Here is a 56,846-nt window from a genome sequence, read left to right as displayed (position 1 = left end):
GGGCTCGCCCTCGAAGTAGATCGCGACCCGGTCCCCGTTCCCGGCCTTCACGTGCCGGTCCAGGGCGTTGTACGCGGCGTTGACCTCCCCGCCGACGAACCACTTCGCGAACGGCGGCTCGGACCAGTCCAAAGCCTGGTCAAAGTCCCGGGACCAGTCCAGCAGTTCCCGGGCCTGCCGCGCCCAGAACGCGGGCCGGTCCGCGTCGGCCTTCGCATACTCACCCGCGGTCACCACCGCATTCGCCGCGAACTCCGCCGAGGGCGCGAACCGCCGGTCCTCCTGCGACAGATTCTCAAACGCATCGCCGTCCTGGAGGAGGCTGGATGATGCCGCGGTGCGGGCGTTGGACATGGGTAACCCCTGTTCTTTTCTTACTGATTCTGCGGTGAATAATGTGTTCATGCGCCGGTAGTCGTGATGTCGCTCGGGGCACTGCCGTGGACCGTGCCAGGATCCAGCCGCGGCGGCGCATCCCCAGGCGCGCCCAGGGATACACCGCCGCCGCTGTCTGCCGGGACTTATCAGTACTTGAGGACCACGCGGCCGTCGATCTTGGCGTGCTTCATTTCATCGAGGACGGCATTGACCTCAGAGAGATTCCGGGTGGAAACCGTGGGGTGGATCTTGCCCTGGGCGTAGAAGTCCAGGGCCTCCTCGAGGTCCTGCCGGGTTCCCACGATGGAGCCCCGGACTGTCAGGCCCTTGAGCACAATCTCAAAGATCGGCGCGGGGAAGTCCCCCGGCGGCAGGCCGTTGAAAACGATCGTTCCGCCGCGGCGTGCCATGCCGATGGCCTGGCCGAACGCTGACGGGTGCACTGCGGTGACCAGGACTCCATGGCAACCTCCGGTTTCGCGCTGGATGACTTCGGCTGGGTCTTCGTGCAGGGCGTTGACCGTCAGCTCGGCGCCGTGCTTTTTGGCCAGGGCCAGTTTGTCGTCGGCGATGTCCACCGCGGCGACCCGAAGGCCCATCGCCACGGCGTACTGGACGGCGATGTGCCCCAGGCCGCCGATGCCGGAGATGGTGACCCACTGGCCCGGTTTTGCCTCGGTCATCTTCAGGCCCTTGTAGACGGTCACGCCGGCGCAGAGCACGGGTGCGACTTCCACCGGGTCCGAGCCGGCCGGGATGCGGGCGGCAAAACGGCTGTCGACCAGCATGTACTCGCCGAAGGAGCCGTCAACGCTGTAGCCGGCGTTCTGCTGGGCCTCGCACAGGGTTTCCCAGCCGGTCCGGCAGTACTGGCAGTCGCCGCAGGCCGACCACAGCCAGGCGTTTCCCACGAGATCGCCGACGGCCAGATCGGTGACGCCCTCCCCGACGGCGACGACCTCGCCGACGCCTTCGTGGCCGGGAATGAACGGCGGTGACGGCTTGACCGGCCAGTCGCCCTCTGCGGCGTGCAGGTCTGTGTGGCATACCCCGCTGGTCAGTACTTTGACCAGTGCCTCGCCTCGTCCCGGGGTGGGGACCGGAAGGTCCTGGATCTGGAGGTCCTTGCCGAATTCGGTAACAACAGCAGCTTTCATCGTCGTCATTGTCGATATTCCTTCGTCGCTTGTAGCCGCAGCAAATAGTGCGCCGGCCTGAATTTGAGCATCACGCCAGAAGCCGGCCGTGGGTGCCCGTTGTCCGCCGAAAGCCTCACAGGGGGTGTGGGTGAGGCGATCATCGCTGGTACATGTGCTGAGCCGGATGATGGCCGTTGCCTAGAGCCTAGGGAGGCGAGGGTTGCGACGAGGTTGCAGCCTTGTGAGTCAGGTCACCTGGGCGGGCCAGGATGCGGGTCTACACCCGGCCCAGGGCGTCGATGTCCTCAAGGAACTGCTGGTGCACCTCGGGGCTGACCGTGGTCCGGGTTTCGGCGATCGCATCGAGGTAGTCCTGGGTCGAGGGGCCCTTCCGGACCGCCTCGCGGACGGAGGCGCTGCCACCGGAGGCTGCACCGCCGTCGTCGTACACCGCTTTTTCAAGCGCCCGCTGGGAGGCGCTGCGGGCCGCGTACTCGATGTCCGCGGGGGAGAAGCCTTCGGCGCGGTCCACCAGGAGCTCGACGTCGACGTCGTCCACCACGGCGGCGGGGATGAAGCGCTGCCACATGGCCTCGCGGGCCTGCCGGTCCGGCAGGCCGATCGGGATGACGTAATCGAACCGGCCGTGCCGCAGGAACGCCGAATCCAGGGCTCGGATGAAGTTGGTGGCGCAGACCAGGAGCCGGCCGGGCTGTTCGCGGAAGGCCGGGATGATCTTGAGCAGCTCGTTGGTGACGCCCTGCAGCGGCGAGGGCGGCTCGCCCGAGCGCTGCGCCGCGATCTCCTCCACCTCGTCGATGAACACGACGGCGTGCTCCAGTTCGGCGATCTCCAGGAAGGTCTCGCGCAGCGCCCCGGCCAGCCCCTTGGGGTCGGCAGCCAGCCGGGAGGGAAAGACCTCCACGAACGGCCACTCCAGCCGGGACGCGATCGCCTTGGCAAAGGTCGTCTTGCCCGTGCCGGGAGGGCCGAAGAGGACCACCGCCCGCGGCGGCACCACCCCGTATTCGTCGGCGAGGTCGGCCTCGGCCAGCGGAAGAACCAGCCGGCGTTCCAGGAGTTCCTTTTCGCGGCGCATGCCCGCCACGTTCTCCCAGAGGTCGCGGGCCAGGATCCGGCCGCCCAGCAGGCTGAGGGGTTCCAGTTCCTGGCGCTGGACCGGGATTTTCCGCTCGAAGTAACGCAGGTTCTTCTTCAGCGCGAAACCGCGGCTGAGGAAGGCCTCCACCCGGGTTTCGGATTCGGGCATCAGGGCCGAGAGCTTGTTCAGCCCGTGCGGGGCCATCCTGTTCTCCACCGCGGCCAGCAACGACGTGCCGATCCCGCGGCCCCGGAAATCCGGCAGCGTGGCCAGGAAAACGATCCAGCCCTGGTCATGCGCGGCACGTCCGACGGCGGCGCCCACCACCTGCTCGCCCTGCACCGCGACGACGGCATGGTCCTTTTCGCAGGAGGCGAGCACCTCGGAGAGGGCGTAGACCGGCTCGACGTTGGTGGCCTTGAGGGACTCCCAGAGGTGCAGGATCCCGTCAAGATCGGCCGAATGGAAATCCCTGATCCGCCAGTTGGTCATGAGCTGTCTCCCGGGTGGTTCGTCGCTGAGCCATGTTGAGTCTTGAGCTGAGCATATGCGAACCGGGTGCGCGAGGGGTTGCGGGGACGTTGCGTTACGCGGCCGCAGACGCGGCCGCGTAACGCCGGAGTGCTACTCCGAAATCCCGTCGGTGCCCGCTGCGTTCTTCCCAACGGGGCGGTTGGCCACGAGCGGGTACGGGCCGGTGAACCCGTCGCGGACGGCGGCGATTTCCAGGATGCGGTCCCGGCAGAGGCGCCAGCCGAGCATCAGGAGCGGGATGATCACCACCAGGGACGCGATGGTCCACGTTCCCACGGGCGAGTCGAACGCCATCAGGACCAGCACCGCCAGGAGGAAGGCCAGGGTGATCCAGCCCGTGACGGGTGCGCCCGGCATGCGGAAAGCGGGCCGGAGGAGTTCCCCGCGGGCGGCGAGCCGGGCAAGCTGCATCTGGCACAGGACGATCATGGCCCAGGTGCTGATGATGCCCAGCGATGCGACGTTGAGGACGATCTCGAACGCCTCGGCCGGGACTACGGCGTTCAGGACCACACCCAGCACCGCGACGGCGGCGGTGAGCGCGATTCCGCCGTACGGGACACCGGACTTGTTCATCCGCGCTGCGAACTTCGGCGCGGAACCCGAGACGGACATCGAACGCATGATCCGGCCGGTGGAGTAGAGGCCCGCGTTGAGCGAGGACAGCGCCGCGGTAAGGACCACGAGGTTCATGATGGCGTCCACGCCGTCCACGCCGATGGAGCCGAAGAACGTCACGAAGGGGCTTTCGCCGGCCTTGTAGGAGCTGTAGGGCAGCAGGAGAGAGAGCAGCACCAGCGAGCCGACGTAGAACACCGCGATGCGCACGATCACCGTGTTGATGGCCCGCGGCATGATCTTCTCCGGGTTCTCCGTCTCGCCGGCGGCGGTGCCGATCAGCTCGATCGAGGCGTAGGCGAACACGACGCCCTGCATCACCACGATGGCCGGCACCAGGCCGTTGGGGAACAGGCCGCCGTTGTCAGCGATCAGGCTGAAGCCGACCTCCTGGCCTGCCACGGGCGTGCCGAAGATGACGAAGTAGATGCCCACGACCAGGAAGGACACCAGCGCCACGACCTTGATGAGCGCGAACCAGAATTCAAGCTCGCCGAACACCTTGACGCTGATGAGGTTCAGGCCCAGGACCAGGATCAGGGCTGCCAGGGCCCAGGTCCACTGCGGCACGTCCGCGATGGGCGCCCAGTACTTCTTGAAGAAGTTCATGTACAGCGCGACGGCGGTGATGTCCACGATCGCCGTCATGGCCCAGTTCAGCCAGTACAGCCAGCCCGTGACGAACGCGGCTTTCTCGCCGAAGAACTCGCGGGCGTAGGAGACGAAGGAGCCCGACGACGGCCGGTGCATGACGAGTTCGCCGAGCGCGCGCAGGATCATGAAGGCGAAGAACCCGCAGACGGCATAGCTGATGATCAGGGCCGGTCCGGCCGTGGCGAGACGGCCGCCGGCGCCCATGAACAGGCCGGTGCCGATCGCACCGCCGATCGCGATCATCTGGACCTGCCGGGGTTTCAGGCCCTTGTGGTAGCCCTGGTCCTCGGCGTGGAGCGCTGCCCCGGAGGCATGGGCATGCGCCGGAATGGTGTGGTCGGAGACGGCCTGCTGTTGAGCCGGTAGTTCTTGGGCTGGCTGTTTTTGGGCACGGGCAGTTTCGGGATGAGTCATCGGGGTCCTTCGGGGTTCGAGGGTGCGCTACTTGCTCAGGTTGGCCAGGCGCTGCGGGCTGAGGAGCTCGGTGAGCTGCTCGGCAGTGAGCAGCCCGTGTTCAAGCACGAGTTCCGCGACCCCCTTGCCGGTGGCGAGGGCTTCCTGCGCGATGGCCGTGGCCGTGGCGTAGCCCAGGTGCGGGTTCAGGGCGGTGACGAGGCCAATCGACTGCTCCACAGTGAGGCGGAGGTGTTCGGTGTTGGCGGTGATGCCCCGGACGCAGCGGGCCGTGAGGGTGCGGCAGGCGGCTTCCAGGTGGGAGATGCTCTTGTGGAGGCTGTGGACGATGATGGGTTCGAAGGCGTTGAGCTGGAGCTGGCCTGCTTCTGCGGCCATGGTGATGGTGACGTCGTTGCCGATCACCTCGTAGGCGACCTGGCTGACCACTTCCGGGATGACCGGGTTGATCTTGCCGGGCATGATCGAGGAGCCGGACTGCACGGCCGGGAGGTTGATTTCGCCGAATCCGGCGCGCGGGCCGGAGGAGAGCAGCCGGAGGTCGTTGCAGATCTTGGAGAGTTTCACGGCCACCCGCTTGAGGACGCCGGAAAGGTGCACGAAGGCGCCGACGTCCTGGGTGGCCTCGATCAGGTCCACGGCGGTGACCAGGGGCAGGCCGGTGATTTCGGCCAGGTGCCGGCAGGCGGCCTCGGCGTACCCGGCCGGCGCGTTGAGTCCGGTGCCGATCGCGGTGGCGCCGAGGTTGATTTCGTGGATCAGCAGGTCGGCTTCGGCCAGGCGGAGCCGGTCCTCGCCGATCGTGACGGCGTAGGTGCCGAATTCCTGGCCGAGGGTCATGGGGACGGCGTCCTGGAGCTGAGTGCGGCCCATCTTCACCACCGTGCGGAACTCGAGGGCCTTCGCGGCGAAGGCGTCTTCGAGCTCGGTGAGCGCTTCCAGCAGCTCCCGGGCAGCAAAGATTGTGCCGAGTTTGACCGCGGTGGGGTAGACGTCGTTGGTGGACTGGCTGAGGTTGACGTGGTCGTTGGGGTGCAGCCGGGCGTAGTCGCCCTTCGGGTGGCCGAGGATTTCCAGGGCACGGTTGGCGATGACCTCGTTGGCGTTCATGTTCGACGACGTCCCGGCACCGCCCTGGATGACGTCGACCACGAACTGCTCGCTGAGTTTGCCGTCCAGGACGTCCGCGCAGGCTTCCTCAATGGCTGTGGCGCGCTCGGCGTCGAGCAGTCCGAGCTCGTGGTTGGTGCGTGCGGCGGCCAGTTTCACGGCGGCCAGCCCGCGGACCAGGTACATGTTGGAGGAGAGCGGCTGGCCGGTAATCGGGAAGTTCTCCACGGCCCGGAGGGTGTGGACGCCCCAGTAGGCGTCGGCGGGAACATCCCGGTCGCCCAGGAGGTCGTGTTCGGAGCGGAAGTCTGCACGTTCGTCGGGCGAGGTCATGGCGGTCCTTACAGGTCGTCGGAGGCGTTGGAGGTCTGGGGGAAGGAACTGGGGGCAGCCAGGAACTCGGTGGCCCGCAGCAGCCCGACGGGCCGGCCGCCGCCCAGCACAGGGATCGCGGCGAGGCGATCCAAGGGGGAGGTATCGACGTCGAGCGCGGCCAGGAGGCGCACGGTGACGGGCATCCGGGCTCGGTCTCCGCCGTCGGAGACCTTCACGGCGATGGCGCGGCCGTCCGGGAGGCCCACCAGCTGGACGCCCTCGAAGCCGTCCTTGGCCAGCAGGCCGGGAACCAGGCGCATCAGGGCGGTGACATCCCGGCCCTCGCCCGCAACCATCGCAGGGTTGCTGCGCATGGCGCGGGCGACTACGGCTTCCGCGCCGCCGTTGGAACCCCCTGCCGCGGCCAGACGTCCGAACGCGCGGGCCATGCCGCGCAGCGTGAGGGCGAAAAGCGGGGTGCCGCAGCCGTCAGTGGTGGTGCGCTGCGGGTCCTCGCCGGTCAGGTCCACCACGGTCTGGGCCACGAGTCGCTGCAGCGGGTGTTCCGGGTCCAGGTAGCCCCGGACCGGCCAGCCGTTGATGACGCAGGTGGCGGCCATGGCGGCATGCTTTCCGGAGCAGTTCTGGGCCAGCTGGGTGGGCTGGCCGCCGTCGCCGAGCCAGTCCTCCCGCTCGCGGGCGCCGTAGGGGAGGTCGGTGCTGTTCTCGAGGTCCGCTGGGGTCAGCCCATGCAGGTTCAGGATGCGGAGCGCACCGTCACGATGGGCTGCGGCGCCCGAATGGCTGGCTGCCGTGAGGGCAAGGAGCTCGTCCGGGAGGTCAAGGCCTGCCCGGACCATGGCGACGGCCTGCAGGGGCTTAAGGGCGGACCGCGGGTAGAACGGGGCGAGGGGCTCGCCGGCGGCCAGGAGGATCCGGCCGTCCGCCGCGGTGGCGATGGCTGAGCCGTAGTGGACGCTTTCGATGATGCCGTCGCGGGTCTGGACCGCGAGTGGCGCGTGTTGCGGCAGCCGCTCCTGGGCCAGCGGGGTCGGGATGTGCGCGAGGGCGGGAGAAATCATTACGTCCTTTTGGCGGGGTGGTTGTGGGTGGTCGCTGTGTTGCTGACCTGTGCTTGCGGAAAAGGGGCTTCAGGCGATGCCGTCTGGCGTCAGGGGTTGAGGATCGAGTCGAGGGCAACGCCCACCGCATGGAGGTGCTGGCTCATGGCGATGCGCGCCGTCGCGGCGTCGCCGGCTTCAATGGCGGCCAGGATGCGCCGGTGCTCCTCGTTGGACGCGTGCTGGCGGTCCGCCACCATATTCAGGGTCTCGGACTGGTGGGCCAGGGCGTCGCGGATGTCCGCGACGACGTTTTCGAACACCTTGTTCCGGCTTGCCCGCGCGATCAACGCGTGGAAGCTGGAGTCCAGGCCCACCCAGACTTCGGGATCGTCCTCGCCGGTCATCGCGGCGACGACGTCCCGGAGCATGGCCAGTTCCTCGGGTGAACGGCGCTCGGCAGCCAAACCGGCGGCAGGAACCTCGATATGGGGACGCGCCTCCGTGAGGTCGTGCGCGGAATATTGGCCCAGGACCAGGTCCTTGGCCACGTGGTTGGCGACGACGAACGTTCCCCGCCCGGTCCTGGTGACCGTCAGGCCCAGGGCGGTGCAGGAGCGCAGTGCCTCTCGGACCACCGAGCGGCTCACCCCGTACTCCTGGGCGAGGTTGGCCTCGGAGCTCAGCTTGGTGCCGACGCCGAGCTTGCCGGATTCGATTTCGGAGCGGAGGACATTGAAGACTGCCTCGGCGGCACTGAGGCGGGCCAACGGCTGTCCTGCTGTCCGGCTGTCTGACAGGTTCACGCCTTAAAATATGGCAGGCGTCACACCGGGTGTCAATTGTGACGGCGACGGCGGCCCCCCGATGTTGAGCAGTTCAACGTTGGGGCCACTGCCATGCGCCCTCAGGACGAAAGGTCGACTCCATGACTGGCTGCCCCCTCCGGTACGAACGTGCCGGAATTACCCTGTGCAGGTGCGTTTGCCCGATCTATACTGAAAATGCGCCCAAAACGGCACGTTCGTACCTATAGGCGCGAGTCAAACGTGTGTTGATCAACGGGAAAGGTGGCCATGGGGAACTCGTTTACGGACGATCTTGCTGCCGAGGTCCGAGGCCGGCGCGGGGCGCTCCGGCTCAGCCAGCGTGATCTGGCCGAACTGGCCGGGGTCTCAGAGCGCTTCGTCCGGTTCGTCGAACAGGGCAAGCGCACGGTGCAGCTGGATTCCCTGCTGGCACTCCTGGGCACGCTGGGGCTGGAGCTCCGGATCCAGACCCGGACCAGTGCCGCCGCCCGGGCGCTGACCGGGCCTTCAACCAGCGGAGAGATAGGTGCCAGCGAAGGTGCCAGCGAACCGCCGGCACACGGCAATCAGCGGAACAGCCCGGAAGCCCGGCCATGAGGCACCGCATCGCGGATATTTATAAGGCCGGCGTGCTGGCGGCGCGGCTGGAGCGGCACGACGGCGGCACCAGGTTCAGCTACCTGCCGGCCTATCTGGCATCCGGCGGGCCCGCCGTCGCAAGTTCCCTGCCGCTGACTGCGGACCCCGTCCTGTCCGCAGCGGGGGCCGCTCCGCCGTATTTCACGGGGCTCCTGCCGGAGGGGCGGCGGCTGAATGCATTGCGCCGCTCCGTCAAGACCAGCGTGGACGATGAGTTGTCCCTGCTCATCGCGGCCGGCGCCAATCCGGTGGGTGACGTGCAGATCGTTGGACATGGCGAGAAGCTGGACCCGGACGAGCACGCCGTCGAGCTTGACCCCGGGACGCCCGTCGATTTCGATGCCCTGCTGGGAGATTCCGGGCTGATCGACCCCGTGGCACTGGCCGGAGTGCAGGACAAGCTGTCCGCGGGAATGATCTCCATGCCGGTGGCCAGCTCCGGCCGGCGGTACATCCTCAAACTCAACGCGCCCGAGTTCCCGCACGTCGTCGAGAACGAGTACGCGATGTTCCGGTACGCGGCGCGGCTGCGGATTCCGTTGAGCCGGGTCCAGCTGATCCGCGACGTGGCCGGCCGGCCCGGGTTGCTCGTGGAACGCTTCGACCGGGTGCCTGTCGCCGAATTGGCGGGTCAGAAGGCGGCGGGGCCCAAGGCGGCGGGTCAGAAGGCGGCGGGTCAGAAGGCAGCGGGTCAGAAGGCGGCGGCCGGGTCACCGGAGGCTGTGCAGCGGCTCGCCGTCGAGGACGGGGCGCAGGTGCTGGGTCTTTACCCGGCGGACAAATACAACGTGGGATACGGGCAGGTGTGCCATGCGCTGGCGGCGTACTGCGCGGCGCCGCTGCCTGCGTTGCGGAATTTGGCCCTCCAGGCGGCATTTGCGTGGCTTACGGGCAACGGTGACCTGCATGCCAAAAACGTTTCCATGGTGCAGCAGCCAACCGGGGAGTGGTCCATCGCGCCGGTCTACGACATCCCCTCCACCGTTGTGTACGGCGACAAGACACTCGCCCTGACCCTGGATGGCAAGCGGACGGGGATCTCCAGGAAGCATTTCCTGGGCTGGGCCGCGGGGATGGGGCTGACTGAGCGGTCAGCCGTGCAGGTGCTCGAGCTGGCCTTGAGGGCGTCGGAGCCGCTGCTGACCGACCTCCAGGCGGGTAAGGCGTTCCGCTCGATGTCCGACGACGGCGCCGCGCCGTTTTCGGCCATGGTCACCCGGGACTGGCTCAAGGAGCTCAGGCACAGGCGCAGGCTGCTGTCGGGGTGATGCCGACGGCGTCGAAACCGGACGGAGTCCTAATTCGGCGGCATCGTAAGGATGTGGCGGCAGCACACGGCCGCCGCGGCTGCCGGCGTCGTAATCTGCCGGCGCGCGATGCCTCAGAGGTGCTGGATGCCGGCCCGCTGCATTGCGTCTTTGTAGACCTCAACGTTTTTGGCGAGGAGCTCTTCCTGTTTGGCTGCCGAGACGGCGAAGGCGCGGCCGCCGAGCGCGGTGGCCTTGTAGATCTTGACGCCATGGTTCTTCAGTGAGGAATGGTAAGTCTTCTCGAAGAGCGTCAGGAAGGAGTGGGCGTCGGCGCCGTGGGCAATCACTGCCGAGACCCGCTTGTTAATCTTCAGGAACTGGCGGAAGGGCCGCAGGCCGTCCGTCTTCTCCTGGACGTTGAGGGCCGAGGCGGCGTCCGGATCGCGGATCCACGGGTAGGCGTTCCACGGCATGACGTAGCGGGGATCCAGCTCTGCGGCCTCGTAGATGGAGGTGGCACGGCGTGCGGCTTCATCGTCATTGAAGTGTGAGACGAACCCCGATTCCGTGCCCTTGCCGGGGCTGATATGCAGGCTGACGATCCTGCATTCGTCCTCGTCATGGATGGGGTCGATGTAGGGGACCACGGATCCAGGCTTCTTTTCCATGAGTTCGTCGCACAGCTGCGTCACCGCGGCGATGTTCGGCTCCTGCAGCAGGGTCTTTTTTTCGTCCCAGTCAATCGTCACGATTTCTCCCTCAGCACTTGGCGTCCAGAATCAGGCGGCTTCCTCCACTCTACGCTTTCGCGGCAGGGGGTGGTTCGGGCGGGGCATTCATTTCGGTCGCCAAGGGCGGGTCCATGGCCTACTAGCTCTGGTTCTGGCGATGGGGTGGGCGTAGGCTTTAAGTACCTGCAGGTAACCATCTGACGACGCCGGGTTGTTCGGGACATTGAAGTGTCCGAGCCTTCTCATAGCGAGATCGCGAAGGTACCTGCAGGCCTGACGCCAAGCTGCCACCGGAGTGGAGGGCGTCTTATTCTTTGTCGCCGACGCGGACGCAGGGCGAGATCTTGTCAGCGCGGCCAGAGCCTTCGACCGGCCGTTTCCCACCTTCAGCTTTGATTCCATCGGGTAGAACGCCAACGGCCTCGCCGGGGCCATCTTCGCCACGGGTGCCGCCGGGGGCACCGCCAACGCGGACGCCAAGGCTCCGAGCGTCAGGCTCGACTTCTACGATCAAACCGGGCTGGGCACCTTCACGCGCGGCTGAGCACGGACTTCCGCACGCTTTCTTCCGTAAGCTTCAAGGGCGCACACAGCCCCAAGTCAAGGAATCCATGCCGATCAACAGACAAACACTCAAAGAAGACGGGTTTACGGGGTTTCGGCCCCTCGCAGCAGTGGACGTCAACCGGATCCCGCAGCGGACCGGGATCTTCGCGCTGCTGCGGCCTGCAGACTATGAGCCGCGGTTCCTGCCCAAGAGCACGGCGGGGGTCTTCAAGAAGAAGGATCCCTCCGTGGCGGAGTCTGCGTTGAGCGCGGAGTGGGTTGACGACGCCGACGTCGTCTACATCGGGAAAGCGGGCGCCGGCAGCAAGGGCAACCGCGGACTTCGCCGACAAATCCAGGAGTTCATCGATTTCGGCAAGGGCAAGCCGCCGGGCCATTGGGACGGCCGGCTCATCTGGCAGCTCGCCGACCCCGGTTCCCTCCTGATTGCCTGGAAGGAGCTGCCGGCAGAGGCGGTCACCGGGGCGGAGGCCGGATACCACGCCCGGTTCTGCGAAGACCACGGCCGGCTGCCGTTCGCCAACCTCGTCCAGGCGCGCGTGAAAGGCAAATAGGCCAAGGCACCCTGGCCAAGGCATCTCACGCGGCTACAGACCGCCGTGAGTGAACCGTCCCCCCACCAATGTGGCGGCCACGGGCATGGCCGCAAACTCGGCGTCGGAAACCGTCAGCGGGTCGCCGTCGAGCACGGCAATATCGGCCGGATCCCCAACCCGGAGCCGGCCACGGCCGCGGGTTGAAGCGGTGAGGGCCTCTTGCCGCGTGAGAGCCTGCTCGGCATGCCAAGGTCCGCGGCCATCCTGCCGGGCCCGCGCCGTGGCCGCGGACATGGCAGTCCACGGATCCAGCGGTGCCACCGGAGCATCGGAGCCAAGGGCAAGCGTTGCCCCGGCGGCCACCAACGAACGGAGCGGGAAAGACCGGTCCGTGCGGCCGGGCCAGTTCGCCTCGGCGGCGTCCCGGTCATCGAGGGCATGCGCGGGCTGGACGCTCGCGGTCACGCCCAACCGGGCGAAGCGTGCGAAATCCTCGTTCCGGACAAACTGGGCATGCTCCACCCGCCCGGCGATGCCCACCGCCTCAAACGCATCCAGCGCGACCCGGTTGGCCGCGTCCCCAATCGCATGGACCGCCGGCACAAAACCAGCCCGCCGCGCCTGGACCAGCAGGGCGAGCAGCTCGGTCTCGCTCACCGTCAGCAGCCCGTGGCCGCCGTTCGGATACGGGTCGACGCAGAACGCCGTGCGGGTATTGAGCGAGCCGTCAATCAGCACCTTCAGAGGGCCCACGGTCAGGAGCCCGCCGCCGCCGGCCACCTCCAACCCGGTCCGCAGCCCCTCGGCCACGGCCCGGTCAAGATCCTGCGCATAGACCGCGGCTTCAACCCGCAGGGCAGCGAAACCGCCGGAGATCCGCCGCAGCCAGGCGTCGCGGTTCCACGTCATCTCGAAGTCCACGATCCCGACGACGCCCCGCGCGGCAGCATCCTTCCCCGCCTGCTGCACCCACGGATCCACCACCGTAACCGGGAGCCTGCCGAGCTCACGGGTCAGGGCGAACGCCGGATCTTCCCGGAGCAGCCCCTCCGCATCCACCGGCACCCCGTACCGTTGGGCCGCAGCGGAGTTGAGCCAGACGCAATGGAGATCGTGGCTGATCAGCGCCGTCGGCCGGCCGCGCGTCACGCCGTCAAGGAGGTCCAGGCTGGGCAGGTCCGGCCAGACGGCATCGCGGAAACCGACGCCGACCAGCGTCGCGACAGCTCCCGAAGCGGCCCCACCGCCGTCGGTGCCGGCGCCGCCGTCGACGCCGGGGACATGAGAGTCAGTGACGCGGGACCCGACGACGGCGGCCGCCTCGCGCGCCGACCTGGCGCCGGAGAGGTCAAGCCGGTTGGAGGCCAGTGCCCACTGCGTCATGTGGACATGCTCATCCCACAGCCCCGGAATGACGCAGCGGCCGTCCAGATCCACCACCCGCGTGCCGGCCGGGGCCGCAGCCACGTCCGGGCGCGATGGGACGATCGCGGACACGGCGCCGTCGCGGACATGAACGTCGAAGCTGGCGTGGTCCCCGGGCAGCCGGGCGGAGGCCAGCACGAGATCCGGTGCGCGGCCGGGATCGAGTGGATCAGACATAGGAACAGGCTAGGCGCGCACAGGCCCTGGCCCAAAGCCAGCCGACGCCGCATGGGCACAAGGGACTTTCGCCCCTTACCCCTGCAACGGGTCCCCACCAAGCTGATTGTGGGGAGGTTCCTGCACGGCCAGTTGGGGAGGTCGCGTAGTTGAGGGAGGAATCGCCCCATGGAATGCAGTACGGGTCTCACCGCACATTGGGGAAGGAAATGGCGTTTTGCATTTTCCGGCTTCAGCAGGAAAGGCAGGAGACCACGGCCACATGACCATGCACCACCATTCGGGGGACCCCAAACTCAAAGTTCTCATCCGCCTTAACGCTGACGCCGAATCAGCCCGGATCGAGGTACACGGCATAGTGACCGCAGCCAACGTGCGGGCACTCTACGTTGTGTGTCGCCGCGTCTCGGGCAAGCTCCCCGGGTTCGAACTCGTGCTGGACCTTGCGCATGCCCGCGTCTCGGCCGCGGCGATCGAGGAACTCCGTGAGCGCGCCCGCGTCTCATTGCTGTATTCGGGGATCGACGGCACCGAGACGCCATGCCGCCTGCGCCTGGTGGACCCACTAGTCATTCTCAAAGCCAAGGAACACGTATGAAAGCCCTCGTCTACGGCGGGCCTGGAGAGAAGTCGTGGACCGAGGTCCCCGACCCTAGAATTCAGAACCCCAGCGATGTGATCGTCAAAGTGGACACCACCACTATCTGCGGTACGGATCTGCACATCCTCAAGGGCGACGTCCCGACCGTAGCCAGGGGCCGGATCCTTGGCCACGAAGGTGTCGGCACCATCACGGAGATCGGCGCTTCCGTGACCAGCCTCAAAGTCGGGGACCGCGTCATCATCTCCTGCATCAAGTCCTGCGGACACTGCGCCAACTGCAAGACGGGACTGTACTCACACTGCCTCGGCGCGGAAGGAACCTCGGGCATCGGCTGGGTTTTCGGGCATCTGATTGACGGCACCCAGGCCGAGTTCGTCCGCGTCCCGTACGCCGAGAACTCCCTGCACCTCCTGCCGGAAGGAGTAAGCGACCAACAAGCCGTCATGCTCTCCGACATCCTTCCCACCGGCTTTGAGATCGGCGTACAGTACGGCCGGGTCAAGCCCGGCGACACGGTCGCCGTAATCGGCGCCGGTCCCGTTGGGCTCGCCGCGATCTGCACCGCCGGACTTTATGGCGCGGCGACCATCATCGCCGTCGACCTCGACGCGAACCGGCTCGAAAAATCGCGCGAATTCGGTGCCACGGATGTGGTCCTCTCCAGCGACGCCGATTGGAGGGAACAGGTGATGGTCCTGACCGACGGGCAGGGCGTGGATGTCGCGATCGAGGCGGTCGGCGTGCCGGCGACGTTCACGATGTGTACAGACATCGTGCGGCCCGGCGGCAACGTGGCCAACGTGGGCGTGCACGGCAGGGCCGTGGAACTGCACGTCGAAGACCTCTGGATCCGGAACATCAACATCAGCATGGGCCTGGTAAACACCAACACCACCCCCATGCTTCTCAAGCTCGTGGCACAGCAAAAAATCCCGGCGGACAGATTCGCCACCCACCACTTCATCTTTGACGAGTTCATGGAGGCCTACGACACCTTCGCCCGCGCGGCGGAGACCAAAGCCCTCAAAGTGGTGATCACGGCGTAAAAGTGGTCCGACCATCTGAGGCGGACCATCTGAAAGGGACCTTCTGAGAGGGACCTTCTGAGAGGACGGTGGCGGCCATGAAAGCAGGCCGGATTGTCATGCTGGTGATCGGCGCGCTGTGCGCGATGCTCGGGCTGGGGCTGCTGGCCGGCGCCGGGGTCGCGGGCTGGGTCAACTACCAGCAGCGCGACGGCAGGTACTTCATCACACAGCCGGCGCCGTTCACCGCCAATTCCTACGCGCTGACCACGCCCACGCTGGACCTCGGCACCGGGGGCGGCATGCGCGACGGCGTCCCGCCGGGTTTTGCGGGCAGCGTGCTGCTCCGTGGTTCCACCACCGATCCCGGCAAGGACATCTTCATCGGCGTTGGGCCGCAGGCTGACGTCGCAGCCTACCTGGCCGGGGTCCGTCACGCCGAAATCGCAAACATCAGGGTCAACCCCTTCCGGGTCCTGTACCGCGATGTGCCCGGCGCCAACATCCCCTCCGACCCGGCGCAGCAGAACTTCTGGGCCGCGACCGCCACGGGCACGGGTGAACAGGACCTCACCTGGGACCTTCGCTCCGGAGACTGGGCCGTGGTGGTCATGAACGCCGACGCGAGTGCCCCGGTAAGCGTGAACCTGCAGGCAGGGGCACGTTCCGGTCTGCTCCTGCCAGTGTTCATCGGCCTGCTGATCGGCGGCCTGGTGATGCTGCTGATCGGAGTGCCGCTGATAGTGCTGGGCGCCGCGGGGCTCGGCCGCGCTGCGGGCAAGGGCGGCCCCGGCAGCGGCGTCCCTCCCGGCCAGCTGCCACCCCAGGCCGGCCAGCCGTACCCGGTGGGCCCGTACGCGCCCGGAACCGCCCCTGGCCAACACAACGTGACTGCCTCTTACAACATGGCTGCGCCGGCAGGCGCCGTAGCCGCCTACGCCGCCGCGCCGGGAACTCCCTATCCGGTGACGCCGGGCGCGACGACAGCCTACGTGTACCCCGCGCGCCTCCACGGCTACCTCGACCCGAACCTGTCGCGCTGGATGTGGCTGGTGAAGTGGTTCCTGGCCATCCCGCACTGCATCATCCTGTTCTTCCTGTGGTTCGCCTTCGCAGTGGTCACGATCGTGGCCTGGTTCGCGATCCTTTTCACGGCGCACTACCCCCGCTCGCTGTTTAACTTCAGCGTCGGCGTGATCCGCTGGAACTGGCGCGTGGCCTACTACGCCTTCAGCGCGATCGGCACGGACGCCTACCCGCCGTTCACCCTGGCCCGCACCGACTACCCGGCGGACTTCGACGTCGACTATCCCGCACGGCTGTCCCGCGGCCTGGTGCTGGTGAAATCGTGGCTGCTGGCCATTCCGCATCTGCTGATTATCAGCATCCTGACGGGGACGGCGAGGGCGTGGGAGTACCGTGACGGCCAGTGGGTTCAGTATGGCGTGGGCATCTCCCTGATGGGGCTGCTGGTCCTCATCGCGGGCGTGATCCTGTTGTTTACGGGGCAATACTGGCGGGGGATCTTCGACCTCCTGCTCGGCCTGAACCGCTGGATCTACCGCGTCATCGCCTACGTTGCCCTCATGCGGGACGAATATCCGCCGTTCCACCTCGACATGGGTCCCGTCGATCCGGGGGACGTGCCCTTGCCCGCCTCCGGAGCTAGTGCCGTGCCTCGTTGACGGCGGTGCCGGGCCCGATCTGATCCAGCGTATATCCGCCCGGGTGCGTGAACAACGGAGTCACGGGAGCCGGTTCAGGTCCAGCTGCTCTTCGGCGGCCAGGAGGAACGTGCGCTCCTGCGCGGTCAGGGTCCCGCCGGAGGCGAGCTCAGCGTCCCAGACCTCGACGATCATCCGGTGCAGCCGTTCCCGGGCAGGCGCGGCGGGGTCGCTTTCGAGGAGGCGTCCGGGATCGACATTGTGCAGGACCCGTTCCCTGATGGGTTCGACGCCGGCGAGGGTCTTGGCCTCCCAGCGGGCCCGGCGTTTGCGTCCGCTCCGGCCTGCCATGGCCGGTATCGTCAGGCCCGCCCCGACCAGGATGACGGTGAGCATTTCCAGGACTCCGATTGCGGCATGGGAGGGCACGGGGACGGCCTCCAGCGCCGGGACCGGGACGGAAAGCAGCCCGATCGTGAACCTGACCATCACGAGCACCCCGACTACACATCCGATGCCGACCATGGTGAACCCGACCTTGAAGGACCGGCGCATTCTAGGGATGTAGCGGAAGCACGCGACGGCGACGCCGCAGCAGACCCATCCTATGAACACGATGAGCACGGTGGAAAACAGGGCGGCGGGGAGTCGCACGTGGTAGGCACCCCAGCTGTCCGTGGTCACCGTGGGGCCCGTCAGGACGAACAACAGCAGTTGCAGGATCAGGGTCCCGGTCAGCGGCAGCGTGCGGATCAGCGCCCGCCGCGTGTCCGGGGGCATGATCGCCTCGAGGACTGCGCACCTGAGATACCAGAGCCCGACGATCATTGAAGAGTGCAGGGCCAGCTTGACGACGTTGGTGCCGCCTATGACGGCATCGACCGTGGCGTACACGGCCGGCGACATCAGCACCGATGCGATCCCGGCGAACACCGCCGCGAGGAACACGGTGTCCCGGCCATTCCGGATCACGGCCGGGATGCGGACAGCGGCGAGAACAAAGAGGACCGCCGCCATCAGGAGCTGGATCATCCGAAGACCGAGCTGAAGTTCCCCGGCTGGCCGCCGGAGCGGTCCTGGGAGCTGCGGATGCGTGCGGCAAGGCGGTCGGCGAGGAGTTCGGCGGTGGCCTCGAGCTCATCGAGGAAATCTGTCCGCTTGAGCGCCTTGACCACCCGCTCCGGGTCGAGGTCCGGGAAGAACGCTCCGGCATATTCGGCAGTGACGGTGTCCTGCTCGTGGCGCAGGATCATGTGGGCGAATTCGTGGAGGACAATCTGCTGCCGATGGACCTCGGAAGCTGCCCGTGCGTGCAGGATCACGTCCATATGGTCAAGCCCGAACCACAGACCGCAGACCTTATCGATGGCCCCTTCGATGGGGTTGATGACGATCTTGCGGTCCCGCAGCCGTTCAAGGTGCCGAAGAAGAGAAGCCAGCGAGACCGGCTCGCTGAGGCAGAGGCCGGCTTCTGCTTCCCGTGCCCGCGAACGGGCGGCGTCGTAATCCATGTACCGAGTCCTTGGCTGTTGATAGAGCGTCAGCGTGGACACGCCACTTCCTGACGGCCAAACCTCGCCAGAATCCTATCAGTGCAGGTCAAAGGGCGGTTAGCGGGTCAAGGAGCACCAACTTGCGGCTTCCCGACGCCGGGGAATCACCGCTGATCCGGATCCTCGCGGGAGAGCTGTTCATCGATCAGGTCCCGGATCTGGAGCAGGGTCTCCGGGGAGAGTCCGTCCAGTTGGCGGGCGGCAAAGTTGCGCACCTTGTTGGCCCGCATCGAGGCGAGCAATTCGAGCTGCGCCTCGACCCGGGGCGGAAGTTCTTCATCCCCGTCGATCAGGTAGTTCTCGCTGACGCCGAAGAACTTGGCCAGGTTCTGCAGGAGTTCGACTTTCTTGACGGCCGGTCCCGAGCCCGATCTCATGTAGTGCCACCTGGCCCGCGAGAGCGGCGTCCCGGCAGCGGACATGGCATCCCGGACGTCATTGAACGTGATTTTCCGGCCCTCGGCCTCGGCGCTGTCCAGGAGGATGTTCAGCTTGCGGGCCAGGGCTAGACCCGGCGCCGAGTTCGGCTGGTCGTCGCTCACAATGGCTTCTTTCATCGGCCGAGCTGCATCAGCCGCGGCTTGTCACAAAACTTCAGGTCGCCAGCGAGTCTAGCAGATTGGACATGTCTAATCTGTTCCGGGTACGCTCAGGGCGAGAAATTGGACGTGTCCAATTACTCGCTGTAGGGGCGGCAGCAATCCGCCCGCATCGTCGTGGTTCGGCCAGGAGTGTGCAATTGGGGGGACACCTGGCCGGGTCCCGGCGTGGCGGTGGTCCCGCCCGTCCTCTTGCCACCGGCCCTGCGCAAGAACATAGTTGAGGGAATTCACGAACTCCGCGGCACTAGGCAGGCGACCATGGTGAACATCGGGATTGAGGAACACGGCTTACTGCACGGCAAGACTGCCCTGATCTACGGCGGCGGCGGGGCGGTTGGCGGGGCGGTGGCCAGGGCCTTGGCGGCCGACGGCGCCACGGTCCATATCGCCGGGAGGACCGAATCGCGGCTGGAGAAAGTGGCCAATGACATCCGCGAGGCCGGAGGCACGGCCGAAACCGCCGTCGTCGACGCCCTGGACGAAGAGCAAGTGGATGCCTTCGTGAACCGGGTGGCGAAGAAGAGCAAGAGGATCGACATCTCCTTCAATGTGATCTCGTTCGGCGACGTCCAGCAGCCGCTCATGGAGATTGATGTGGATGACTTCACCCGGCCCATCGCCCTCGCCGCGCGCACGCACTTCCTCACCACCCGAGCGGCCGCCGGCTACATGGTCAAGCAGCGCTCCGGCGTGGTGCTCATGTTCGGCGGTTCGGGTCCACAGACGATCCCCGGCCTGGGCGGATTCAAGGTGGCGCTGGACGCGATGGAGGGGCTGCGCCGGCAGTGGGCGCTTGAGCTGGGAAAACACGGCGTCAGGGTGGTCACCATGGTCACCGGAGGCATTATCGAAACCATCCCGTGGCAGGCCGAAGGCCGCGAGGAGATCGTGGTGGAGATCGCCAGGGCCGCGCACTTGAACCGCACGGCCACACTGGCGGACGTCGGAAACGTGGCCTCCTTCATCGTCTCGGACAAGGCGGCGGCCATCACCGACGCCACCGTCAACATCTCCGCCGGCGCGATCGTGGACTACTGACGCCGGCTAGGCCACTAGGTTGGCCGCGGCAACATCCATGTGTTCGAGGACTGTTGTGCGGGCCAGTACCGCATTCCCGGTTTCGATCGCCGCGACGATGTCGTGGTGGCGGTCCACGCTCATGTTTTTGACGGCCCGCTCGATCCCGGCAAACATGATCGACATCCGGATGGAGCCCTCAAGGGACTCCCAGGAGTGCAGCAGGGTCTCGTTTCCGGTGAGCCGGCACAGCGTCCGGTGGAACTCGAGGTCGGATTCAATGCGTTCTTCCAGGCTCGCCTCGGCAGCCGCGGCCATGGCATCGACCGCCGAACGCAGGGACGCGATCACAGAGGCCCGGTCCGGCAATTCGCACAGCGTCCGGACCGCGAGCGATTCCAGGGCCGCCCTGACGGCGAAAATGTCCCGGATCTCCTTGCCGTCCAGGTGACGCACGGACAGCCTGCCGCGCGGTCCGGCCGACAGCAGTCCTTCTTGCTCCAGTTGGCGCAGGGCCTCGCGCAGCGTGCCGCGGCTGATCTGGAGCATGTCGGACAGTTCGGTCTCCACCAGATGCCGCCCGGGCTCCAGCTCGCCGCTCGTGATGGCCGTGCGCAAGGCGGATAGCGCCTGCTCGCGGAGGCTCTTCTTTTCCAGTCCGAGAAGCGGGGCTGTTGCTCCGGCCATGGTTAGTCCTCACCGTCAGTGGTCAACTGTTTACAGTTGGTGTGTTAACAGTTGATGGTACGCCACGTGCGCGGGGCCGACGGCAGCCGCCCCCGCGCACCTTCAGCCAAGTTCGGCGAGCACCTTGGCGAGGATCCGCTGCACCGAGAGCCCATACCGTTCATGCAGGGTGGGCAGCGCGCCGGCATCGAGGAATTCGTCGGGCAGGGCCACCGGCACCACCCGTTTGCCCAGGCCTGCTGTGACCACGGCCGAGGCGACGGTCTCGAACAGGCCGCCCACCACACTGTGGTTCTCCAGCGTGACCGCGAGGCGGTCCGTGTTCAGCTCGGCGAGGACTGTCGCGGTGTCGAACGGCTTGATGGTGGGGGCATGGACGACGGCGACGTCCACATTGTGCGCCGCCAGCGCCTCGGCCGCCTGGAGCGCCCGCATGGTCATGAGCCCGCTGGAGACAAAGACGACGTCGTTTCCCCCGCGCAGGACCTTCGCCTTGCCGAGTTCGAAGGTGTAGCCGTACTCATCCAGCACCGTGGGGACATTGCCGCGGAGCAGGCGCAGGTATGTCGGCCCGTCGGTGGCGGCCAGCTGAGGGACTGCCTGCTCGATGTCGATCGAGTCGCAGGGATCCACGATGGTCAGGTTGGGCATGCCTCGGAAGATCGCCATGTCCTCGGTGGCCTGATGGCTTGGGCCGTAGCCGGTGGTCAGTCCGGGGAGGCCGCCGACGATATTGACATTCAGGTTCGGCTCGGCGGCGTCCAGGCACAGGAAGTCGTAGGCGCGCCGGGCAGCGAACACCGAGTACGTCGACGCGAACGGGACCAGCCCGGTCTCCGCCAGGCCGGCCGCGGCGCCGAAGAGCAGCTGCTCGGCCATGCCCATCTGGAAGAAGCGTTCCGGGAAGGCCTGGGCGAAGATGTGCATGTCCGTGTATTTGCCCAGGTCCGCGGTCAGTCCCACGATCTTCTCGTTCTCCTGGGCCGCCTTGACCAGGGCGTGTCCGAACGGCGCGGACGCGGTCTTCTGGCCCGGATCCGCGAAGGAGGCGATCATGGCCGAGGTCTTCAGCTTGGGGGCAGTGCCCTTCAAATCAGTGGCGGTGCTCATCATGCGGCCTTCCCTTTGAATCCTGCAGTCAGCTGCTCGCGGCAGAGCTGCCATTCGTGTTCCTCGATGCGCATGAAGTGCGCCTTTTCGCGGTCCTCGAGCAGCGGAACTCCGCGGCCCACCTTCGTGTCGCACAGGATCACGGAGGGACGTCCGACGGCGGCCGCCTGGGCGGCCGCGTTGTCGAACGCGGCCAGCAGAGCGCCGACGTCGTTCCCGTCCACGCGCTGGGTGTACCAGCCGAAGGCTTCCCACTTCTCGGTGACGGGTTCGGTCCGCAGCACGGTGTCCGTCTTGCCGTCGGCCTGCAGGGCGTTGATGTCCACCATGGCAGTCAGGTTGCCAAGCTGGTGGTGGTGGGCGCCCATCGCTGCCTCCCACGTGGAGCCTTCGTCGAGTTCGCCGTCGGAGAGGAAGTTGTAGACCCGGGCGTCGGAGCCTTGGTAGCGCAGGCCCAGGGCGGCGCCGACGGCGATCGAGAGGCCGTGGCCGAGGGAGCCGCCGGAAATTTCCATGCCGGGGGTGTAGGTGGACATCCCGGACATCGGCAGCCGGGAATCGTCCGAGCCGTACGTCTCCAGTTCCTTGACGGGGATGATTCCGGCCTCGGCGAGGGCCGCGTAGTGGCCGATCGCGTAGTGGCCGGTGGAGAGCAGGAACCGGTCCCGTTCCTCCCAGGCGGGATCCTCGGCGCGGAACCGGAGCTGGTCCGCATAGACAACCGCCAGCATGTCCGAGGCGCCAAGGGCCTGGCCCACATAGCCCTGGCCCTGGACCTCGCCCATGTTCAGGGCATGGTGCCGGATCCGGTAGGCCGCGGCCGAAACACTCTCGACGCGTTCTGTTGGGGTGGTGGTCACGGTTTCCTTGGTCGCGGTCATTTGGGCTTCTTCTGTCGTGGTCATCAGGCGCTCACGTGGGCGGGGGTGTTTTTGGTGGCCTCATCCGCCAGCTGGCGTTCGCTACGGCCCCAGGTTTCGCGGGTGACGACGGCTGCCCAGAGCCCGATTGCGGCGTACGTGCCGAAGAGCAGTGCCGGTCCCATCCAGCCGAAGCTGACGAAGAGCAGGGTGGTGATGAACGGGGTGAACCCGGAGACCATGGCCGAGATCTGGTAGGCCAGCGAGGCGCCTGAGGCGCGGGTCTTGGCCTGGAAGAGCTCCGGGAACCAGGCGCCCTGGGCGCCGGCGAGCGAGTTCTGGCACACGGCGTAGGAGATCACGAGGGTGGCGATGATGAAGATGAAGAGGCCGGTGTTGACCAGGAGGAACATGGGCACGGCGAACGCCACCGCGAAGGCGCAGGACCAGATGTAGAGCGGGCGCCGGCCGATCCTGTCAGTCAGGCGTGCCCAGGCCTGGGTGGCGAAGATGCCGATCGCGGAGGCGATGCAGAGCGCCACGAGGGTCTGGGTCTTGTCGGCCAGATGCTGGCTGTTGAGGTAGGAAATCATGTAGGTGATGGACACGGCGTAGCCTGCGGTCTCGGCAATGCGGAGGCCGATGCCCTTGACGATATTGCGCCAGTCCGTCTTGAGGACCTCGACGATGGGTGACTTCACGATGGCGCCGCTGTCCTTGACCTCGTCGAAGACCGGGGACTCGGGGACCTTGGAGCGGATGACCAGGCCGACGACGACCAGCACGATGCTGGCGAGGAACGGAATGCGCCAGGCGAGTTCGCCGCCGAGCTGGACGCTGAAGAGGAACACGAGGTTGGCCAGCAGCAGCCCGACCGGGAAGCCGGCCTGGACCATACCGGTGTACTTGCCCTTGGACTTCCAGGGGGCGTGCTCGTAGCTCATGAGGATGGCGCCGCCCCATTCCGCGCCGAAGGCCAGGCCCTGGACGATCCGAACGAACACGAGCAGGGCAGGAGCCAGGAGACCGACCTGGCTGTACGTGGGAAGCAGGCCGATCACGAAGGTTGCGACGCCCATCAGGATCAGGGAGGCCACCAGGACGGGCTTGCGGCCCAGCTTGTCACCGAGGTGGCCGCCGATGATGCCGCCGATCGGCCGGGCCGCGAAGCCGACGCCGAGGGTGGCGAACGCGGCCAGCGTTCCCGTCACCGGATCACCGGTGGGGAAGAACGCCGTGCCGAAGTACAGGGCCGCAGCCGTGCCGAAGCCAATGAAGTCGTACGTTTCGATCACTGCCCCGACGCTGGAACCGATCGCGACGCGTTTCGCTTCCTTGGTGCCATGCACCGGGCCCCGCATGGTGAGAGCTTCGTTGCTCATGTCAATCCCTTTCGAAGAGAGCTGCCGGCGCTTCCGCACCAACACTGTCGACTGTTAACAGATGATACGCCAGTGTGACCCGCGCCATAAGTAATTGTCAACAGTCAACTTCAAGGGTTGACTGTTGACAGTCGACTTTGTAGTGTGGTCCCTATCACTACCGCCCTCGGGGCACGACCAGAGGATCAACGACGATGTTCAATTCCCGACTCGGCTGCTCGTCCATCAGCTTCCGTCACCAGGACCTGCCGACCGCCCTGCGGACCATCAGCGGCCTCGGTTTTGAGGAAATAGACCTCGGCGCCCTCCCCGGAGTCTGCGACCACGTCCCCTACGACCTCGACGCCGATGCTGTCGCCGCCGTGACGGCCGACGTCGTCGCCTCCGGGCTGAGGGTCCGGTCCGTCAACGGGGACATAGGGGACCTGAACGCCGTGCTCGACGCCGACACGCAGTCCGCCCGGAACCGGCACTTGGACGCCCTCCTCACCCTTGCGGCCGGCACCGGCGCCAAGGCCCTGGTCCTGCCCTGCGGCGCCCTTGGCCACAACCCTGTCCGCAGCCTCGACGAGGACCTGGACACCGTTGCCGCCCAGCTCATCGCCGCCAAGCGGCGTGCGGACACGTTCGGCGTCGAGCTCTGGACCGAATCACTGCACTTCCTGCGGTTCTGCTGGAACCTGGAGCGCGCGGAGCTGCTGGCGAAGCGGCTGGCCGGCTCCGGCGTCGGGATCGTCATGGATTTCAGCCACATCGTGGCCGCCGGCGAGGACCCGCTGGAATACCTCGAGCGGCACCAGGACCGGGTTGCCCACGTCCACCTGCGCGACGCCGTGCCGGGGAACATCAACCTCAGCATCGGCAACGGCCACGCCGATTTCGCCGCCGGACTGCGCGCCCTCGCGGCCGGAGGCTACACCGGCCACTTCTCCCTGGAACTGGAGACCCGGGACGTCACCCACGAGGAACGCCCCGCCGCGGCCGCCAAGGCCGCCAGCTTCATCACCGACCTCATCTGACCATCGGTTGCTCCGTAACCGCCCTTTTGAACAGTCAAAACGGCGTTTTCGGAGCACTCGATTCCATCAAACAACACACCATGCATATTCAAGGAGCATCATGACCACCATCCAGCGCACCGCCGTCCTCACCGGGGCAACCTCGGACCGGGGCATCGGGATCACCACCGCCCGCCGCTACGCCAGCCACGGCTGGGCCGTGGTGATCCTGGATCTCGACGGCGAGAAGTCCGCCAAGGTCGCTGCGGAGATCGGCAACGAATTCAACGTTCCCGCGTTTGGCCACGAGGTAGACGTCGCCAACGAGGACTCCGTGACAGCCGCGTACAACGCCGTGGCCGCCGAGGTCCGCTCCGGCAGCCTTCCCGCCGTCGGCGCCCTGGCCAACATCGCCGGCATCACCTCCCCGGTGCCGTTCCTCGAAACCACGCTGGACCTCTGGAACAAGGTCATGGCCGTCAACGCCACGGGAACCTACCTTGTCACCCGCGCCTTCCTGCCGGACATGATCGCCAGCGGCTGGGGCCGGATCGTGAACATGTCCTCCGTCTCCGCCCAGCGCGGCGGCGGCGTCTTCGGCAAGGTCCCCTACTCCGCAGCCAAGGCCGCCATCCTGGGCTTCACCAAGGCCCTGGCGCGCGAAATCGGCAGCACCGGCGTGACCGTCAATGCCATCACCCCCGGCGCGGTGGACACCAACATCCGAGTCGGCAGCACTGAAGAACAGGAAGCCGCCATCAACGCCGGCATTCCCCTGGGCCGCAACGCCAGCACCGAGGAAATTGCCGCCGTCATCACGTTCCTGTCCTCCGAGGAATCCGCCTACCTCACGGGAACCACCATCGACATCAACGGCGGAAGCCACATCCACTAGCAGCCACGCCGACCAGACCGAGCGCAGCCGAGAGAGCCCACGATGACCAGAATATTTAACGACCCGTCAGATTTCGCCGAGGAAGCCCTCGCCGGCTTCTGCGACGTCCACGCGAACCTGGTGCGCCAGGTCCCCGGCGGCGCTGTCCGCCGGCACCGGCCCCGCGAGCCGAAGGTGGCCGTGCTGGCCGGCGGCGGCTCGGGGCACTACCCGGCCTTCGCAGGGCTGATCGGCACCGGACTGGCCGACGGCGCCGTCGTCGGGAACATCTTCACCTCGCCATCTGCCCAGCAGGCGTACTCCGTGGCCAAGGCGGCGGATTCCGGCGCCGGCGTTGTCTTCACCTACGGCAACTACGCCGGCGACGTCATGAACTTCGGTATGGCCAGCGAACGGCTCGCCGCCGAGGGGGTCGCAGTGGAGAACGTCCTGGTGACCGACGACGTCGCCAGCGCGCCGCCGTCGGAAGTGGAAAAACGCCGCGGCATCGCCGGTGACTTCACGGTCTTCAAGATCATGGGCGCGGCCGCCGAAGCGGGCGCCGACCTTGCCGAGGTGGTGCGCCTGGGCCGGAAGGCCAACGACCTGACCCGCACCATCGGCAGCGCCTTCCACGGCTGCACCTTCCCCGGCGCCGAGGCTCCGCTGTTCACGCTCAAGGACCGGCAGATGGGACTGGGCCTGGGCATTCACGGCGAACCAGGCCTGTTCGACACGGACCTGCCGCCCGCGAAGGAACTGGGCCAGGAATTCGTGTCCCGGCTGCTGGCCGAAACGCCGCAGGGTGCGGGGGACCGCATCGCCGTTATTCTCAACGGGCTCGGCTCCACCAAGCACGAGGAACTCTTCGTCCTCTGGCTCAGCGTGGCACCGCTGCTTCGCGCCGCCGGCTACACCCTGGTGATGCCGGAAGTCGGCGAACTCGTCACAAGCCTGGACATGGCCGGTGTGTCACTGACCGTGACGTGGCTCGATGACGAACTCGAGCCACTCTGGACCGCTCCCGCCGAAACCCCCGCCTACCGGCGCGGGAACGCCGCCCTCCCCGGCGGCGAGACGGACGAATCGGAGCATGGGGAGGACTCGGCGGCACCGGAGGCTTTCGCCGCGGCAGAGGCTTCCCGCGACTACGCAGGGCACTGCGTCGCCGCTTTGGCGGCGGCCCGCGAGGCACTCCACGACGCCGAGAAGTTCCTTGGCGACCTCGACGCCATCGCCGGCGACGGGGACCACGGGCGCGGCATGGTCCGCGGCATCGATGCGGCCTCTGACGCCGCCGCAGGGGCTGCGTCCCGCGGTGCCGGCGCGGGATCAGTGCTGACCACCGCCGGGGATGCCTGGGCAGATAACGCCGGCGGCACCTCCGGCGTCTTGTGGGGCGCCGGCCTGCGGGCCTTTGGCGAGTCCCTCGGCAACCACCACGCGCCCAGTGCTGCCGAACTCGCGGCGGCGGTGGCAGCCTTTGCCGCCCGGATCGCCGAACTCGGCAAGGCCGACGTCGGGGACAAGACCATGGTGGACGCGCTTGTCCCGTTTACCGGGACTCTCAGCCGGCTGGCCGGCGAAGGGGCCGGCGCGGATGCCGGCTGGACGGAAGCGGCACGGGAGGCCATCGCTGCGGCGCAGGCCACCGCGGCCCTGCGCCCGCTGAAGGGCCGGGCCCGGCCCCTGGCGGAGAAGAGCGTCGGCACACCCGACCCGGGGGCGACGTCCCTGGCGATGGTCTTCACCGTGTTCGGCCCACACCTTGCCGGTGTGGATACTGCCGATGTGAAAATTGCAGGTGCGCAGCAGGCTGCCGGGGCACGCTCATGAGCCCGGCGGCCGGGATCCGGCTCATTGTGGGCGCGGACGAGGCCGGGGTGGACTACAAGGACCAGATCCTCGCTGACCTCCGGACGGACCCGAGGGTGGCAGAAGTCATCGACATCGGCGTCAACCGCGGCGACGCCCCCGAGCAGTTCGCCAAGCCCTACCCGTACGTGGGCATCGCGGCGGGGGAGCTCATCCGGGACGGGCAGGCGGACCGCGCCATCCTGTTCTGCGGCACGGGAATCGGCGTCGCCATTGCCGCTAACAAGGTGGACGGCATCCGGGCCGCCACAGCCCATGACTCTTTCAGTGTGGAGCGTTCGGTCCTGTCCAACGACTGCCAGGTCCTCACCATGGGCCAGCGCGTGGTGGGGCTGGAACTGGCACGGCGGCTCGCCCGGGAGTGGATCGGCTACACCTTTGATCCTTCCTCCGCCTCGGCGGACAAGGTGAAGGTGCTCACCGACTTCGAGGGCTGCTGAGGCGGTGTCCGGGGTCCTCCAAGGAAAGGCGCCTAACATGGGCCCGTGCCGCCCCTTGAAGCAATCCTCACCGCCTGGCAGATCGACTGGGCAGCCGCCGCCCTGATCGGCGGTTCGGCGCTGCTGTATGCCCTTGGCCTCAAATCCGCGGCGGCGCGCGGCCACCGCCATCCCCTGTGGCGGACGCTGGCGTTCTATTTCCTGGGCCTGGGGTTCCTGGCAGTGCTGACGTGCGGCTTTCCGGGCGTCTACAGCGCGCAGCTCCGGTGGGCTTTCACGCTCAAGATTTCCCTGCTGCTGTTCGTGGTGCCGCTGCTGATCGGCCTGGGAAAACCCATTTCGCTGGCCCGCGCGGCCCTCCCACCGCGGGGCGTCGACCGGCTGAACAGAGGGCTCTCACACCGTATGGTGCGGCTGGCCGGCAACTCGATGGCCGCCCCGCTGCTGGGCCTCGCGCTCTTCTCGACCTTCCTCACGCCGGCGTTTTACACCCTCCGCACTGACCCGCTTGCCGGGGCGCTGCTGACCGTCGGGGTTCCGCTGCTGGGCATGATGATGGCCCTGCCGATTATCGAGGAGGCAGACTTCCGCCGGTCCAGCGCGTTCTTCATCGTGGAGTTCGTATTCGTTTTCATTGAGCTGCTGGTGGACGCCGTGCCCGGGATCCTCCTGCGCCTCAACGGCCAGGTCCTCGATCACGTCACCACGACGCCCTCCCCGCTGGGCTGGTTTCCTAACGCCCTGCGGGACCAGCAACTGGCCGGAGATGTCTTGTGGTTCATCTGCGAAATTGTGGATTTGCCCCTGATCATCCTGATGTTCATCCGCTTCTCGCGCAGTGACAGGCGAGAGGCCCGCGGCTTCGATGACCTCACGGATGAGGAACTCGACGAACTAAATGCGGAGCACCTGCGGCGCAGCCGCTGAGCCCCGTGTTTCGGGCACTACTCCAGGTTTCGGGAGCTACTCCACGCTGACCTTGATCCGCTGCACCACATTGTTCCCCATGCCCTGGTAGTTCCACGCCGGTTCCAGCGGCTGCACGGCACCGCTGGCATCGGTGGCACGGCAACTGAGCTCGTGCTCGCCGGGATCGGCCACCCACGGCATCGACCACGCGCACCACGCGAACGGCGCGGCCGGGTGCTCCAGATGGGCCGGGGCCCATTTTCCGTCAATCCCGACGTCGACGCGCTCCACACTGCCCTGCCCGGACCACGCCCGGCCGGTCAGCATCACCGGTCCGCGGGGCAGGACCCTGTTCCGGGTGAAGAAATCCGGGATGCCCGGAGGAACCATGAGCGAGCGGACCTTGATCCAGGAGACCGGGGTGCCGAGGTCCTCGGCATCCTGCTGGTAGCGGTACGCCACGGACTGCTGGAAGCCGTCGAAGGGCTTGGTCAGGACCTTGATCGAGGAAAGCCACTTTACGCTCGTCATGCCGTACCAGCCGGGGACCACCAGCCGGAGCGGATAGCCGTGCTGCGGCGGCAGGTCCGCGCCGTTCATCTGGTAGGCGAGCAGCACGTCGGGCCGCAGGGCCTCGCTGATCGGCAGGCTCCGGGCGAAGTGCTGGGCGACGCCGCCCTGAACGCCGCTGTCCGCCCCGGTGAAGAGCACCTCCACGGCGTCCTCGTCCACGCCGGCCTGGGTCAGCAGGTAGGCGAGCGGGACGCCGGTCCACACCGCGGTGCCGACTCCCTCCAGGATCCAGGGTTGGCTCAACGGGCGGGGCCGCAGCAGGGACCGGCCGTTGCCGGCGCATTCCAGCGTGACCGGGAGGCTGATGCTCGGTGCCCGGCGCAGGGCTCGCAGGCTCAGCTCCACAGCCCGCTGCACCGCGCCGCCGAGCTGCAGATGCCAGTGCTCGACGTCGATGAACGGGATGTCGAAGTGGGTGAGCACATAGTGCAGCCCGGGTGGGGTGGTATCGCTCCGCAGGGCCTCCAGCGGCATGGAATGATTCCGCACGGCAAGCTGGAGCTCGTCCGTGGTCAACGGGCCATAGCTCGGCTCGCCGGAATGTGGGGCGAGTTTCCGGCCCTGCCGGCGCGGGCTCTTCAGGACGGCGGAGTGGCGGGACATTTGCTTTGGCATGGCCTTGCGATTCTTCTCCGCACCGGCCCGGTGCTGGCCGGTGTCACCTGGAATCAGGTCTACGCCGCAGCCCGGAAACCGTCAACACCGGGACTGGCCGGCCTGTCCCGGGCTGGCCCGCCCTGTCGTGTCCGCCGCGCGGGCTACAGTGTGTGCGCCTCCGCGAGGAACTGCTCCAGGCCCAGCGGTTCGCGGCCGGTTAGCTCATGCACGGCGGAGGTGGGGCCAGCCAGCTCGCCGGCCGCGATGGCCGTGTACGTGCTCACCCAGGCGTCCACCTGCCACGGCGGCGCCCCGTAGGAGGCGCGGGACGCGTAGGCCTCCTCCAGGGTCTCGTTGTGGAAGGTGATGGCCCGGCCGGTTCCGGCGGTCAGGAGTTCCGCGCCGCGGGCCAGCGAGATGTTCTCCGGGCCGGTCAGGTTGTAGGTCCGTCCCACGTGCAGGGCAGGGTCCCGCAGCACGGTGAGGGCCGAACGGGCTATGTCCGCCCGCGCCACGGCCGCCATGACGCCGGTCCCGGCGGGGCCGCGGATGACGCCGTCGTCACCGGCCAGCAGCGGCAGGAAGTCCAGGTAGAAGTTGTCCCGCAGGAACGTGTAGTCCATGCCGGAGGCCTTGATGCGCTCCTCCGTCGCGAAGTGGTCCCGGCCCAGGGTGAACGTGCAGCCCGGCCCCGCACCGAAGAACGAGGTGTACACGATGTGCTGGACGCCGGCCGCTGCCGCCGCATCGATAAAAGCGTAGTGCTGCTGCAGCCGGTCCTCGGCCTCGGCCGCGGAGACCATGAACAGCGTCTTCGCCCCCGTCAGCGCCGCCTTGGTCCGCTCCTGGTCCGCGTAGGTGGTCACGAACGGGACGGCGCCCTCGAGCTCGGGCGCCCGGGCGGCGTCCCGGACCAGGAGCCGTTGTGGGCTTCCGGCCGCGGCCAGCAGCCTGGCCACCACACCGCCCAGGTTGCCGGTGGATCCGGTGACGGCGAGCTCGGGCACGTTGGGCATGGGATTAGGCCTCGCGGGAGGCGGGTGATTTGGTCTGCGCGGGGTCGCGTTCGGCCAGCGAGCCGATGACGGAATCGATCTTGTCCATGATCACCGAATCCAGCTTCACGCCCGCTGCTGCGACGTTCTTCTCGATCTGTTCCGGCCGGGACGCACCCATGATTGCCGAGGCCACGTTCTTGTTCTGCAGCACCCAGGCGATGCTGAGCTGGGCCATGGTCAGCCCGGCCTCCTCCGCGATCGGCTTGAGTTGCTGCACGCCGGTGAGGACCTCGTTGGACATCCAGCGCTCGATCATTCGCGAGCCGCCCTTGGAATCTGTTGCGCGGCTGCCTTCGGGAGCAGGCTTGCCCGGGTGGTACTTGCCGCTCAGCACGCCCTGCGCCATCGGGGACCAGACGATCTGGGACAGGCCCAACTCTTCCGACGCCGGAATCACCTCGGCCTCGATCACCCTCCACAGCATGGAGTACTGCGGCTGGTTGGAGATCAGCTGGAATCCCAGGTCCTTGGCGAGGGCGTGGCCGTCGCGGATCTGGTTGGCCGTCCACTCGCTGACGCCGATGTACAGGGCCTTGCCCTGCCGGACGATGTCCGCGAAGGCCTGCATGGTCTCTTCCAGCGGCGTCTCGTAGTCATAGCGGTGCGCCTGGTAGAGGTCCACGTAGTCGGTCTGCAACCGCTTCAGGGAGCTGTTGATGGATTCCATGATGTGTTTGCGGGACAGGCCAAGATCGTTGTGTCCTTTGGGCCCGGTGGGGCCGAACACCTTGGTGAAGACTTCCAGGGATTCCCGGCGCTCGTCCTTCAAGGCTGCGCCCAGGACCGTCTCCGCGGCCGTGTTGGCGTAGACGTCSGCCGTATCGAAGGTGCTGATGCCGGCGTCGAGCGCGGCMCGGACGCACTGGGTGGCGACGTCGTTCTCCACCTGGGAGCCATGGGTCAGCCAGTTGCCAAAGGTGATTTCTGAAATCTTGAAGCCGCTGTTCCCGAGGTATCTGAATTCCATGGGTTCCAACGTAGCGGACTTGCCTGCCCGGGGTAAGGGCTCAGCCGGCTTTGCGCTCCTGGGCCGGCTGCTTGGCTTTCGTGGTCGGCAGACCGCGCAAGGACACGAGCGAGCCGGTGTCCAGCAGGGATTTCGCGGCGGGCATGGCCGGCTTCTTGAAGGCCAGCGGGATCGCGCCGAGGGTTCCATTGGTGTCCGTGGCCGACTCCACGAGGGCCGAGACTTCCGTGATGTCCCGGGCCGATGCGGAAGGGTTGGGCAGGTCCCGGACCTTGACGCGGACGGCCGGTCCGGCTTCGGCCTTGGCCCTCGCGGCGGCGCGGGCATCTGCCCGGGCCACGGCGGCTGCCCATTCGGGCGACAGCTCCGGTTCCTTCTTGCTTGCGTTCCGGGTGGGGCGGCGCGGTGTGGTCATCCTGGCCGGGACCGCGGGCTTCGGTGCCTTGGCCGGTTCGTCCCGCGTCGGCAGTTCCCGCGGCCGCTCGTCCCGTACCCCGGGACCACCGCTGAGGAGCCCGGTGAAGGCCAGGACAACGAATGCCGCGAGCCGGCCGATCCCCGCGAGCACGAGGGTGGCGGCGAAAACCATGAAGAGGCCAAGGAACATCACGAACGCCACGCCGAGGGTCCCGAAAAAGGTCAAGTTCAGCGCAATGGTTGTTGGATCTTCCATGTCACCTCTCCTTGCCGGCCTGCTGCAGCGGGTTCCCGGCCGCAAGCATGTGGCGGGGCAGGAGCCGCTCTTAACAATACGTACTTTTCGGCCGCCCCGCGCCGCCCCGCGCGGTCCTGGCGAAGATGTGTCAAAGCCGTTATCCGCCGGCGGGGCGCGCCGCCGCCGGCAGGGCGTCTATAGTCAAAACACAGCCCCGCCGGCGTCGTCCGGCCCGCCGGAAGGACACCTTGTGACGCACGCCGCAGCCGCCGATTCCGACCCCGCGGGCACGTCTGTCGCTGGCAGTTCCGGGAGTGGTTCCGCCGCCGTGTACCAGGGGAACTGTCCGTGCCTGTCCGGCGAGCAGTATGCCCAGTGCTGCGGCCGTTTCCATCGCGGGGAAGCCGACGCGCCGACGGCGGAGCAGCTCATGCGGTCCCGGTACAGTGCCTTCGTGGTGCTGGACGCCGAATACCTGCTGCGGACGTGGCATCCGGACACGAGACCCGCTGAACTGGAGTTGGATTCGGGCATGCAGTGGCGCCGCCTGGACATCCTGTCCACCGGCCGCGGCGGCCCGCTGGACACTGAAGGCACAGTGGAATTCGCGGCGCACTTCCGGCACGACGGCGAACGCGGCGTGCAGCGCGAAACCAGCCGCTTTGCGCGGGTGGACAGGCGCTGGTACTACGTCGACGGCGTCGTGTCCGCCTGATCGTCCACCGGTGCCGGGCTGAAACCCGCCTTGTCCACCCTGCGATGGAAGCGCATGCCCGCGAGGCCGCCCAGTACGGCACCAACCAGGGCGACGGCGGCCACGACCACCGCCGCGATGATGCTCATGGTGTTCAGTTGGCCCTCGTTGACCGGGATGCGCGGGAAGCTGTTCAGATTGGCCAGGATATTGAAGCGCTGCCCGGCGACCAGGCCCAGCACCGCGACCACGATCGCTGCGATCAGGGCCCAGATCCAAACCATGAAGCCCTGCCTGGCGCCGTTGAAGCGGGCCATCCGCCCGGCCACATACCCGCCGCAGTAGTAGGCGACCAGGAGGATCACCAGCAGCACGATGATGCCGGCCAGCCCGATCGTCTGGTTGTTGGAGGCCTGGTTGACGGCGTCGTTCACGTCGGTGTTGGTGGCAAGCCCGACGGCGGTGCCGCCGGCCGCGACCAGCGCGGTGAGCAAGACGGCCGTGCCGGTGGCGGCCAGCCAGCCGAAGAACGCCGAGCCGACCTGGATGCCGCCGAACTGTTCCTTCTCACGGGCCACGACGGTTTGGCGGGTCGGGATCTCGTCGACAACCGTATCGCCGGCACGCGTGTCACGGACAGACGCGTCGCGGACGGGATCATCGTGGCGGACTGCCGTCACCGGCGCGGTTGCGCCTTCCGCCTGCGTGGTGTGGCGTGTCGTTTTGTCGTCGGGGCCTGCGGTGCTGCTCATGCGGACTGCTCACTTTCGCCGGATGCCCGGCACCGTAGGGGTGACGGTCTCCCGTAAACCTAACCATGGCCGATTCCGGTTAGCAAGGGTGCTTATTATCGGCTGTGGCGGTCTCGCGGGGTCCGTTCAGCGGTATTTGCGGTGCAGGTCCTCCCGGACGGAGGGGCGCCGGCTGGCGTCCGCGATCCACGGGCCGGTCCCTTCTGACTGGTCAAGGACCCCGGCCTCAAGCCAGGCATAGTCGCCGGCGAGGGTTTGGCGGGCCAGGACGTGGTCGGCGTCGTCGGTGTTCCGCCACAGCCGGTCGAAATATTCGTCCACGCGAACGCGGGCCTGTTCGCAGTAGGCCTCGGCGAGTTCGTATGCGGAGGCCCCGCGTTCGGGATGAGTCCGCAGCAGCATCTCCGCTCGGGAGCAGCACGCGGCCATGGCAAACAGCTCGGCGCCGATGTCCACAATCCGGCCCAGGAACGCCTGCTTGTGCTCCAGCTTCGCCTGCCAGCGGCCCATGCCGTAGAACGTCTGCCGCGCCAGGCGCCGGGAGGAGCGCTCCACGTAGCGCAGCTGTTTGGCGAGCCGGCCGAAGTCGCTGTAGGACCGCGGATCCATGCCTGCGCCGGCCACGAGTTTGGGCAGCCACTTCGCGTAGAAGCCGGAGGCGCCGACGGCGGCCTTCGCCTTGTCCGAGAGGCGGGCGTCCTCCGAGGCGAGGTCTCCCGCTGCCGCCAGGTGTGCGTCCACGGCCTCACGGGCGATCAGCAGCTTCATGATTTCCGAGGACCCCTCGAAGATCCGGTTGATCCTCATGTCGCGGAGCTGCTGTTCCGCGGCGACGGCTCGCTCGCCGCGGGCCTCGAGTGAATCTGCGGTTTCAAAGCCTCTGCCGCCGCGGATTTGCACGAGTTCGTCGGCGATGAGGCAGCTGATCTCCGTGGACCACAGCTTGGCCAGGGCCGCCTCGATCCGGATGTCCTTCTGCCCGGCGTCGGCCATTTCCGCGGAGAGTTCAAACACGGCGTCCAGGGCGAAGGCGCTGGCCGCGATGAAGGCGATTTTCTTGCTGACGGCCTCATGCTGGCCGATCGGCCGACCCCACTGCGTGCGGGCGTTGGACCATTCGCGGGCGATCTTCAGGCTCCACCGACCCGTGGCGACGCACAGCGCGGGGATCGAGAGCCGGCCCGTGTTGAGTGTGGTGAGGGCGATCTTCAGGCCCTGTCCTTCCCGGCCCAGCCGGTTGGCGGCCGGGACCCGGACCTGATGGAAGCGGGTGACGCCGTTTTCGATCCCGCGGAGCCCCATGAAGGTGTTGCGGTTTTCCACGGTGATGCCCGGGGAGTCCATTTCCACCACGAACGCGCTGATGCCGCCTTTGTGGGCGGTGCCGTCCGCGTCGGTGTGCGGCGGCACGAGGGCCATCACCACGACGAGTTCGGCGATGACGCCGTTCGTGGTCCATAGCTTGACGCCGTCCAGGACGTACGACTCGCCGTCGTCCGAGAGGACGGCGGTGCTGCCCATCCGGGCGGGGTCGCTGCCGACGTCGGGCTCGGTCAGCAGGAAAGCGGTGATGGCTCCGGCGGCGCAGCGGGGCAGGTATTCCCGCTTCTGGGCAGCAGTGCCGAAGACCTTGACCGGCTCCGGAACGCCGATGGACTGGTGCGCGGACAGCAGGGCGCCGAGACTTGGGTGCACCGAGCCAAGCAGGGCCAGTGCGCGGCCGTAGTAGACGAGGGTCAGGCCCAGTCCGCCGTATTCGCGGGGAATCTTCATGCCGAACGCGCCGAGCTCGGCGAGCCCCTTGAGATAGTCGTCCGGGATCCGGTCGTCGCGCTCGATGGTGCGCCCTGACATCGTGCGGCAATAGTCGGTCAGCCGGGACATGAACGCCTCGCCGCGTTCGACGTCGTCGGCGGGGGCCTCGGGCCACGGGTGGATCAGGCTCAAATCGAAGCTGCCAAGGTAGAGGCCCTTCGCGAAGCTGGGCTGCTTCCAACTGGTCTCGCGGGCGGCTTCGGCAATGGCGCGGGCGTCGGCGGCCGTGGCATCGGAGCCGATGTGGCCCGGAGCCCCGGCGGTCTCTGGCGCATCCGTCCCTGGTGTTGGGGTGCCGGGTGTTGGGGTGGTGGGTGCGGCGGCGGGGTCTTCAATGGCGGAGCTCACTGGGCATCTCCTCTAACCGGGTGGCCGGCTTGAGCCCTGGATCCGCCGCGGGTGGAGGACCCTTCAGCTGTCCCGCAATACTACTCGCGGGTAAGTGCCTGTGCTAGGGGCAGCCTGCCCTTGATACTCGGCCTGAATGTCCGTGCCAAAATCGACCTGGAAATCGCCGGGAAGCTCCACTGTTGAGGCGTGGTGCACCAGCCGGTCCCATGTGTGGTTGATGCCGTGGACCAGGCCAACCAGGGCGCCGGCCACGAGGTACCAGGCGAGCCGTCCCACGCCAACCAGAACCATGGCGGCGAAGGCGGACACCATCATGAAGGCACCGATCATCAGGGCAAACACGAGAGTTCCAATGACCACCATCGTGCCCGTTTCCACTGCGCTTAGGTCGAACTGCATTCTTCCCCCTGCACCATTGCTTCGGTTGAACCAGTAGCCCGAGCGTAGGGTGCCGGAGACGTGCTCAACTAGGGGCCTTTGAGCGTTCGTGGCCTCTTGATATGGGATCGAAATGCTACCGGGGCGTAGGTCACGGCGCGGTTGCGGCACCCTCACCAATCCCGGGTGTCGCACCGCTTATGTGTACTGCTTGTGTGCCGTGAAGTTAGTGGCCGCGACGTTAGTGCCGCAAAACCCGTCAGTCGTCGTCGTGTTCGGGGGCGCTCTGGCTCATGACCTGGAAGTCCGCTCCGAGGGCGACGTCAACGTGCGTCCCGTCGCTGAGCCGCACTTCAACCTCGTAGGCTGCGCCGGAGCCGTCGCGCTCCACTTCGGTGACGGTGCCCTGGCCTACTTTCGCCAGCGCGGCGCTTGATGCCATGGCGCGGTCGGCGTCGGTGAGCGCCGGTCCGTCGGAATCGTCATCGAGGCTCCCGATGCTGGCTGCCAGGCCACCTAGGGTTCCGAGCCGAAAATCCCGGGCCTGCTGGGTGGCCCCGACCGCAATCGACGCCCCGCCCAGGATCACCGCTGCAGAGGCCGCCCCCGCGATCCACATCGTTCTCTTCCGCATGATCGTCTCCTTTCAGCTGGTCATTCCAGTGTGCTCCCACAGAAGGAAGCAGACAACGATGAATGCGGCGTGGGCCCTGCGTTAACCTTGTAGCTGGCAGTTTTACGAATCCGCTGCCCCGCAACACCATCCCAACCCATCCGCTGGCAGCCGAAGGAGAGCGCGTGTCCCGCTCCGCCGTGTCATCAGCCGACGCCATCAGCGCCCGGCTCCGGGACCTCGAACTCCTCACCAAAGGACCGGCCTGGGCGCTGACGCGCTCGGCGCCCTGGGTGATCGCCGTGCTCCAGGCGTCCTTCACCCGTACCCGTGCCCAGCTTCCGCTGGAAGAGTTCCACGCCGACGTCGACGCCTTCCTCGAACAGCTCCGCCGGCAGGACCCCGGCACGGGCGAGCAGCAGAGCGGCTCGGCAAACGGAAAGAAATATGCGGACGAATGGACCCGCAAGAACTTCCTGACCCGCCGGAACCAGTCGGGCCAGATCGTCTACGAAGTCACCGAACCCGCTGCCCGCGTCCTGGCTTTCCTGGACAGCCTCTCGAGCGAACGCTCCACGCTGAACGGCTCCCGGCTTGGCACACTGCTCGGCGATGTGGAGAAGCTCGCCAACGAGACCAACCCGGACCAGAGCGCCCGGATTGAATCCCTCGAGGAGGAGATCGACGAGCGCCGCCAGCTGATGGAGGACATCAGCTCCGGGGACTTCGACGGACTGCTCGACGACGACGAGGCCGTGGAGGCCGCCGGCAACATCCTCGACCTCGCCGCGAGCCTGCCCGCGGACTACAAGAAAATGCGTGACCGGATCGAAGAGCTCGTGGGGGAGCTGCGCAACCAGATCATCGAGGAATCCCTCAGCAAGGGCGCCACCATGGCCCAGGTGCTGGAGGCCGACAAGCGGCTCCGGCAGAGCCCCGAAGGCCGCACATTCCGGTCCTTCACCGCGTTCCTGGAGGATCCGCAGCAGCAGCTGAGGTTCCGCTCGGCGATCGGCGAGGTGCTGAGCCGGCAGTTCGCGGACGAGCTCAGCCATGACGAGCGCGAGACTCTCAAGAACCTGGTGGCCGAACTCCGCAGCCAGCACAGCCAGATCCAGAGGATCTACGGCAAGCTCAGCGAAAGCCTCAACACGTACGTCCAAAGTGACGACTTCCGTCAGTCGGTGCGGCTGCGGAAGGTTCTGCGGGAGGCCGAGCAGGCGATCCGCTCCCTGCCCTACGAGCGCGAACGGCCCGGACTGGTCCGCGGCCCGGTGCTGTTCAGCGCCGGCTTCGAGTCCCTTGCCATGGTCAAGCTCTTCGACCCCGACGAGTTCGCGGCGCCGCCCAAGCTCGCGGACCCCATCGCATTCTCCGACTCGGACCGCGCGCGTTCACCCCGGACCGCCAAGGCCAAGCCGGAAGCCATCCGCGCTGCGCTGGCCGGGGCCTCCACCCTCACCGAGGCGTGGGAGCAGCTCCCGGCCGGGGAACGCCACATCAACTCGATCCGGGYCCTGCTTTCGCAGACCCTCCACGAGGGCGCCGGCTTCGACCGCGGAACCTGGGGCCCCATCGAATTCGAACAAATCGACGGCACCACCCGCACCGCCTACCTGCCCGTCGTCACGCTCGCGAAGGATTGACCATGACTGAAGAGACCGCGACCGAGACCGTGACCGAGGCCGAGACCGTGACCGATATAGCCGCCGGGAATGCGGCACCGGACCTGCAGTCCGCGCCTGCGCCAGCCGGGAACGAGGGCGACCACGTCCGGAGCGACCCCTTCACCGTCACTCCCCGGGACACGTTCGTCGACGGCGCCGCCCTCTTCCCGGGCGATACCGGCGTGCTTCCGATGAAGGTCCGGCAGGCGCTCGTGAAGCTTCTCAAGGGCCCGTACGTCGACGGCGGCCGCGACGAAAAACTCTGGACCACGCTCCTGGACAACCAGCTGATCCTGCGCAGCCGCCTCTCCGAACTGTTCCTCACCCTGCAGCTGGACCACGAACGCAAGGTGGCAGTCCTGCGCCCCGTGGACCCCGAGGCGATCGGCGGCAGCACCCGTTCGAGCATCCTGCGGCAGCAGCGAGCCCTGAGCAGGGTCGAGACCATCGTCCTGCTCCGCCTGCGCCTCCTCCTGGACCGCCACGTCACCGCCCAGACCGACCCCACCGTCACGCGCGAGGAAATCGCCGAACTCGTCGCCCACTACCAGCCCACCGGCCAGCAGGACGCCCTGCGCGACGCCGACGTCGTCAATCGCGCCATCACCAAGCTCCTGGCCCGCCAGCTCCTCCTCACCACAGGCCTGGACGAGGTCTACACGATCTCCAACGCCCTCCCGCTGGCGCTCCCGTTCGAAAACATCGGCGACATCCCGGCCCAAATCGAAGCCCTCGTCGCAGCCAGCACCGACCAGTCAGGAACAGAACCCCTACTGGAACTCGACGCCGACACGGTGGCCACCGGCGAATCCGAAGACGACGCAGACAGTGAGCCGACCAGCGACGACGAAGGCTACGTCGCCAACGGTGACGATGACAACCAAGACGACGACGGCGATGCCGCCCCGGGAGTGGCATCGGGCCTGTCGGAGCCGCGCGCTGAGCTGATCGAAGATCAGCTGCGCGGCGCAGGGGCGGGGGCGGCATCGCCGTCGGCATCACACGCAACCACAACTAACGCAACCACGGACACGAACGAGGCCAACAAGTGAGCATCGCAACCATGCTGCCGATGGGCGAGCTCACCAACCCGGGCCAGATGCGCCTCGCCCTCGTCCAGGTGGTCAACTGGGGCACGTTCCATGGCGCCCACACGATGCACGTGGACCGCAACGGCACATTGCTGACCGGCAATTCGGGCGTCGGCAAGTCCACGCTGTTCGATGCCATGCTTCGGGTCTTCGACGCCCGCCCGCGCTCCAACGAAGCGGCTGCCCAGCGGGCCGGAGGCGCTGTCGAGGACAAGCGCACCACGTTCACGTACATGCGCGGCAAAGTGGGCGACAAGGCAGTTGGCGAGGGCTCGGCGAGTGCGTTCCAGCGGCCCGGGGCCACCTGGTCCGCCGTCGCCCTGACGTTCGATAACGCCGCCGGCACTAAGGTCACGGTCTCGGCGCTGTTCGACCTGCCCAAGAACGGCACGGAATCCAGCGTCGGCCGGTACTACGTGATCGACAACAAGCCGCTGGATCTCGCGGCGATCGAGGGCATCGCGGACAAGCGGTTCACCAAGTCCGCGCTCGACGCGGTCTTCCCGGACGCCCAGATCTTCGACGTCCACAAGGCGTTCGCCGAACGCTTCCGCCGCCTCCTGGGGATCAACTCGGACCAGGCCCTGCCGCTGCTGCGCGTCATCCAGGCCGGCAAGGGACTCGGCGGCAGCGTCAACACGTTCTTCCGCGACCAGGTCCTTGACGCCCCGGCCACGCTGGCCGCAGCGGACGACGTCGTCGAGGAATTCAGCAACCTCATGTCCATCCGGCAGCGCCTCGAGGACGTTCGGCAGCAGCGCGACCAGCTGACTCCCGTTCCCGGGCTGAACAAGGAATACGCGCAGGCGCTGCTCGACGCGAACCGTCTGCGGGACCTTTCGGGCGAGGAATTCGAGGCCTACAAGCAGCAGCTCGCCGTCTCTGTCCATGAGAAGACCCTGGCCCGGCTCAAGGAACTCGCCCAGGCGAAGGCCCACGACCTCGCCGCCGAACGCGCTGTCCGCGACGGCTTCGCCAAGGAGCTGCGCCAGCTTGAAGGGGAGTACAACAACCAGGGCGGCAACGCGATTTCCGCGATCGAGCAGTCCCTGGAGAACGCCCGTGTGGGCCTCAAGCTCCGGCAGGACGTGGAGGAATCGACCCGCAAGGCCCTGACCGACGCCGGGCTGGACCTCCAGTGGTCGGCCGCAGGCTGGGAACAGGCGCACGCCCACGCCGCGGCCCGCTCTGCCGAGCTCCAGAACGACTCCGAGGCGCTCAAGGAACTGCGCTTCGAGGCCTTCGACGGCCACGCCACCAGGAAGCGCGAGCTCGCCGCAGCCCAGCAGGAGCTCGTCTCGCTGAAGACGCGCAAGTCGCTGCTGCCGCCGTCGAGCATTGAAAACCGCGGCGCCATCGCGGCGGCCACCGGGGTGCCGGAAGAACACATGCCCTTCGGCGGCGAACTGATCGACCTCGGCGAGGGCAAGGAGCAGTGGCGGCCGGCCGCCGAGCGCGCGCTGCGGAGCCTGGCCACCACGCTGCTGGTGCCTGGCGAGCACTTCGCCGCGGTCACCCGGTACCTCAATGACCACTCCGTGCGCGGGGCACTGCGCGCCGTGGACGTTTCCCGGCCGCTGCCCGGCGGCGCGCTGGCAGTCGAGGACGTGGCCGACGGCGACCTGCTGACCAAGCTCAGTTTCCTCACCGACGCCGGCCTGGCCGACGGCGCTCACGCCCGGGCGGTGGCGGAGGCCAGCGCCTGGCTCCGCGAACGCATTGCCGTCGACTTCGCCTATCCCTGCGTGGAGGACCCGGACGAGCTCGCCGGCCTGGATAAGGGCCTGAGCCTGGGCGGCGTGGTCAAGCGAAACCGCCACACGGTGGAAAAGGACGACCGTTTCACCTCCCGGCAGGACTACGTCCTCGGCTTCGACAACGCCGCCAAGCTGGAGCTCGTGGCGGCACAGGTGGAGGACCTGCAACAGGAACTGGCCAAAGCCGCCGAACTGGCGCGAAGCCGCGAAGAGTCGCACCAGGGCATGACCCGGCAGCTCGAGGCCCTGCGCCGTGTGGCCGACGACCACCGGCCCTGGGAGCAGGTCTCGGCCGCCGTGGCCGCGGAGGAACTCGCCAGGATCGAGCAGCGGCTCAAGGACGCCCTCGCCGCGCAGGCCGACCTCGAACCGCTGCGCGCCAGCATCGAGGCCGCGCGGCATAAGCACCAGTCCAGCACCGAAACGGCGGCCGTGCTGCAGAGCGAGTACAAGGCCCTCGACGCGCGCATGACCGCCGCCGATCAGCTGCTCGATGCCGCCCGCAACCGGCTCGCGCAGGCGCCGCCGTCGGACGCCAGCATCGCCGCGCTGGAACCGTACTTCACCGGCTTCGGCGACGTCCTGGAGATGCACGAGCTCGACAACCTCGCCAACCAGGTCCGCACCCGGCTTCTCGCCGAACTGCACGGTGCCGAGTCCCGCGGGCAGGCCACCTCGGAGCGCCTCACCCGCATTTTCGAGGGCTTCGTCCGCGAGTGGGGCACGGCGATTTCCGCGGACCACGGCACCTCGATCGGCGCCGCAGGGGAGTTCGAATCCCGCTACCACGCAATTGTCAGCGATGGGCTGCCGGCGCAGGAGGCCGAGTTCCGGCAGTTCTTCAACCAGCGGACCCACGAGTCCTTTTCCACCCTGCTGCACCTGCTGGACGAGGAACGCCGCGCCATCACGAGCCGCATCCTGCCGCTGAACGGCATCCTGTCCGAGGTCAACTTCCACGAGGGCAGCTTCCTGGAACTGGACATCAAACAGACGCTGCCCGCGACGGCGAAGCAGTTCAAGGACGCCATCCAGAACGCGCTCAAGGTCCGGCACACCCGGCCCGGGAAGACGGTCACAGCAGCGTCCGCCGCGGCGGCGACGGGTGCCCAGTCGGACGACGACGCCGAGCTCACCAACCGCTACAAGTCGCTCGAAACGCTCGTGAAGCGGCTCGGCTCACAGACCCCCGAGGACCGGCGCTGGCGTGCCGAGGTGCTGGATGTCCGCGGCCACCTGTTCATCCAGTGCAAGGAGCACCGCGAAGTGCAGGGTACCGGCGCCAAGGGTGCCGCGAAGGGCGCCAGGAAGACCGAGGTCTTCATGCACGCAGATACCGGCTCCATGTCCGGCGGTGAGCGGCAGCGTTTCACCGCGTTCATCATGGCGGCGGCACTGAGCTACCAGCTGGGCATCGCCGAACAGGGCTTCACCACCTACGGCACGGTCATGATGGACGAGGCCTTCGTGCTCGCCTCGGAGGAATTCGCCGGCGCCGGCATCAAGGCGCTGCACGAGTTCGGCTTCCAGCTCCTGCTGGCCGCGCCGGAGAACGTGATCGACCTTTCCCGGCACCTGGGGTCCGTGACCGAGATCCTCAGGGACAAGCGGACCAACCGCTCCGGCGTCCTGACCGCCCCAGTGATTGCCCCGCGTCCGGGGACCGAGGGCACCTGGCGGTCCGAGGCGAACCCCGTGGACATCGTCCTGCGCTGACCCCGCGTTGCTTGGGTCGGAGCTGAGGACGGCGGAGCCGGTTCAACAGGAGTAGTTGTACCACCCGGCGCCAGACTTGCGGCCCAGCTTTCCGGCCCTGACGAGGGTTGCAACGGACTCATCCGGGGCGTCGGCCGGATCGCCAGTCGCCGCATACGTGGCCTGGGCGATGTAGTCCACGACATCCAGTCCCACCAGGTCCATCAGCTCGAATGGTCCCATCGGGTGCCGCAGTGCGGTCTTTGCCGTGGCGTCGATGTCTTCCATGCTGGCCACACCGCCGGCCAGCAGCGCGAGTGCCTCCTTTTGCACGGCGCCCATCAGCCGGTTGGCAACGAAGCCCGGAACCTCCCGGTTGATCAGCACCGGTGTCTTGCCAAGGCGCCGGGCCAGTTCCACGGTAGTGTCCACGGTTTGCTGGGACGTTCCGGCATGCCTGACCACTTCCACGCATTCCATGACCAGCACGGGGTTGAAGAAGTGCATGTTGCACACCTGCCCGGGCCGGCCGCTGGCCCCGGCCACGGCAGAGGAGCCGATCGTGGAGGAATTGGTGGCCAGGATGGCATGCGGCGGAGCGAGCTGGCCCAGCCGGGCAAAGATGGCCTTCTTGGTTTCCAGCCGTTCGGTGGCGGCCTCAATGACAAAGTCTGCAGAGGGTGCCACCGCGTCCAGATCAGTGCTGAACTCCAGCCGGTCATGGGCGCGCTCCGCCCGTTCCGCGGCCAGTTTTCCGGATTTCACCATTTTGTGGGTGCGTTCACGCAGTTGGGCCGCGGCGGCGTCCAGTTGGCCCGGCGACACGTCCTGCACGGTGGTGGTGTATCCGGCCAGGGCGGCTGTCAGGGCTATCTGCGACCCCATGGCGCCGGCGCCGACAACGAGGACACTCGTGATGGAGGTAGTGGGTTGCACGGTTTCTCCGGGTCCTAGGCGCTCGCTCCGCGGTGGCTGGCGACCTGGCCGCCGCGGAGGTAGACGGTGGTGGTGTGCGTGTAGAACTCCTTGGCGCTCTGGCCCTGTTCCTTGGGTCCGTAGCCGCTCTTCTTGGCCCCGCCGAAGGGCACATGCGGGTCGGCGCCGGCGGATTCGGAGTTCACGTGCAGGATGCCGACGTCCAGCTCTTCCATTCCCTCCAGCGCCAGGGTGACGTCCTGCGTGAACAGTGCTGCGGAGAGCCCGAAGTCGCTGTCATTCGCCAGGTCAAAGGCTTCCTGGGTTGAGGCTGCCCGGCGGACGCTGAGCACGGGGCCAAAGAGCTCATCGCGCCAGACATCAGCGTGGCTTGCCCCCGTGAGCTCCAGGATCGTGGGGGCAATGAAGTGGCCGTCGGCCCGCGCCGCGTCCTCATAGGGGAGGCCTCCCGTCAGCAGCCCGGCGCCCTGGTCCAACGCGGTGGCGATGCCGCGCTGGATGGACGACTGGGCGTCGGCGCTGACCACGGGTCCCATCTGGGTTGACGGATCTGCGGGGTCGCCCACAAGCAGGGCCCGGGCCCTGGCGGCCAGCCCGGCGAGGAATTCATCGGCGACGGCGTCCGCTACGATCAGCCGCGACGTCGCCGTGCACTTCTGCCCTGTGGAGCGGAATGCGCCCAGCATGACCTGTTCGGCGGCTAGTTCAAGGTCGGCGTCGGCCAGGACGATGGCGGCGTTCTTTCCACCCATCTCCGCCTGGATCGGAACACCCCGGGCTGCCGCCGCGGCGGCCAGGGTGCGGCCCACGCCGGTGGAGCCGGTGAAGGACAGCCCGTCCAGCGCGGGATGCTCCACCAACGCGGTCCCGATGGCGCCGGGGCCAATGACCAGGTTCAGGACGCCGGCGGGCAGCCCGGCCTGTTCCAGCGCCTGGGCCAGCCGCATGGCCAGCAGGGGCACCGTGCTGGCCGGCTTCCAGACCACCGTGTTGCCGTATGTCAGTGCGGGGGCGATCTTCCAGGCCGGGATGGCAATGGGGAAGTTGAAGGGCGTCACGACGCCCACTACTCCCAGTGGTTTGCGGGTGACGAAGATCTTTTCGCCCCGCCGCGGGGAGGAGTAGACCGCACCGGCCTCGCGGTCTCCGTCGTTGCCGTAGTAGCGGAATATCTGCGCGGCGCGCAGCACCTCGCCCTGGCCCTCGGCCAGGGTCTTTCCCTCCTCGCGGGCCAGTTCCAGGCCCCAGGCCCGCGAGTTAGCTTCGAGGATCGCCGCCGTGCGCAGCAGCACCGCGCCGCGTTCGTGGGCAGGGGTGCGGGCCCAGCCATGCTTCGCCGCTACGGCGCTTGCCATCGCGCGGTCGACGTCGGCCGGTCCGGCCTGCAGGCCCTGAGCCACCGTTTCGGCCGGGCGGGCGGGGTTGACGGAGGTGATGATGCCGCCGTCGCCCTGAAACCAGGTGCCCGAGATGTAGTGCTGCAGTTCGACTGCTGTGGTCATTGCTGTATTCCTTTACTCGCCGCGCCTCAGCGGAAGGCCGGGATGCCCGTGATGTGGTTGCCGAGGATCAGTGTGTGGACCTCGTCGGTGCCCTCATAGGTGCGCACCGATTCCAGGTTGTTCGCGTGCCGCAGCGGCGAATAGTCGAGGGTGATGCCATTGCCGCCCAGCATGGCGCGGGCGTCGCGGCAGATCTGGATGGCCTCGCGGCAGTTGTTGAGCTTCCCCACGGAAATGTGGTGCGGCTTGAGCTGGCCCGCTTCCTTGAGCCGGCCGATCTGCAGAGCCAGGAGCATGCCCTTGTTGATTTCCAGGGCCATGTTGACCAGCTTCTCCTGGGTCAGCTGGTATCCCGCCAGCGGCTTGTCGAACTGCAGGCGCTCCTGCGAGTAGCTCACCGCCGTCTCGTAGCTGTCACGCGCGGCTCCCATGGCCCCCCAGATAATGCCGTACCGGGCTTCATTGAGGCACTCGAACGGGCCGCGGAGTCCCTTGGCATTGGGCAGCAGCGCGGTGGATGGAAGGCGGACCTCGCTCAGTTCAATGTCGCACTGGATGGAGGCCCGCATGGAGAGTTTGGGCTCAATCGGGGTGGCTTTGAAGCCGGCGGTGTCGGTGGGCACGATGAAGCCCCGCACGCCGTCGTCGGTCATGGCCCAGATAATCGCGATCTGGGCGATCGAGGCCAGACCGATCCAGCGCTTGGAGCCGTTGATGACCCAGCCGTCTCCGTCGCGGCGGGCGAAGGTTTTCATGCTGCCCGGGTCGGAGCCGGCGGTGGGCTCGGTCAGGCCGAAGCAGCCAACGACGTCGCCGGCGGCCATCTGCGGCAGCCACTGGTTCTTTTGCTCTTCGGAGCCATGCTTGTAGATGGCGCTCATCGCGAGCGAGCCCTGCACGCTGACGAAGGTGCGCAGGCCCGAGTCACCCGCCTCCAGTTCCATGGCGGCGATGCCGTATTCGACGGCGGAACGGCCGGGACAGCCGTAACCCTTCAAGTGCATGCCAAGCAGGCCCAGTCCGGCCATCTCCTTGATGATTTCCACCGGGAAGATGGCCTGCTCGTACCAGGTCGCGATATTGGGCCGGATGGTGCTGTCCACGAAGGACCGCACCTTGTCCCGCATGGCCAGTTCTTCGGGGCTGAAGAGGGAATCGATGTTCAGCAGGTCAGACGGGTTCAGCAGGTCAGAGGATTCGTTCATGGTGGTCTCCAAGAGTTATCAGGGTGGGACTTAGGCCGCGGACAGTGCCGCTGCGCTGGCGGTGGCGGTGTTTGGCTGGGCGTCATTGGCAGTCAGGATGGCACTGGCAGTCAGGATGGCACTGCGCAGCACGTCCAGTCCGTCGCGGATCAGCTCCGGGCCGATGACCAGGGGCGGCAGCAGCCGGATCACATTGCCGTATGTGCCGCAGACAAGGACCAGGACTCCCTGCCGGTGGCAGGCTGTCGCCACCTGGGCGGCAAGATCGGCGCGCGGCTCCAGGGTGTCCTTGTCCGCGAATTCGACGGCCAGCATGGCGCCGCGGCCGCGGAATTCAGCAATGATGGCCGTGCTGTCCACGAGGGGCTGCAGCACCTCGCGGACGGATGCCTCAATGGCCCGGGCGTTCGCCAGGAGCGTGCCGTCCTCGAAGGCCTCGAAGACTCCCAGCGCAGCGGCGCAGGCCACCGGGTTTCCGGCGTAGGTCCCGCCCAGGCCTCCGGCGTGCGGAGCGTTCATGAGCTCGGTCCGGCCGGTGACGGCGCTCAGGGGCAGGCCGCCGGCGAGGGCCTTGGCGGTCAGGGTGAGGTCGCCGGCGACGCCGTCGTGCTCGCTCGCAAACAGCTTGCCGGTGCGGCCCATGCCGGTCTGGATCTCGTCCATCACCAGCACAATGCCGTATTTGGTGGCCAGCTCCCGCAGCCCGGCCAGGAAGCCGGGCGCTGGAACCAGGAATCCGCCCTCACCCTGGATGGGCTCGATGACCATGGCCGCGAACGTCCGGGGATCGTTCTCGAGCAGCAGCGACTCAACGCCAGCCAGCGCGGTGGCGGCCGCACCGTCCTCGCCGGTTTGGGCCCATAGCCGGGTGGCCGTGGGAGCACGGAAGACCTCGCCCGGGAACGGGCCGAAATTCTTCTTGTACGGATTCACCTTGGCGGTCATGGCCATCGTGAGGAGCGAGCGGCCGTGGTAGGCGTCGTCGAAGACCAAAACCCGCTCCCGGCCTGTGGCGGCGCGGGCAATCTTGACGGCGTTTTCCACGGCCTCGGCACCGGTGGAGAAGAGCGCCGTGCGCTTCAGGAAGTCTCCCGGGACGTGGGCGTTCAGCCATGCGGCCACCTGCGTGAAGGAATCGTATTCGGTCACCATGAAGCAGGTGTGGGTGAACCTGGCCATCTGAGCGGCCACCTGCGCCTGGACCTGGGCGTTCACGGCGCCCACGCTGGTCACGGCGATGCCGGACGCGAAGTCGATGATGCGGTTGCCGTCCACATCTTCCAGGATTCCGCCGGAGGCCCGGTTGATGAAGACGGGCAGGGTCACGCCGAAGCCTGAGCTGACATGCGCTTCGCGCTCTCGGTGCAGCGCCATGGAAGCGGGGCCGGGAATGGCAGTGGCAACGTGGCGGGACTGGGGGAGGCTGTCTGTGGATCGCGTCATGTAGATAAGGTAGTGGGCCTGCTCCCGGCTGACATTGGATGGTCTGTCCTCGTTCGAGCCTAATTTGGTTAGAATATCCAAAGGATTCATGTCTACCCGGAAAGGGCGGCCGCGTGATCAGTCTGGCCCAGCTGCACAGCCAACTCGGCAGCGATCTCAGCACGGTGGCCGGGGGTCCCGTGGCTCGCCGGCAGATCTCGGGCGTGCACATCTCCGAGCTCGACGATCCCACTCCCTATTTGGAAGGCGGTGAGCTCCTTCTCACTACGGGCATCCCCGTTTCGGGCGGAGAAGCCAAGGTGGCGGCCTATGTCCGGCGTCTGGTGGAGCGCAACATCGCAGCCTTGGGACTTGGCCTGGGCGCCGGTGTGGATGAGGTGCCGCCCGCGCTGATTGCCGCCTGTGCCTCGGAGGGGCTGGAGCTGCTGGTGGTGCCCGACGGCACGCCGTTCATGAACGTGTCCCGCGCCTACTGGGACCTCGTGGGCAGGGAGGGCCAGGCTGACCTGAGCGCAAGTCTCGGCACGCAGACAGCGCTGGCCCGTGCGGCGACGCAGCCGGATGCGCTCCCATCCGTGGTCAAGGCGCTGGCCCAAGCACTGGGCGGCTGGGTCGCCTACCTCCCGGCAGACAATGGGGCGGAAACGCTCTGGCCGGAGGACAACCACACGATTGTGGGGCAGCTGCGCCTTGAGGCGTCGCGGCTGGACATGGCGGTGACGCATTCGGCCTCCACCTTTCAGATTCACGGCACCGACGTCGTGGAGTATCCGGTCCTCGTGGGGCGGCGGACGGCCGGCTTCCTGGCCATCGGTGCCGGGCGAAAACTGACTCGGGCCGACCGGCAGATCATCATGACCGTGTGCGTCCTGCTCTCGCTCAAGGCCGCCCAGCAGCAGGAGAGCGCCGCCACCGCCGCAGCGCTCGGCTCGGCCGTGACCAAGCTTTTCCTGACCGGACATGTTGACGCCGGCCGGGCCCTGGCCCCGGACCTGGGCATCGTCGCGCCCACCGGGCCGGTGCGGATCCTGGTGGTGCGCGGCGAAACGGATGCCGGGGCAGATTCGGCGGCGGCCTTCGGGGAGCTGGAGTCTCGGCTGCGCGCCGGAACGGGCTGGGCCGGTTGGCCGCAGGCCGCCGGTGCCCTGCGATCCTGCCGCCTGCGCCATGAGGCCGGCGGCCTGAGCTATTACCTGCTGGACGCGGAGCACGACGCCGGCACTTCTGGCACCGCCGCAGGCGCCGTCCCGGCGCACCCGAACGACGTCGCCGCCGGCACCAGCACGGTCACGGCGGCGCTGAGCCGGCCGATGCCGCTGGAACGTGTCCACGATGAGGCGGGTCAACTGGCCGCCATGGTGCGTGCACTGGAGACCGGGCAGGTTGTCGAGGTCCCCGCCGGGGCACTGGACCCGCGGGCCCAAGGTTGGGTGGCGGCACTGCGCGGCTACCAGCGCGCGGACCTGATCGGCACTGTGCGCGCCTACTTGAGGCACCGGGGCCAGTGGGAGGGCGCTGCCCGTGAATTGGGGATCCACCGGAACTCGCTGCGCCACCGGATGGGAATCGCCGCCGAACTGCTGCAGGCGGATCCGGATGATCCCGATGTGGCCGCTAACCTGTGGCTGGCGCTGCGCTGGGTGTAGCGCCGCACCGGTCAACGCCGGCACTCCCGGCGTCGGCCAGCCACGCGCGGATGCCGTCGCCATGTTCGCCCAGCGTCGGCGGGGCCGCCACGGGTGCCGGGAACGCCGGTGTCCAGGTAATTGGATGGCGGATCTGCCGCCCGACGGGCTGGCCCGCGGCGTTGCGGACCTCGATGGTCGGTTCAAGTCCCAGCGACTCGGCATAGTCAAGACCCTCATCGATGCCGGCCACATGGCCGGCCGGGACGCCGGCGTCGATGAGCTTGTCCTGCCAGATGAGGGCAGAGGACGTGGACAGGGCATCCTCGAGCAGGGGCACCAACTCCGCGCGGTGTTCCACGCGCGCGTTGTTGGTGGCAAAGCGCGGGTCACGGGCCAGCCCGGCAATGCCCAGAACCTGGGTCAGCTTGGCGAACTGTCCGTCGTTGCCGCAGGCCACTGCCAGCGGCGCATCCGCACACTCGAGCAACTGGTACGGCACGATCGAGGGATGGGCGCTGCCCATGCGGTGCGGCACCTTACCCGCGCCCAGGAAGGCCTGGCCCTGGTTGGCCAGCGCACCCTGCAGGCTGGAGAGCAAGTTGAGCTCCAGATGCGCCCCGCGGCCCGAGATGTTCCGGGCCGCCAGGGCGGCAAGGACGCCAATGGCGGTGTCCTTGGCTGTCAGGACGTCGACCAGGGCGACGCCGGCCTTGGTGGGACTGCCGTCCTCCTCGCCAGTAATGCTCATCAGCCCGCCCAGGGCCTGGACGATGAAGTCATAACCCATCAGGTTGGCTCCGCCGGCACTGCCAAACCCGGTGATCGAGGCATAGATCAGGCCGGGGTTGGTGGCGGAGAGTTCCGCGTAGCCCAGGCCCAGTTTTGCCATGCCGCCGGGCTTGAAGTTTTCCACCAGGACATCGGCACGCAAGGCCAGCTCCCTGGCCAGCTGCAGATCGCCGGGGTCGGTGAGGTCCAGGCAGACCGATTCCTTGTTCCGGTTCGCGCTCTCAAAGTAGGTGGCCCCGGTAGCCGAGAACGGCGGTCCCCAGGTGCGGGTGTCATCGCCAGTGCCGGGGCGTTCCACCTTGACCACGCGGGCGCCCAGATCGGCCAGGGTCATGGTGGCCAGCGGGCCGGCCAGGACGCGGGAGAAATCGGCCACGAGCAGTCCGGACAACGGTCCCGCGGGCATGTCCCGGGGTTCTTGGGCGGCGTCCCGGTCGGCGGAACCGGGCTGCGGGCCGGGAGTCGAAGTCATGGGGGAGTCCCTTCGTGCATTGCCGTGGCACATCGCCGTGCCCCGGGATACCTGATCAAGGATTCGAAGCCTAACAAGGCGCAACCGACCGATCATTGGATGAATCATCCAAGCTTTGGCCGCTCCGCACAATCGCATTCCGGTGCGAGGGTGCGGCCGCGGCGGACCCCGCGGTAGCGGGGCCGATAGAGTGGCGCTATGGAAGCAGATCCTTCGGTTCGGTCCCGCCGGGAACGCAGCTGGCCAAGGGCGCTGCGGTGAGCCAGGAACCGGCCGCCCCCGCGCCGTCGCGCGGTGCCCGGGCCGCGGTCTTCGCCCAGCTGACCGGCGCCGGCAGATCTGAGCAGGTGGCCCAGCGGCTGACCGACGCCATTCTGTTGGGCGTGCTGGCTCCGGGTGATCGGCTACCCAGCGAGGCGGAGCTGGCCAAGCGGTTTGGCGTGGCGCTGGTGACGGCGCGCGATGGCCTGGGGGCTGTTCGCGAGGCCGGGCTGGTGGAAACCCGGCGCGGCCGCGAGGGCGGGAGCTTTGTGCTGGCCACCGAGCAAACGCCGGAGCGGCTCCTGCGGGCCCGGCTGCGCGGACTCTCGCAGGTGGAGATTGCCGATCTCGCCGCCTATTTTGGCGTGCTGGCGGCCGGCTGCGCAGAACGGGCGGCCGAGCTGGCGTCCACCGATGAAGCCCAGCGGCTGACCGACTGGCTACAGGGGGCCGACTTTGGTTCCGCCAGCGATTCCGGCCGGAACGCCGGCGGTTTCTACCTCGAAATAGCCGTGATCAGCCAGTCACCGCGGCTTGTGCGCGAGCAGATCCGCCTCCAGGCGGAGTTCGGCCCCATGCTGTGGTTGTGCCTGACGGACCCCGCCATGCGGGCGCGGGTCTATGCGCAAAACGAGCGCACCGCCGCCGCGATCGCCGCCCGCGACGCCGCCGCGGCCCGCGCCTCGGTCCGGGCGCAGATCAGCGAGCTTTCCGTGTGGCTGCTGGCCGCCAAGGAACGGTTTGAGCAAGGAGCAACGGCTGATGGCTGACAATGACACGGCGGATACCCTTCAAGCCCGGGCGCGGGACTGCGCCGCGGCCATTGGAGCGTTGTTCAACGGCGTCTTCGACACCCTGCAGCGGTGGCGGGGCCAGGTCGAGGCCTCAACCGCCTGGGGCGCGGGAGATATTGACCCTGCCGTGTATGCGATGGTCGAGCCGGAGCTGACGGCCGCCAACCCGCTGCTGATCGGCGCCGGATTCATCGCCGCGCCGGGCGTGGTGCGTGGCAAGGGTCTCCATTTTGCCTGGTGGCTGGGTCCGCTGGAAGAAAACCCGATCCTGGGCACCACCACCGAACCGAGCCAGCTGGATCTGGCGTCGCGCGATTACGCCGACTATCTTCGGGACCTCAGTGCGCTGGAGTGGTACCGGGTGCCCGAAACCACGGGGGTCCGCCACATCACCGGCCCGTATGTCGACCACTTGTGCACGTGCGACTACATCCTCACCCTCACCGCGCCCGTCAGCGTCGGCGGGTCCATGGCAGGAGTGGTGGGCGCAGATCTTCTGGTGCGCCGGCTCGAGCGGGCCGCCTTGCCGCTGATGCGCGCCGTGGGGGCACCGACGGTGCTGGCGAACGCTGCGGGCAGGGTGGTTGTCTCAACCGATCCGTCGCTCCCCGTAGGGACCCTGGCCGCCCCGAATGCCGGCCCGGGCCCGGGCGGCGCCATTGCCTGCCCCGGCACCAACCTGAAGATCATGGTGGGAACAGCCCCGTAAATTAAACATCCCATTTCAGATGAATAAGGTGTAGTCTCACCATGTGGCCGTGAACCAGGTCACATTGTGGCGTGGTCCGCGACGCGGCCCGGCCCACCCAATTCACTGAAGGGAACCCCATGAGCGTGCGGAATTTGCGGAACTTCGTCAACGGCCAGTTTGTTGACTCGGCCTCCACAAGCCGGTTGGAGATCCACAATCCAGCCACCGAAGAGGTCATCGCCACAACGCCCGTATCCACCGCCGCCGACGTCGCTGCCGCCTACGCGGCAGCCGCGGCGGCGTTTGAGACCTGGAGCGAAACCACTCCGGCGGAGCGCCAGCGGGCGCTGCTGCACATTGCCGACGCCGTCGAGACCCGGGCTGATGAGCTGGCCGACCTCGAATGCGCCGATACCGGCAAGCCCCGTGCCGGGATTGTCCCGGATGAGATCGACGTCCTCGTGGACCAGATCCGTTTCTTTGCCGGCGCCGCCCGGACGCTGGAAGGCCGGGCCACCGCCGAGTACCTGGCGGACCACAGTTCCTCGATCCGGCGCGAGCCGATCGGCGTCATCGGCCAGGTGGCCCCGTGGAATTACCCGCTGATGATGGCGGCGTGGAAGGTCATTCCAGCGCTTGCGGCCGGCAATACCGTAGTTCTGAAACCCTCCGATTCCACGCCGAGCTCCACCCTGCTGTTTGCCGAGCTGGCCAGCGCCTTCCTCCCTGCTGGCGCGTTCAATGTGGTCCTGGGCGACCGCGAGACCGGCAAGGCGCTGGTGGCGGACGAGGCCCCCGAGATGGTGTCCATCACCGGCAGCGTGCGGGCCGGAATGGAGGTGGCCGGAGCGGCGGCCGCCGACGTCAAGCGCGTGCACCTTGAACTGGGCGGCAAGGCCCCGGTCATAGTGTTCGACGACGTCGACATCGCCACCGCGGTGGCGGGCATTGTCCCGGCGTCCTTCTACAACGCGGGCCAGGACTGCACCGCGGCCACGCGGCTGCTGGTGCATGAAGACATCCACGATGAGTTTGTGGCTGCTTTTGCCGAGGAAGTGCGGCAGAACGCCAGGACGGGCGGTCCCGCCGAGGACGGGATCCTGTACGGCGCGCTCAGCAGCGCCGACCACCTCCAGCGCGTCGCCGGATACCTGGAACGGCTGCCGGAGCACGCCACTGTTGAAGTCGGCGGCAAGCGCCACGGCGGCGTGGGCTACTTCCACGAAGCCACGGTGGTGTCCGGGCTGAACCAGGACGACGAGCTTGTCCAGAGCGAAGTGTTCGGCCCGATCGTCACTGTGCAGAAGTTCTCCAGCGACGCCGAGGCCCTGGCCCTGGCCAACGACGTGGACTACGGGCTGGCGTCCTCGGTGTGGACCAAGGACCACACCCGGGCCATGCAGTTCGCCAAGCGCCTCGACTTCGGCTGCGTCTGGATCAACACCCACATCCCGCTCGTGGCCGAGATGCCGCACGGCGGATTCAAGCACTCCGGGTACGGCAAGGACCTGTCCATGTACGGGCTGGAGGACTACACCCGGATCAAGCACGTCATGAGCTACATCGGCTAAGCAGCGCCACCACCGGCACGTCCGCCGCCAGCACGAGCACAACCGGCATCCTGCGCCGGCCCCCAGAATCTCCCGCCAAAGTCGTCGGAAGGAAACCATGTCTACCGAACCCCGCAACACCGCCGAGCTTAACGATAGTGAACATCTTGCCGTCCTGGGCTACCAGGATTCCTTTGACCGGTCCATGTCCCTGTGGGCCAATTTCGCCCTCGGATTCACCTACCTTTCTCCGCTGGTGGGGGTGTACTCGCTCTTCGCCGTCGCCATGGCGGCCGGCGGGCCGCCGTCGGTCTTCTGGATCTTCATCGTGGGGGCCGGGCAGATGCTGGTGGCGCTCGTATTCGGCGAAGTGGTGTCGCAATATCCCATTCACGGCGGCATCTATCCGTGGACCAGGCGGCTTTGGGGCCGGCGCTATGCCTGGATGGCGGCCTGGGTCTACATCTGGGCCATGATTGTCACCATCACCGCCGTGGCCGAATTTGGCAGCGGCTTCCTGGCCAGCCTGTTCGAGATTGAGCTGAACCGGGAAAGCACGCTTGGCCTGTCGGTGCTGCTTCTTCTCGTGGCGCTGGTCCTGAACTTCACCGGCACCAAAACCATGGCCCGGGTGGCCCGGATCGGTCTGGCGGCAGAGCTGATCGGCGTGATCGCCGTCGGCCTGTACCTGCTGATTTTCCAGCGCAAACAGAGCTTCGGCGTGTTTTTCGACTCGATGGGCGTGCAGGGAGACGGCAGCTACCTGAACGCCTTCATGGGCGCCGCCCTGGCCGGCCTGTTCCTCTTCTACGGCTTTGAAGCCTGTGGCGACGTGGCGGAGGAGGTCGCCAACCCGGCCCGGCGGATCCCGCGTGCCATGATGATGACCATTGTGGTGGGAGGCGTCTCCGCATTGTTCTCCTTCGGCGGCTATGTGCTGGCCGCGCCCAACCTGCAGGAGATCGTCAACGGCCAGGATGCAGACCCCATCCCCGCCATCCTGGAATCGGCCCTCGGCCCGGTGGGTGCCAAGATCTTCCTGGTCGTTGCGATCACGGCGTTTCTGTCCTGCGTGCTGAGCCTGCAGGCGGCGGCCAGCCGGCTGATCTTTTCCTTTGCCCGTGACGGCATGGTGCCCGGACACCGCTGGCTGTCCAAGGTTTCCGGTACCGCCAAGGTTCCCGCGAACGCCCTGATCGTCGCCGCCAGCATCCCCCTGGCCATCTGCATCATCATCTATCTGGGCTCGGACGAACTGCTCACCCAGATCACGTCCTTTGCCGTACTGGGCATCTACATTGCCTTCCAGTCCGTAGTACTGGCTGCCCTGCGCCAGCGCCTCAAGGGCTGGCGGCCGGCGGGGCCGTTCAGCCTGGGTGCCGCGGGATTCGCGGTCAATGCCGCCGCCCTGGCCTACGGCATCTTTGCCATGGTGCTGCTGGCTTGGCCCGGCAGCACGGGCGTCTTTGTCACCGACTGGACCGTCCTGCTCGGCCTGGCTGTGGTGGCGGGCAGCGGCCTTCTCTACCTCCTGCTGGCCCGCCCGGACGCCAAGTCCACGGCGCCGGCCGGCGACGCCATCGACGTCGCCGCGAGGCTGCGGGCCGGCAGTGCCCGGCAAGGCAGCACCTCCATCGCCCCATAAGGCTGTACGACGAGTTCGCCTGGGCATCCTCCAACGCGGGGGCACTTACGGCCGATAATCACCACGCAGAATCATACGGTCGTTGCAACATCTGATTTTTGGAGGTTGCCATGCCGAGTGGTTATCGGGCGCCCGATGCGCTGAAGGATGAGTTCTTTTCACTTCTGCGGCAGGGGATGGCGGTCACGCAAGCCTCTGCCCGGATTGG

General features: G+C 67.4%; 49 protein-coding genes and 1 pseudogene. 21 read left to right on the top strand and 29 right to left on the bottom strand.

Annotation, left to right across the window (positions count from 1 at the left end; translation table 11 throughout):
- From AB4089_RS20630 to AB4089_RS20600, 7 genes are all read right to left on the bottom strand, one after another.
- A partial coding sequence (locus tag AB4089_RS20630; RefSeq protein WP_441411134.1) for an acetyl-coenzyme A synthetase N-terminal domain-containing protein occupies positions 1 to 354 on the bottom strand: 354 nt, incomplete at its 3' end.
- Between the two features lie 170 nt (positions 355 to 524).
- Positions 525 to 1,535, bottom strand: coding sequence for an alcohol dehydrogenase AdhP (adhP, locus tag AB4089_RS20625; RefSeq protein ID WP_441411140.1), 1,011 nt, complete (start codon positions 1,533 to 1,535; stop codon positions 525 to 527).
- Between the two features lie 259 nt (positions 1,536 to 1,794).
- Positions 1,795 to 3,111: an ATP-binding protein gene (locus tag AB4089_RS20620; RefSeq protein ID WP_441411133.1), complete on the bottom strand. Its 1,317-nt coding sequence runs from the start codon at positions 3,109 to 3,111 to the stop codon at positions 1,795 to 1,797.
- 132 nt (positions 3,112 to 3,243) lie between these two features.
- Complete coding sequence (locus AB4089_RS20615) at positions 3,244 to 4,839, bottom strand: amino acid permease (protein WP_441411132.1); 1,596 nt, start codon at positions 4,837 to 4,839, stop codon at positions 3,244 to 3,246.
- Between the two features lie 27 nt (positions 4,840 to 4,866).
- Positions 4,867 to 6,282 (bottom strand): aspartate ammonia-lyase, encoded by a 1,416-nt coding sequence (locus tag AB4089_RS20610; protein WP_441411131.1) that lies wholly within the window; start codon positions 6,280 to 6,282, stop codon positions 4,867 to 4,869.
- Positions 6,283 to 6,290: 8 nt separating this feature from the next.
- Positions 6,291 to 7,346 carry an asparaginase gene (locus AB4089_RS20605; RefSeq protein ID WP_441411130.1) on the bottom strand — a complete coding sequence of 352 codons (1,056 nt, stop codon included), beginning with the start codon at positions 7,344 to 7,346 and terminating at the stop codon, positions 6,291 to 6,293.
- Positions 7,347 to 7,435: 89 nt separating this feature from the next.
- Positions 7,436 to 8,131: a FadR/GntR family transcriptional regulator gene (locus AB4089_RS20600; protein WP_441411129.1), complete on the bottom strand. Its 696-nt coding sequence runs from the start codon at positions 8,129 to 8,131 to the stop codon at positions 7,436 to 7,438.
- 270 nt (positions 8,132 to 8,401) lie between these two features.
- On the opposite strand from AB4089_RS20600, the gene AB4089_RS20595 reads away from it, so the two are divergent.
- Positions 8,402 to 8,731 (top strand): type II toxin-antitoxin system Y4mF family antitoxin, encoded by a 330-nt coding sequence (locus tag AB4089_RS20595; RefSeq protein WP_441411128.1) that lies wholly within the window; start codon positions 8,402 to 8,404, stop codon positions 8,729 to 8,731.
- Positions 8,728 to 10,041: a type II toxin-antitoxin system HipA family toxin gene (locus AB4089_RS20590; protein ID WP_441411127.1), complete on the top strand. Its 1,314-nt coding sequence runs from the start codon at positions 8,728 to 8,730 to the stop codon at positions 10,039 to 10,041. The genes AB4089_RS20595 and AB4089_RS20590 overlap by 4 nt, the downstream gene beginning before the upstream one ends.
- A 113-nt stretch (positions 10,042 to 10,154) precedes the next feature.
- Here AB4089_RS20590 and AB4089_RS20585 read toward each other — a convergent pair whose 3' ends face one another.
- Positions 10,155 to 10,772: a uracil-DNA glycosylase gene (locus AB4089_RS20585; RefSeq protein ID WP_441411126.1), complete on the bottom strand. Its 618-nt coding sequence runs from the start codon at positions 10,770 to 10,772 to the stop codon at positions 10,155 to 10,157.
- A 593-nt stretch (positions 10,773 to 11,365) separates the two neighbouring features.
- Between AB4089_RS20585 and AB4089_RS20580 the strand changes: the two genes are divergently transcribed.
- Positions 11,366 to 11,875, top strand: a complete 510-nt coding sequence (locus tag AB4089_RS20580; RefSeq protein ID WP_441411125.1) for a hypothetical protein — start codon at positions 11,366 to 11,368, stop codon at positions 11,873 to 11,875.
- A gap of 33 nt (positions 11,876 to 11,908) precedes the next feature.
- Here the strand turns inward: AB4089_RS20580 and AB4089_RS20575 are convergent, their stop codons facing one another.
- The gene (locus AB4089_RS20575) at positions 11,909 to 13,459 is read right to left on the bottom strand and encodes an amidohydrolase (protein WP_441411124.1); all 1,551 of its coding nucleotides are present in this window, start codon (positions 13,457 to 13,459) and stop codon (positions 11,909 to 11,911) included.
- A gap of 262 nt (positions 13,460 to 13,721) precedes the next feature.
- On the opposite strand from AB4089_RS20575, the gene AB4089_RS20570 reads away from it, so the two are divergent.
- The 3 genes from AB4089_RS20570 to AB4089_RS20560 all read left to right on the top strand — a co-directional run bounded on the left by AB4089_RS20570 (position 13,722) and on the right by AB4089_RS20560 (position 16,773).
- A complete protein-coding gene (locus AB4089_RS20570; RefSeq protein ID WP_441411123.1) occupies positions 13,722 to 14,057 on the top strand; it encodes a hypothetical protein in 336 nt (111 codons plus the stop codon).
- Positions 14,054 to 15,109 carry a zinc-dependent alcohol dehydrogenase family protein gene (locus AB4089_RS20565; protein WP_441411122.1) on the top strand — a complete coding sequence of 352 codons (1,056 nt, stop codon included), beginning with the start codon at positions 14,054 to 14,056 and terminating at the stop codon, positions 15,107 to 15,109. The genes AB4089_RS20570 and AB4089_RS20565 overlap by 4 nt, the downstream gene beginning before the upstream one ends.
- A 77-nt stretch (positions 15,110 to 15,186) precedes the next feature.
- Positions 15,187 to 16,773 (top strand): DUF4389 domain-containing protein, encoded by a 1,587-nt coding sequence (locus AB4089_RS20560; protein ID WP_441411121.1) that lies wholly within the window; start codon positions 15,187 to 15,189, stop codon positions 16,771 to 16,773.
- Between the two features lie 60 nt (positions 16,774 to 16,833).
- Here the strand turns inward: AB4089_RS20560 and AB4089_RS20555 are convergent, their stop codons facing one another.
- The 3 genes from AB4089_RS20555 to AB4089_RS20545 form a co-directional block, all read right to left on the bottom strand.
- Entirely contained in the window at positions 16,834 to 17,784 is a 951-nt protein-coding gene (locus AB4089_RS20555) for a hypothetical protein (protein WP_441411120.1), read from the bottom strand.
- Positions 17,781 to 18,263 carry a hypothetical protein gene (locus AB4089_RS20550; RefSeq protein WP_441411119.1) on the bottom strand — a complete coding sequence of 161 codons (483 nt, stop codon included), beginning with the start codon at positions 18,261 to 18,263 and terminating at the stop codon, positions 17,781 to 17,783. Before AB4089_RS20550 ends, AB4089_RS20555 begins: the two co-directional genes overlap by 4 nt.
- Before the next feature lie 146 nt (positions 18,264 to 18,409).
- Positions 18,410 to 18,847 carry a hypothetical protein gene (locus tag AB4089_RS20545; RefSeq protein ID WP_441411118.1) on the bottom strand — a complete coding sequence of 146 codons (438 nt, stop codon included), beginning with the start codon at positions 18,845 to 18,847 and terminating at the stop codon, positions 18,410 to 18,412.
- Positions 18,848 to 19,165: 318 nt separating this feature from the next.
- Here AB4089_RS20545 and AB4089_RS20540 point away from each other — a divergent pair, with 318 nt between their 5' ends.
- Positions 19,166 to 19,945: an SDR family NAD(P)-dependent oxidoreductase gene (locus tag AB4089_RS20540; RefSeq protein WP_441411117.1), complete on the top strand. Its 780-nt coding sequence runs from the start codon at positions 19,166 to 19,168 to the stop codon at positions 19,943 to 19,945.
- A 6-nt stretch (positions 19,946 to 19,951) separates the two neighbouring features.
- Here AB4089_RS20540 and AB4089_RS20535 read toward each other — a convergent pair whose 3' ends face one another.
- The 4 genes from AB4089_RS20535 to AB4089_RS20520 all read right to left on the bottom strand — a co-directional run bounded on the left by AB4089_RS20535 (position 19,952) and on the right by AB4089_RS20520 (position 23,963).
- Positions 19,952 to 20,611: a GntR family transcriptional regulator gene (locus AB4089_RS20535; RefSeq protein WP_441411116.1), complete on the bottom strand. Its 660-nt coding sequence runs from the start codon at positions 20,609 to 20,611 to the stop codon at positions 19,952 to 19,954.
- Between the two features lie 102 nt (positions 20,612 to 20,713).
- Positions 20,714 to 21,721, bottom strand: coding sequence for a transketolase family protein (locus AB4089_RS20530; RefSeq protein WP_441411139.1), 1,008 nt, complete (start codon positions 21,719 to 21,721; stop codon positions 20,714 to 20,716).
- A complete protein-coding gene (locus AB4089_RS20525; protein WP_441411115.1) occupies positions 21,721 to 22,602 on the bottom strand; it encodes a transketolase in 882 nt (293 codons plus the stop codon). Before AB4089_RS20525 ends, AB4089_RS20530 begins: the two co-directional genes overlap by 1 nt.
- 23 nt (positions 22,603 to 22,625) lie before the next feature.
- A complete protein-coding gene (locus tag AB4089_RS20520; protein ID WP_441411114.1) occupies positions 22,626 to 23,963 on the bottom strand; it encodes an MFS transporter in 1,338 nt (445 codons plus the stop codon).
- Positions 23,964 to 24,157: 194 nt separating this feature from the next.
- Between AB4089_RS20520 and AB4089_RS20515 the strand changes: the two genes are divergently transcribed.
- The 5 genes from AB4089_RS20515 (at position 24,158) to AB4089_RS20495 (ending at position 29,077) form a co-directional block, all read left to right on the top strand.
- On the top strand, positions 24,158 to 24,982 hold the full coding sequence (locus tag AB4089_RS20515; protein WP_441411113.1) for a sugar phosphate isomerase/epimerase family protein: 825 nt from the start codon (positions 24,158 to 24,160) through the stop codon (positions 24,980 to 24,982).
- A gap of 100 nt (positions 24,983 to 25,082) precedes the next feature.
- Positions 25,083 to 25,856, top strand: coding sequence for an SDR family NAD(P)-dependent oxidoreductase (locus tag AB4089_RS20510; RefSeq protein WP_441411112.1), 774 nt, complete (start codon positions 25,083 to 25,085; stop codon positions 25,854 to 25,856).
- Between the two features lie 42 nt (positions 25,857 to 25,898).
- A complete protein-coding gene (locus AB4089_RS20505) occupies positions 25,899 to 27,671 on the top strand; it encodes a dihydroxyacetone kinase family protein (RefSeq protein ID WP_441411111.1) in 1,773 nt (590 codons plus the stop codon).
- Complete coding sequence (locus AB4089_RS20500; protein ID WP_441411110.1) at positions 27,668 to 28,150, top strand: RpiB/LacA/LacB family sugar-phosphate isomerase; 483 nt, start codon at positions 27,668 to 27,670, stop codon at positions 28,148 to 28,150. Before AB4089_RS20505 ends, AB4089_RS20500 begins: the two co-directional genes overlap by 4 nt.
- 45 nt (positions 28,151 to 28,195) lie before the next feature.
- On the top strand, positions 28,196 to 29,077 hold the full coding sequence (locus AB4089_RS20495) for a cytochrome c oxidase assembly protein (protein ID WP_441411109.1): 882 nt from the start codon (positions 28,196 to 28,198) through the stop codon (positions 29,075 to 29,077).
- Between the two features lie 36 nt (positions 29,078 to 29,113).
- Here the strand turns inward: AB4089_RS20495 and AB4089_RS20490 are convergent, their stop codons facing one another.
- The 4 genes from AB4089_RS20490 to AB4089_RS20475 all read right to left on the bottom strand — a co-directional run bounded on the left by AB4089_RS20490 (position 29,114) and on the right by AB4089_RS20475 (position 32,927).
- Complete coding sequence (locus AB4089_RS20490) at positions 29,114 to 30,235, bottom strand: sulfite oxidase (RefSeq protein ID WP_441411138.1); 1,122 nt, start codon at positions 30,233 to 30,235, stop codon at positions 29,114 to 29,116.
- A 155-nt stretch (positions 30,236 to 30,390) separates the two neighbouring features.
- Positions 30,391 to 31,245 carry an SDR family oxidoreductase gene (locus AB4089_RS20485; RefSeq protein WP_441411108.1) on the bottom strand — a complete coding sequence of 285 codons (855 nt, stop codon included), beginning with the start codon at positions 31,243 to 31,245 and terminating at the stop codon, positions 30,391 to 30,393.
- A 4-nt stretch (positions 31,246 to 31,249) separates the two neighbouring features.
- On the bottom strand, positions 31,250 to 32,254 hold the full coding sequence (locus AB4089_RS20480; protein WP_441411107.1) for an aldo/keto reductase family protein: 1,005 nt from the start codon (positions 32,252 to 32,254) through the stop codon (positions 31,250 to 31,252).
- Between the two features lie 40 nt (positions 32,255 to 32,294).
- Complete coding sequence (locus tag AB4089_RS20475) at positions 32,295 to 32,927, bottom strand: hypothetical protein (RefSeq protein ID WP_441411106.1); 633 nt, start codon at positions 32,925 to 32,927, stop codon at positions 32,295 to 32,297.
- A gap of 310 nt (positions 32,928 to 33,237) precedes the next feature.
- Between AB4089_RS20475 and AB4089_RS20470 the strand changes: the two genes are divergently transcribed.
- Positions 33,238 to 33,624, top strand: coding sequence for a YchJ family protein (locus AB4089_RS20470; protein ID WP_441411137.1), 387 nt, complete (start codon positions 33,238 to 33,240; stop codon positions 33,622 to 33,624).
- Here AB4089_RS20470 and AB4089_RS20465 read toward each other — a convergent pair.
- From AB4089_RS20465 to AB4089_RS20450, 4 genes are all read right to left on the bottom strand, one after another.
- Complete coding sequence (locus AB4089_RS20465) at positions 33,597 to 34,355, bottom strand: hypothetical protein (RefSeq protein ID WP_441411105.1); 759 nt, start codon at positions 34,353 to 34,355, stop codon at positions 33,597 to 33,599. The two genes, AB4089_RS20470 and AB4089_RS20465, sit on opposite strands and share 28 nt — an antisense overlap.
- Before the next feature lie 126 nt (positions 34,356 to 34,481).
- Positions 34,482 to 36,413 carry an acyl-CoA dehydrogenase family protein gene (locus AB4089_RS20460; protein ID WP_441411136.1) on the bottom strand — a complete coding sequence of 644 codons (1,932 nt, stop codon included), beginning with the start codon at positions 36,411 to 36,413 and terminating at the stop codon, positions 34,482 to 34,484.
- Positions 36,414 to 36,581: 168 nt separating this feature from the next.
- A complete protein-coding gene (locus AB4089_RS20455) occupies positions 36,582 to 36,920 on the bottom strand; it encodes a hypothetical protein (RefSeq protein WP_441411104.1) in 339 nt (112 codons plus the stop codon).
- Between the two features lie 238 nt (positions 36,921 to 37,158).
- The gene (locus tag AB4089_RS20450; RefSeq protein ID WP_441411103.1) at positions 37,159 to 37,533 is read right to left on the bottom strand and encodes a PepSY domain-containing protein; all 375 of its coding nucleotides are present in this window, start codon (positions 37,531 to 37,533) and stop codon (positions 37,159 to 37,161) included.
- 164 nt (positions 37,534 to 37,697) lie between these two features.
- Here AB4089_RS20450 and AB4089_RS20445 point away from each other — a divergent pair, with 164 nt between their 5' ends.
- From AB4089_RS20445 to AB4089_RS20435, 3 genes and pseudogenes are all read left to right on the top strand, one after another.
- A complete protein-coding gene (locus AB4089_RS20445; protein WP_441411102.1) occupies positions 37,698 to 39,158 on the top strand; it encodes a DUF3375 family protein in 1,461 nt (486 codons plus the stop codon).
- Positions 39,159 to 39,160: 2 nt separating this feature from the next.
- Positions 39,161 to 40,030 (top strand): annotated as a pseudogene (locus AB4089_RS20440) (DUF4194 domain-containing protein); the annotation flags it as partial.
- A gap of 197 nt (positions 40,031 to 40,227) precedes the next feature.
- A complete protein-coding gene (locus tag AB4089_RS20435) occupies positions 40,228 to 43,743 on the top strand; it encodes an ATP-binding protein (RefSeq protein WP_441411101.1) in 3,516 nt (1,171 codons plus the stop codon).
- A 42-nt stretch (positions 43,744 to 43,785) separates the two neighbouring features.
- On the opposite strand, the gene AB4089_RS20430 is transcribed toward AB4089_RS20435, so the two are convergent.
- The 4 genes from AB4089_RS20430 to AB4089_RS20415 are packed head-to-tail and all read right to left on the bottom strand — an operon-like array spanning position 43,786 to position 48,808.
- Positions 43,786 to 44,658: a 3-hydroxyacyl-CoA dehydrogenase family protein gene (locus AB4089_RS20430; protein WP_441411100.1), complete on the bottom strand. Its 873-nt coding sequence runs from the start codon at positions 44,656 to 44,658 to the stop codon at positions 43,786 to 43,788.
- Between the two features lie 14 nt (positions 44,659 to 44,672).
- Complete coding sequence (locus tag AB4089_RS20425; RefSeq protein ID WP_441411099.1) at positions 44,673 to 46,160, bottom strand: aldehyde dehydrogenase family protein; 1,488 nt, start codon at positions 46,158 to 46,160, stop codon at positions 44,673 to 44,675.
- Positions 46,161 to 46,186: 26 nt separating this feature from the next.
- Complete coding sequence (locus tag AB4089_RS20420; protein ID WP_441411098.1) at positions 46,187 to 47,365, bottom strand: acyl-CoA dehydrogenase family protein; 1,179 nt, start codon at positions 47,363 to 47,365, stop codon at positions 46,187 to 46,189.
- Between the two features lie 30 nt (positions 47,366 to 47,395).
- Positions 47,396 to 48,808, bottom strand: coding sequence for an aminotransferase class III-fold pyridoxal phosphate-dependent enzyme (locus AB4089_RS20415; RefSeq protein ID WP_441411097.1), 1,413 nt, complete (start codon positions 48,806 to 48,808; stop codon positions 47,396 to 47,398).
- Between the two features lie 113 nt (positions 48,809 to 48,921).
- Here AB4089_RS20415 and AB4089_RS20410 point away from each other — a divergent pair, with 113 nt between their 5' ends.
- A complete protein-coding gene (locus tag AB4089_RS20410; protein ID WP_441411096.1) occupies positions 48,922 to 50,454 on the top strand; it encodes a PucR family transcriptional regulator in 1,533 nt (510 codons plus the stop codon).
- On the opposite strand, the gene AB4089_RS20405 is transcribed toward AB4089_RS20410, so the two are convergent.
- Positions 50,423 to 51,631 carry a CaiB/BaiF CoA transferase family protein gene (locus AB4089_RS20405; protein WP_441411135.1) on the bottom strand — a complete coding sequence of 403 codons (1,209 nt, stop codon included), beginning with the start codon at positions 51,629 to 51,631 and terminating at the stop codon, positions 50,423 to 50,425. The two genes, AB4089_RS20410 and AB4089_RS20405, sit on opposite strands and share 32 nt — an antisense overlap.
- A gap of 323 nt (positions 51,632 to 51,954) precedes the next feature.
- Between AB4089_RS20405 and AB4089_RS20400 the strand changes: the two genes are divergently transcribed.
- From AB4089_RS20400 to AB4089_RS20385, 4 genes are all read left to right on the top strand, one after another.
- Entirely contained in the window at positions 51,955 to 52,728 is a 774-nt protein-coding gene (locus AB4089_RS20400) for a FadR/GntR family transcriptional regulator (RefSeq protein WP_441411095.1), read from the top strand.
- Positions 52,721 to 53,461: a cache domain-containing protein gene (locus tag AB4089_RS20395; protein ID WP_441411094.1), complete on the top strand. Its 741-nt coding sequence runs from the start codon at positions 52,721 to 52,723 to the stop codon at positions 53,459 to 53,461. The genes AB4089_RS20400 and AB4089_RS20395 overlap by 8 nt, the downstream gene beginning before the upstream one ends.
- Positions 53,462 to 53,580: 119 nt before the next feature.
- Positions 53,581 to 55,014: an aminobutyraldehyde dehydrogenase gene (locus tag AB4089_RS20390; RefSeq protein ID WP_441411093.1), complete on the top strand. Its 1,434-nt coding sequence runs from the start codon at positions 53,581 to 53,583 to the stop codon at positions 55,012 to 55,014.
- Positions 55,015 to 55,111: 97 nt separating this feature from the next.
- On the top strand, positions 55,112 to 56,638 hold the full coding sequence (locus tag AB4089_RS20385; protein ID WP_441411092.1) for an APC family permease: 1,527 nt from the start codon (positions 55,112 to 55,114) through the stop codon (positions 56,636 to 56,638).
- Positions 56,639 to 56,846: the final 208 nt, after the last annotated feature.

This window comes from Arthrobacter sp. 2MCAF15 (assembly GCF_052115605.1).
GTDB lineage: Bacteria > Actinomycetota > Actinomycetes > Actinomycetales > Micrococcaceae > Arthrobacter.
This window is presented reverse-complemented; position numbering and strand designations above follow the sequence as displayed.

Excerpts from the sequence above, each read along its gene's own strand:
- adhP (WP_441411140.1), bottom strand. The coding sequence starts at position 1,535 with ATGAAAGCTGCTGTTGTTACCGAATTCGGCAAGGACCTCCAGATCCAG.
- AB4089_RS20620 (WP_441411133.1), bottom strand. The coding sequence starts at position 3,111 with ATGACCAACTGGCGGATCAGGGATTTCCATTCGGCCGATCTTGACGGG.
- AB4089_RS20615 (WP_441411132.1), bottom strand. The coding sequence starts at position 4,839 with ATGACTCATCCCGAAACTGCCCGTGCCCAAAAACAGCCAGCCCAAGAA.
- AB4089_RS20610 (WP_441411131.1), bottom strand. The coding sequence starts at position 6,282 with ATGACCTCGCCCGACGAACGTGCAGACTTCCGCTCCGAACACGACCTC.
- AB4089_RS20605 (WP_441411130.1), bottom strand. The coding sequence starts at position 7,346 with ATGATTTCTCCCGCCCTCGCGCACATCCCGACCCCGCTGGCCCAGGAG.
- AB4089_RS20595 (WP_441411128.1), top strand. The coding sequence starts at position 8,402 with ATGGGGAACTCGTTTACGGACGATCTTGCTGCCGAGGTCCGAGGCCGG.
- AB4089_RS20590 (WP_441411127.1), top strand. The coding sequence starts at position 8,728 with ATGAGGCACCGCATCGCGGATATTTATAAGGCCGGCGTGCTGGCGGCG.
- AB4089_RS20580 (WP_441411125.1), top strand. The coding sequence starts at position 11,366 with ATGCCGATCAACAGACAAACACTCAAAGAAGACGGGTTTACGGGGTTT.
- AB4089_RS20575 (WP_441411124.1), bottom strand. The coding sequence starts at position 13,459 with ATGTCTGATCCACTCGATCCCGGCCGCGCACCGGATCTCGTGCTGGCC.
- AB4089_RS20570 (WP_441411123.1), top strand. The coding sequence starts at position 13,722 with ATGACCATGCACCACCATTCGGGGGACCCCAAACTCAAAGTTCTCATC.
- AB4089_RS20565 (WP_441411122.1), top strand. The coding sequence starts at position 14,054 with ATGAAAGCCCTCGTCTACGGCGGGCCTGGAGAGAAGTCGTGGACCGAG.
- AB4089_RS20560 (WP_441411121.1), top strand. The coding sequence starts at position 15,187 with ATGAAAGCAGGCCGGATTGTCATGCTGGTGATCGGCGCGCTGTGCGCG.
- AB4089_RS20555 (WP_441411120.1), bottom strand. The coding sequence starts at position 17,784 with ATGATCCAGCTCCTGATGGCGGCGGTCCTCTTTGTTCTCGCCGCTGTC.
- AB4089_RS20550 (WP_441411119.1), bottom strand. The coding sequence starts at position 18,263 with ATGGATTACGACGCCGCCCGTTCGCGGGCACGGGAAGCAGAAGCCGGC.
- AB4089_RS20540 (WP_441411117.1), top strand. The coding sequence starts at position 19,166 with ATGGTGAACATCGGGATTGAGGAACACGGCTTACTGCACGGCAAGACT.
- AB4089_RS20535 (WP_441411116.1), bottom strand. The coding sequence starts at position 20,611 with ATGGCCGGAGCAACAGCCCCGCTTCTCGGACTGGAAAAGAAGAGCCTC.
- AB4089_RS20530 (WP_441411139.1), bottom strand. The coding sequence starts at position 21,721 with ATGAGCACCGCCACTGATTTGAAGGGCACTGCCCCCAAGCTGAAGACC.
- AB4089_RS20525 (WP_441411115.1), bottom strand. The coding sequence starts at position 22,602 with ATGACCGCGACCAAGGAAACCGTGACCACCACCCCAACAGAACGCGTC.
- AB4089_RS20520 (WP_441411114.1), bottom strand. The coding sequence starts at position 23,963 with ATGAGCAACGAAGCTCTCACCATGCGGGGCCCGGTGCATGGCACCAAG.
- AB4089_RS20515 (WP_441411113.1), top strand. The coding sequence starts at position 24,158 with ATGTTCAATTCCCGACTCGGCTGCTCGTCCATCAGCTTCCGTCACCAG.
- AB4089_RS20510 (WP_441411112.1), top strand. The coding sequence starts at position 25,083 with ATGACCACCATCCAGCGCACCGCCGTCCTCACCGGGGCAACCTCGGAC.
- AB4089_RS20505 (WP_441411111.1), top strand. The coding sequence starts at position 25,899 with ATGACCAGAATATTTAACGACCCGTCAGATTTCGCCGAGGAAGCCCTC.
- AB4089_RS20500 (WP_441411110.1), top strand. The coding sequence starts at position 27,668 with ATGAGCCCGGCGGCCGGGATCCGGCTCATTGTGGGCGCGGACGAGGCC.
- AB4089_RS20490 (WP_441411138.1), bottom strand. The coding sequence starts at position 30,235 with ATGTCCCGCCACTCCGCCGTCCTGAAGAGCCCGCGCCGGCAGGGCCGG.
- AB4089_RS20485 (WP_441411108.1), bottom strand. The coding sequence starts at position 31,245 with ATGCCCAACGTGCCCGAGCTCGCCGTCACCGGATCCACCGGCAACCTG.
- AB4089_RS20475 (WP_441411106.1), bottom strand. The coding sequence starts at position 32,927 with ATGGAAGATCCAACAACCATTGCGCTGAACTTGACCTTTTTCGGGACC.
- AB4089_RS20465 (WP_441411105.1), bottom strand. The coding sequence starts at position 34,355 with ATGAGCAGCACCGCAGGCCCCGACGACAAAACGACACGCCACACCACG.
- AB4089_RS20455 (WP_441411104.1), bottom strand. The coding sequence starts at position 36,920 with ATGCAGTTCGACCTAAGCGCAGTGGAAACGGGCACGATGGTGGTCATT.
- AB4089_RS20450 (WP_441411103.1), bottom strand. The coding sequence starts at position 37,533 with ATGCGGAAGAGAACGATGTGGATCGCGGGGGCGGCCTCTGCAGCGGTG.
- AB4089_RS20425 (WP_441411099.1), bottom strand. The coding sequence starts at position 46,160 with ATGACCACAGCAGTCGAACTGCAGCACTACATCTCGGGCACCTGGTTT.
- AB4089_RS20420 (WP_441411098.1), bottom strand. The coding sequence starts at position 47,365 with ATGAACGAATCCTCTGACCTGCTGAACCCGTCTGACCTGCTGAACATC.
- AB4089_RS20415 (WP_441411097.1), bottom strand. The coding sequence starts at position 48,808 with ATGACGCGATCCACAGACAGCCTCCCCCAGTCCCGCCACGTTGCCACT.
- AB4089_RS20405 (WP_441411135.1), bottom strand. The coding sequence starts at position 51,631 with ATGCCCGCGGGACCGTTGTCCGGACTGCTCGTGGCCGATTTCTCCCGC.
- AB4089_RS20395 (WP_441411094.1), top strand. The coding sequence starts at position 52,721 with ATGGCTGACAATGACACGGCGGATACCCTTCAAGCCCGGGCGCGGGAC.
- AB4089_RS20390 (WP_441411093.1), top strand. The coding sequence starts at position 53,581 with ATGAGCGTGCGGAATTTGCGGAACTTCGTCAACGGCCAGTTTGTTGAC.
- AB4089_RS20385 (WP_441411092.1), top strand. The coding sequence starts at position 55,112 with ATGTCTACCGAACCCCGCAACACCGCCGAGCTTAACGATAGTGAACAT.